The sequence below is a fragment of the Pseudomonas sp. JL2 genome, from assembly GCF_031570495.1.
Classification (GTDB): Bacteria; Pseudomonadota; Gammaproteobacteria; order Pseudomonadales; family Pseudomonadaceae; genus Aquipseudomonas; species Aquipseudomonas rhizophila.
In genome coordinates, this window is sequence record NZ_JAKUDH010000015.1 from 1 (window position 1) to 56865 (window position 56865).

At 61.2% G+C, this 56865-nt stretch carries 54 protein-coding genes and 1 pseudogene; 35 read left to right on the forward strand and 20 right to left on the reverse strand.

Annotated elements, in window-relative coordinates; genetic code table 11:
• Positions 1-1315 (reverse strand): annotated as a pseudogene (locus tag MKS85_RS18715) (type IV secretion protein Rhs); the annotation flags it as partial.
• A 368-nt stretch (positions 1316-1683) separates the two neighbouring features.
• On the opposite strand from MKS85_RS18715, the gene MKS85_RS18720 reads away from it, so the two are divergent.
• Positions 1684-2358 carry a hypothetical protein gene (locus MKS85_RS18720; RefSeq protein WP_047228439.1) on the forward strand — a complete coding sequence of 225 codons (675 nt, stop codon included), beginning with the start codon at positions 1684-1686 and terminating at the stop codon, positions 2356-2358.
• A gap of 104 nt (positions 2359-2462) precedes the next feature.
• Here MKS85_RS18720 and mnmH read toward each other — a convergent pair whose 3' ends face one another.
• Both mnmH and selD read right to left on the reverse strand, forming a co-directional pair.
• On the reverse strand, positions 2463-3566 hold the full coding sequence (mnmH, locus tag MKS85_RS18725; RefSeq protein WP_188251309.1) for a tRNA 2-selenouridine(34) synthase MnmH: 1104 nt from the start codon (positions 3564-3566) through the stop codon (positions 2463-2465).
• Positions 3566-4600 (reverse strand): selenide, water dikinase SelD, encoded by a 1035-nt coding sequence (selD, locus tag MKS85_RS18730; RefSeq protein ID WP_188251310.1) that lies wholly within the window; start codon positions 4598-4600, stop codon positions 3566-3568. Before selD ends, mnmH begins: the two co-directional genes overlap by 1 nt.
• Before the next feature lie 139 nt (positions 4601-4739).
• Between selD and MKS85_RS18735 the strand changes: the two genes are divergently transcribed.
• Positions 4740-5024 carry a hypothetical protein gene (locus MKS85_RS18735; protein ID WP_107322294.1) on the forward strand — a complete coding sequence of 95 codons (285 nt, stop codon included), beginning with the start codon at positions 4740-4742 and terminating at the stop codon, positions 5022-5024.
• Positions 5025-5029: 5 nt separating this feature from the next.
• Here MKS85_RS18735 and MKS85_RS18740 read toward each other — a convergent pair whose 3' ends face one another.
• Together MKS85_RS18740 and MKS85_RS18745 are read right to left on the reverse strand one after the other, a co-directional pair.
• The gene (locus tag MKS85_RS18740) at positions 5030-5482 is read right to left on the reverse strand and encodes a DMT family transporter (protein WP_139049622.1); all 453 of its coding nucleotides are present in this window, start codon (positions 5480-5482) and stop codon (positions 5030-5032) included.
• A gap of 2 nt (positions 5483-5484) precedes the next feature.
• Positions 5485-5979, reverse strand: coding sequence for a DMT family transporter (locus tag MKS85_RS18745; RefSeq protein ID WP_188251311.1), 495 nt, complete (start codon positions 5977-5979; stop codon positions 5485-5487).
• A 111-nt stretch (positions 5980-6090) separates the two neighbouring features.
• On the opposite strand from MKS85_RS18745, the gene MKS85_RS18750 reads away from it, so the two are divergent.
• From MKS85_RS18750 to MKS85_RS18760, 3 genes are all read left to right on the forward strand, one after another.
• On the forward strand, positions 6091-7023 hold the full coding sequence (locus MKS85_RS18750) for a LysR family transcriptional regulator (protein ID WP_047228445.1): 933 nt from the start codon (positions 6091-6093) through the stop codon (positions 7021-7023).
• A 53-nt stretch (positions 7024-7076) separates the two neighbouring features.
• Complete coding sequence (locus MKS85_RS18755) at positions 7077-7862, forward strand: hypothetical protein (RefSeq protein WP_188251312.1); 786 nt, start codon at positions 7077-7079, stop codon at positions 7860-7862.
• 70 nt (positions 7863-7932) lie between these two features.
• A complete protein-coding gene (locus tag MKS85_RS18760) occupies positions 7933-8520 on the forward strand; it encodes a hypothetical protein (RefSeq protein ID WP_310663114.1) in 588 nt (195 codons plus the stop codon).
• 214 nt (positions 8521-8734) lie between these two features.
• On the opposite strand, the gene MKS85_RS18765 is transcribed toward MKS85_RS18760, so the two are convergent.
• The 4 genes from MKS85_RS18765 to MKS85_RS18780 all read right to left on the reverse strand — a co-directional run bounded on the left by MKS85_RS18765 (position 8735) and on the right by MKS85_RS18780 (position 12134).
• Complete coding sequence (locus MKS85_RS18765; RefSeq protein WP_107322292.1) at positions 8735-9451, reverse strand: alpha/beta hydrolase; 717 nt, start codon at positions 9449-9451, stop codon at positions 8735-8737.
• Between the two features lie 64 nt (positions 9452-9515).
• Positions 9516-10628 carry a M14 family metallopeptidase gene (locus tag MKS85_RS18770; RefSeq protein ID WP_188251313.1) on the reverse strand — a complete coding sequence of 371 codons (1113 nt, stop codon included), beginning with the start codon at positions 10626-10628 and terminating at the stop codon, positions 9516-9518.
• A 104-nt stretch (positions 10629-10732) separates the two neighbouring features.
• Positions 10733-11512 (reverse strand): ABC transporter substrate-binding protein, encoded by a 780-nt coding sequence (locus tag MKS85_RS18775; protein ID WP_047228450.1) that lies wholly within the window; start codon positions 11510-11512, stop codon positions 10733-10735.
• 187 nt (positions 11513-11699) lie between these two features.
• Entirely contained in the window at positions 11700-12134 is a 435-nt protein-coding gene (locus MKS85_RS18780) for a rhodanese-like domain-containing protein (RefSeq protein WP_173406772.1), read from the reverse strand.
• A 103-nt stretch (positions 12135-12237) separates the two neighbouring features.
• On the opposite strand from MKS85_RS18780, the gene ftrA reads away from it, so the two are divergent.
• On the forward strand, positions 12238-13212 hold the full coding sequence (gene ftrA / locus MKS85_RS18785; RefSeq protein ID WP_076383987.1) for a transcriptional regulator FtrA: 975 nt from the start codon (positions 12238-12240) through the stop codon (positions 13210-13212).
• A 63-nt stretch (positions 13213-13275) separates the two neighbouring features.
• On the opposite strand, the gene cobF is transcribed toward ftrA, so the two are convergent.
• Positions 13276-14031 carry a precorrin-6A synthase (deacetylating) gene (gene cobF, locus MKS85_RS18790; protein ID WP_139049617.1) on the reverse strand — a complete coding sequence of 252 codons (756 nt, stop codon included), beginning with the start codon at positions 14029-14031 and terminating at the stop codon, positions 13276-13278.
• Positions 14028-14606, reverse strand: coding sequence for a histidine phosphatase family protein (locus MKS85_RS18795; RefSeq protein ID WP_188251314.1), 579 nt, complete (start codon positions 14604-14606; stop codon positions 14028-14030). The genes cobF and MKS85_RS18795 overlap by 4 nt, the downstream gene beginning before the upstream one ends.
• A gap of 299 nt (positions 14607-14905) precedes the next feature.
• On the opposite strand from MKS85_RS18795, the gene MKS85_RS18800 reads away from it, so the two are divergent.
• The 8 genes from MKS85_RS18800 (at position 14906) to MKS85_RS18835 (ending at position 23244) form a co-directional block, all read left to right on the forward strand.
• Entirely contained in the window at positions 14906-15760 is an 855-nt protein-coding gene (locus MKS85_RS18800) for a MurR/RpiR family transcriptional regulator (protein WP_047228455.1), read from the forward strand.
• A 2-nt stretch (positions 15761-15762) separates the two neighbouring features.
• Entirely contained in the window at positions 15763-16407 is a 645-nt protein-coding gene (locus tag MKS85_RS18805; RefSeq protein WP_076383986.1) for an isochorismatase family cysteine hydrolase, read from the forward strand.
• Entirely contained in the window at positions 16404-17756 is a 1353-nt protein-coding gene (locus MKS85_RS18810) for a glutamine synthetase family protein (RefSeq protein WP_188251315.1), read from the forward strand. The genes MKS85_RS18805 and MKS85_RS18810 overlap by 4 nt, the downstream gene beginning before the upstream one ends.
• Positions 17740-18492: an N-formylglutamate amidohydrolase gene (locus MKS85_RS18815; RefSeq protein ID WP_047228458.1), complete on the forward strand. Its 753-nt coding sequence runs from the start codon at positions 17740-17742 to the stop codon at positions 18490-18492. The genes MKS85_RS18810 and MKS85_RS18815 overlap by 17 nt, the downstream gene beginning before the upstream one ends.
• 74 nt (positions 18493-18566) lie before the next feature.
• The gene (locus MKS85_RS18820; protein ID WP_188251316.1) at positions 18567-19916 is read left to right on the forward strand and encodes an APC family permease; all 1350 of its coding nucleotides are present in this window, start codon (positions 18567-18569) and stop codon (positions 19914-19916) included.
• A gap of 111 nt (positions 19917-20027) precedes the next feature.
• Positions 20028-21044, forward strand: coding sequence for an arginine N-succinyltransferase (locus MKS85_RS18825; protein WP_139049613.1), 1017 nt, complete (start codon positions 20028-20030; stop codon positions 21042-21044).
• 61 nt (positions 21045-21105) lie between these two features.
• The gene (gene astA / locus MKS85_RS18830; protein ID WP_076383983.1) at positions 21106-22140 is read left to right on the forward strand and encodes an arginine N-succinyltransferase; all 1035 of its coding nucleotides are present in this window, start codon (positions 21106-21108) and stop codon (positions 22138-22140) included.
• Positions 22141-22374: 234 nt separating this feature from the next.
• Positions 22375-23244: an oxaloacetate decarboxylase gene (locus MKS85_RS18835; protein ID WP_047228462.1), complete on the forward strand. Its 870-nt coding sequence runs from the start codon at positions 22375-22377 to the stop codon at positions 23242-23244.
• Between the two features lie 74 nt (positions 23245-23318).
• Here MKS85_RS18835 and MKS85_RS18840 read toward each other — a convergent pair whose 3' ends face one another.
• Positions 23319-24548, reverse strand: a complete 1230-nt coding sequence (locus MKS85_RS18840) for an acyl-CoA dehydrogenase (RefSeq protein ID WP_047228463.1) — start codon at positions 24546-24548, stop codon at positions 23319-23321.
• 178 nt (positions 24549-24726) lie between these two features.
• On the opposite strand from MKS85_RS18840, the gene MKS85_RS18845 reads away from it, so the two are divergent.
• The 3 genes from MKS85_RS18845 to MKS85_RS18855 all read left to right on the forward strand — a co-directional run bounded on the left by MKS85_RS18845 (position 24727) and on the right by MKS85_RS18855 (position 27197).
• Positions 24727-25656, forward strand: coding sequence for a LysR family transcriptional regulator (locus MKS85_RS18845; protein WP_047228464.1), 930 nt, complete (start codon positions 24727-24729; stop codon positions 25654-25656).
• Between the two features lie 192 nt (positions 25657-25848).
• Positions 25849-26250, forward strand: a complete 402-nt coding sequence (locus tag MKS85_RS18850; protein WP_047228465.1) for a MerR family DNA-binding transcriptional regulator — start codon at positions 25849-25851, stop codon at positions 26248-26250.
• 47 nt (positions 26251-26297) lie between these two features.
• The gene (locus MKS85_RS18855) at positions 26298-27197 is read left to right on the forward strand and encodes a hydroxymethylglutaryl-CoA lyase (protein ID WP_047228466.1); all 900 of its coding nucleotides are present in this window, start codon (positions 26298-26300) and stop codon (positions 27195-27197) included.
• Positions 27198-27825: 628 nt separating this feature from the next.
• Here MKS85_RS18855 and MKS85_RS18860 read toward each other — a convergent pair.
• Positions 27826-29523 (reverse strand): AMP-binding protein, encoded by a 1698-nt coding sequence (locus MKS85_RS18860; protein ID WP_188251317.1) that lies wholly within the window; start codon positions 29521-29523, stop codon positions 27826-27828.
• 185 nt (positions 29524-29708) lie between these two features.
• Here MKS85_RS18860 and MKS85_RS18865 point away from each other — a divergent pair, with 185 nt between their 5' ends.
• From MKS85_RS18865 to MKS85_RS18880, 4 genes are all read left to right on the forward strand, one after another.
• Positions 29709-30872, forward strand: coding sequence for an isovaleryl-CoA dehydrogenase (locus MKS85_RS18865; protein ID WP_188251318.1), 1164 nt, complete (start codon positions 29709-29711; stop codon positions 30870-30872).
• A gap of 99 nt (positions 30873-30971) precedes the next feature.
• Positions 30972-32576 carry a carboxyl transferase domain-containing protein gene (locus MKS85_RS18870; protein WP_188251319.1) on the forward strand — a complete coding sequence of 535 codons (1605 nt, stop codon included), beginning with the start codon at positions 30972-30974 and terminating at the stop codon, positions 32574-32576.
• A gap of 13 nt (positions 32577-32589) precedes the next feature.
• The gene (locus MKS85_RS18875; protein WP_047228470.1) at positions 32590-33405 is read left to right on the forward strand and encodes a gamma-carboxygeranoyl-CoA hydratase; all 816 of its coding nucleotides are present in this window, start codon (positions 32590-32592) and stop codon (positions 33403-33405) included.
• Positions 33405-35354 carry an acetyl/propionyl/methylcrotonyl-CoA carboxylase subunit alpha gene (locus MKS85_RS18880; RefSeq protein WP_188251320.1) on the forward strand — a complete coding sequence of 650 codons (1950 nt, stop codon included), beginning with the start codon at positions 33405-33407 and terminating at the stop codon, positions 35352-35354. The genes MKS85_RS18875 and MKS85_RS18880 overlap by 1 nt, the downstream gene beginning before the upstream one ends.
• A 30-nt stretch (positions 35355-35384) precedes the next feature.
• Here the strand turns inward: MKS85_RS18880 and MKS85_RS18885 are convergent, their stop codons facing one another.
• Positions 35385-36032 carry a LexA family transcriptional regulator gene (locus MKS85_RS18885; protein ID WP_107322285.1) on the reverse strand — a complete coding sequence of 216 codons (648 nt, stop codon included), beginning with the start codon at positions 36030-36032 and terminating at the stop codon, positions 35385-35387.
• Between the two features lie 129 nt (positions 36033-36161).
• On the opposite strand from MKS85_RS18885, the gene MKS85_RS18890 reads away from it, so the two are divergent.
• Complete coding sequence (locus tag MKS85_RS18890) at positions 36162-36503, forward strand: DUF6124 family protein (RefSeq protein WP_188251321.1); 342 nt, start codon at positions 36162-36164, stop codon at positions 36501-36503.
• 491 nt (positions 36504-36994) lie between these two features.
• On the forward strand, positions 36995-38146 hold the full coding sequence (locus tag MKS85_RS18895) for a M14-type cytosolic carboxypeptidase (protein ID WP_047228474.1): 1152 nt from the start codon (positions 36995-36997) through the stop codon (positions 38144-38146).
• A 98-nt stretch (positions 38147-38244) separates the two neighbouring features.
• On the opposite strand, the gene MKS85_RS18900 is transcribed toward MKS85_RS18895, so the two are convergent.
• Positions 38245-38781 (reverse strand): cytochrome b, encoded by a 537-nt coding sequence (locus tag MKS85_RS18900; protein ID WP_047228475.1) that lies wholly within the window; start codon positions 38779-38781, stop codon positions 38245-38247.
• Positions 38778-39860 carry a catalase family peroxidase gene (locus MKS85_RS18905; protein WP_047228476.1) on the reverse strand — a complete coding sequence of 361 codons (1083 nt, stop codon included), beginning with the start codon at positions 39858-39860 and terminating at the stop codon, positions 38778-38780. The genes MKS85_RS18900 and MKS85_RS18905 overlap by 4 nt, the downstream gene beginning before the upstream one ends.
• Before the next feature lie 164 nt (positions 39861-40024).
• Here MKS85_RS18905 and MKS85_RS18910 point away from each other — a divergent pair, with 164 nt between their 5' ends.
• Both MKS85_RS18910 and MKS85_RS18915 read left to right on the forward strand, forming a co-directional pair.
• The gene (locus MKS85_RS18910) at positions 40025-40531 is read left to right on the forward strand and encodes a sigma-70 family RNA polymerase sigma factor (protein ID WP_047228477.1); all 507 of its coding nucleotides are present in this window, start codon (positions 40025-40027) and stop codon (positions 40529-40531) included.
• A complete protein-coding gene (locus MKS85_RS18915) occupies positions 40528-41280 on the forward strand; it encodes an anti-sigma factor (RefSeq protein WP_047228478.1) in 753 nt (250 codons plus the stop codon). Before MKS85_RS18910 ends, MKS85_RS18915 begins: the two co-directional genes overlap by 4 nt.
• 44 nt (positions 41281-41324) lie before the next feature.
• Here MKS85_RS18915 and MKS85_RS18920 read toward each other — a convergent pair whose 3' ends face one another.
• Positions 41325-42161, reverse strand: a complete 837-nt coding sequence (locus tag MKS85_RS18920) for an IclR family transcriptional regulator (protein WP_188251322.1) — start codon at positions 42159-42161, stop codon at positions 41325-41327.
• A 246-nt stretch (positions 42162-42407) separates the two neighbouring features.
• On the opposite strand from MKS85_RS18920, the gene MKS85_RS18925 reads away from it, so the two are divergent.
• The 8 genes from MKS85_RS18925 to MKS85_RS18960 all read left to right on the forward strand — a co-directional run bounded on the left by MKS85_RS18925 (position 42408) and on the right by MKS85_RS18960 (position 50607).
• The gene (locus MKS85_RS18925) at positions 42408-43433 is read left to right on the forward strand and encodes an ABC transporter ATP-binding protein (protein ID WP_107322282.1); all 1026 of its coding nucleotides are present in this window, start codon (positions 42408-42410) and stop codon (positions 43431-43433) included.
• Positions 43430-44299, forward strand: a complete 870-nt coding sequence (locus tag MKS85_RS18930) for an ABC transporter permease (protein WP_139049602.1) — start codon at positions 43430-43432, stop codon at positions 44297-44299. The genes MKS85_RS18925 and MKS85_RS18930 overlap by 4 nt, the downstream gene beginning before the upstream one ends.
• Positions 44300-44305: 6 nt before the next feature.
• Complete coding sequence (locus tag MKS85_RS18935; RefSeq protein ID WP_047228482.1) at positions 44306-45100, forward strand: ABC transporter permease; 795 nt, start codon at positions 44306-44308, stop codon at positions 45098-45100.
• A 7-nt stretch (positions 45101-45107) separates the two neighbouring features.
• Complete coding sequence (locus MKS85_RS18940; protein ID WP_047228483.1) at positions 45108-45398, forward strand: (2Fe-2S)-binding protein; 291 nt, start codon at positions 45108-45110, stop codon at positions 45396-45398.
• A gap of 154 nt (positions 45399-45552) precedes the next feature.
• Complete coding sequence (locus MKS85_RS18945; protein WP_188251323.1) at positions 45553-46908, forward strand: NAD(P)/FAD-dependent oxidoreductase; 1356 nt, start codon at positions 45553-45555, stop codon at positions 46906-46908.
• A complete protein-coding gene (locus tag MKS85_RS18950) occupies positions 46905-48020 on the forward strand; it encodes an FAD-binding oxidoreductase (RefSeq protein ID WP_047228485.1) in 1116 nt (371 codons plus the stop codon). The genes MKS85_RS18945 and MKS85_RS18950 overlap by 4 nt, the downstream gene beginning before the upstream one ends.
• 18 nt (positions 48021-48038) lie before the next feature.
• The gene (locus MKS85_RS18955) at positions 48039-49100 is read left to right on the forward strand and encodes an ABC transporter substrate-binding protein (protein WP_047228486.1); all 1062 of its coding nucleotides are present in this window, start codon (positions 48039-48041) and stop codon (positions 49098-49100) included.
• Positions 49101-49251: 151 nt separating this feature from the next.
• Positions 49252-50607 carry a leucine-rich repeat-containing protein kinase family protein gene (locus tag MKS85_RS18960; RefSeq protein ID WP_188251324.1) on the forward strand — a complete coding sequence of 452 codons (1356 nt, stop codon included), beginning with the start codon at positions 49252-49254 and terminating at the stop codon, positions 50605-50607.
• Here MKS85_RS18960 and MKS85_RS18965 read toward each other — a convergent pair.
• The gene (locus MKS85_RS18965; RefSeq protein WP_188251325.1) at positions 50604-51308 is read right to left on the reverse strand and encodes a YebC/PmpR family DNA-binding transcriptional regulator; all 705 of its coding nucleotides are present in this window, start codon (positions 51306-51308) and stop codon (positions 50604-50606) included. The genes MKS85_RS18960 and MKS85_RS18965 overlap by 4 nt on opposite strands.
• Positions 51309-51528: 220 nt before the next feature.
• Between MKS85_RS18965 and MKS85_RS18970 the strand changes: the two genes are divergently transcribed.
• Positions 51529-52935 carry a type VI secretion system tip protein TssI/VgrG gene (locus tag MKS85_RS18970; protein ID WP_310663115.1) on the forward strand — a complete coding sequence of 469 codons (1407 nt, stop codon included), beginning with the start codon at positions 51529-51531 and terminating at the stop codon, positions 52933-52935.
• A 189-nt stretch (positions 52936-53124) separates the two neighbouring features.
• Positions 53125-53673 carry a cytochrome b gene (locus tag MKS85_RS18975; RefSeq protein ID WP_139049596.1) on the forward strand — a complete coding sequence of 183 codons (549 nt, stop codon included), beginning with the start codon at positions 53125-53127 and terminating at the stop codon, positions 53671-53673.
• A 6-nt stretch (positions 53674-53679) separates the two neighbouring features.
• Here the strand turns inward: MKS85_RS18975 and MKS85_RS18980 are convergent, their stop codons facing one another.
• Entirely contained in the window at positions 53680-54588 is a 909-nt protein-coding gene (locus tag MKS85_RS18980; protein WP_188251327.1) for a 1-aminocyclopropane-1-carboxylate deaminase/D-cysteine desulfhydrase, read from the reverse strand.
• Positions 54589-54772: 184 nt separating this feature from the next.
• A complete protein-coding gene (locus MKS85_RS18985; RefSeq protein WP_188251328.1) occupies positions 54773-56812 on the reverse strand; it encodes an FAD-dependent oxidoreductase in 2040 nt (679 codons plus the stop codon).
• Between the last annotated feature and the right edge of the window lie 53 nt (positions 56813-56865).

Below are 56865 nucleotides of genomic sequence, written 5' to 3' on the forward strand. Positions count from 1 at the left end.
CCGCGGTGTCGGCGCTGTCACCGTTGGGGTTTTTCGATTGGCTGGGGGCGTCGTCGTGGGCTTCGAACTGGCTCAGGCGCGTGGAACCCTGGGTTTTTTCCCGCGCCACGGCGGCCGGATTGCTCACGGATACTGGCGCAGAATTCTCAGGGGTAATGTGCAAAGGTCCGACAGGCGTCGGTTTTAAAGGCGCACGCTGACTGACCACCAATGGTTTGAGCACATCGGCATGTTGATCGAGCCGGTCGGGGGTGAGTTGGCCCAATCTCAGGCTCGATGCCAGCAACCACTCCCGAGCCCGCTCCGAGCGGACCCGGCCCAGCACCTTACCGCTCATGCGCAGACCCAGGCCCAGCCCCCCGGTCAAACGCATCAGCAGGAAGTTGATCAGCACCGAGGCGCGCATCTCGCCCACGACTTCAGCGACGTGCTGGGGCGGCAACATCCGTAGCCAACTGGCGAAGGCCGCCATATGCACGAAGAGCAACGGCTCGTCGCCCAACACCATCAACCCTTTGGCGATTGCCTCGGAGGACGCCTTCAGTAGCTGCTCAAGCTCGGTTTGAGTCAGGTACTCCAACAACTTCTCGCTGTTGGCCTGCAGGTCCGCCAGCAGTTCGAAGACCTGTTTGACGTCGTCCCACAACTGATGCAGGGCGTTTGTGAACCCGCGCCAATCAGCTTGCTGCAATGCGCTGTAGCGCTCGAGAAATCCGCTGTCGGAAAACTCCAACCACAGCGGTTGAAATTCATCCCACTCCGCTTGCAGCCAACCTTCCAGTTGAGCAATCACGTCACGGTAGGACGCGTACAGCGCCTTGACATGCTCGGCCGTCACATGGGGAAAAAAGGTGATGCGATAACGCTGGCCCCGCCAGCAGTCGGGGACTTCCAGAATGCCGCTGGGGCCGATCACGTGATGAACCGGTTCGCCGAAGATTTCCTTCCCCGGCTCGCCCCCGGTGACCGGTTCCAGCATCACCGGTGTGTCGCCAATCGGCACGAAGCGCGCCGCCTGGAACATGTGCACCAGCGTCAGCGGCCCCTCCGCCGGACAAGCAACCACCGTGGCGCTGACAGGTTGATCAAGGTCCTTCGGGGCCGCCAGGGACACTTCGTTGCCGACCTTGAATACCTGCTCGATATCCAGCGCCCAGCCGGCCCAGAAACTTTCAGCCCAGGCGTCGTAGTCGTTCAGGCAAGTGCGGAAGTCCGCCAGCACCGCTTCGATGTCCGGCTGCTCGGGGTCCATGGCCGCAATCACCAGCGAGCCGATGACGTTGTTCAAAGCCAGGAGTTTGTCGGGGGCAAACATGCGGAAATCTCGCGGTGCGGGGACGGACGCGAGACTTTGCCGAGGACGGCAGGGAAAATAAGTCAGAGGAGGAGACGGCAGGCGTAAGGCGATTCTTTAAATACGAAACCCAAATGAACGCGTCACGAAACTCGCACGCTCCATTCTTAAATTCGCAACATCCTGTCGCTAACATTCGCCCTACCTCCTGGCAGGAGGCCTTACAGTGCACGGAATCGGTCGGTATCGAACCAAAGGGCGCCAGAAGACTCTGAGCAATGCCCCGAGAAATCGAAGCGGCGTCACGACAAGGAAAACACCGGAAGCCAAAAACTTCCTGGTGCCCGGGTTTGTCAGCCTGATTTGCGAGAGCCGAAGAATATTATTCAATGATGAACCCACTGAATTTCGCCAAACGCTTCAAGCGCCGACCGTGGCTGATGTTGCCTACGCTGCTTGTCGCTTGTGGCCTGGCGCTGTTGCTGGAGTCGAGCGTCAGTCGCGCCCAACCGGCCGACGGTATCCAGACCCTGGTGTTCCTGCGCCACGCCGAGAAACCCGCCGGCGGCCTGGGCCAGCTCAATTGCCAGGGGCTGAATCGCGCCATCGACCTGGCCACCCTGCTACCGGAGAAATTCGGCAAGGCCGACTATGTGTTCGCGGCCAACCCTACCCGCAACGTCGAAGAGGGCGAGCTGGACAATTCCTACAGCTACATCCGCCCACTGATGACCATAAGCCCCAGTGCCATCAAGCTCGGGCTGCCGGTGAACATCGAGTATTCAGCCAATGACACCAGTGACCTGGCTGACGAACTGCTGCACGACAAGTACCACAACTCGACCATCTACACCGCTTGGTCGCACGGCTACCTGCCGGAGCTGATCAACCAGGTCGCCAGCGACGCGATGGGCAAGAAGCAGACGATTACCGATGATTGGGAATCGGGGGATTTCGATTCGCTGTACGTGCTGACCCTGACCTGGCACAACGGCAAGGCCAGTCTCACCAGCCAGAACTACAAGCAAGGCCTGGACAACGGGCAGGAAACTTGTCCGACATAGGCTGCGGACATTACTTTCGACAATACCTCCTCAATCACCGCCACTGGTCCCCACCGTTATCGCGAGCAGGCTCGCTCCCACAGGGGATTGGCGGTGGGCAGCGATCACCCTTTGCGGGCCGCTCGCTCACGCAGATACTCCAGCACCGCCACCTGCTCACCGGCGAATTCGATCCGCCCGCCCTTCTTCTCGCGCTGGAACACGTACATCGGGTCGTAATACTCACGCAACAGGCCGTCGATCCAGCCGCGATGCAAGTCGACGGCGCCGCTGGTCGCCTGCTCGGCCAGGGCCGCTTCCATGATTTGGAGCAAACGTCGATGGCGGTCGCCACCCAGGCGTTTATGGATGTTATTGAGACTTCCCAGCAATCGTTCGCAAAACAGCGAGAACCCTTCATCGCCATGGACTGCGACAAATTCGCCGCACAGGTTGATGACGTAATCGCGCAGGATCCGCTCGACCCGCCGCTCCAGGCTGTCCTCAAGCCAGACCATCGGAACCTGTTGCATGCGCTGGTACAAAGACAGCGGCAAGGCGCAACTGCCGACCATGCGGCTTTCATCTTCCAGCACGAACTGTTCGATACCAGCGGCACGTTTTTTCAGCACATCCACGGCCAGCAGGTTCTCGAAATCGATATTGGAAGGCTGCCCGGTGGCGCGCTTGCCGAAGCTCGAACCGCGATGGTTGGCGTAACCTTCCAGATCCAGGCTGTTGCCCAGTTGAGTCAGCACTTCTGTCTTGCCGGTGCCGGTCATGCCGCCCAGCAACACCAAGTCGCATTGGGCAACCGCCTGCTCGACGGTGTCGAGCAGGAATGTACGCATGGCCTTGTAGCCGCCGCCGACCCTGGGATAGTCGATGCCCGCCTCGTCCTTGAGCCACTGCTGGACGATCTGTGAGCGCAAGCCTCCCCTGAAGCAATACAACACACCATCAGGATGGGCCGTTGCGAACTCGGCCCAGGCCTGGATGCGTTGCGCCTTGGTGTCGCCGGACACCAATTGATGCCCCAGGACAATGGCCGCCTGTTGGCCCTGCTGCTTGTAGCAAGTACCGACCCGTTGCCGTTCGATGTCGGTCATCAACGGCAGATTGACCACGCCGGGGAATGCGCCCTTGAGAAATTCGACGGGGGCACGGGTGTCCATCATCGGTCGGTCATTGAGAAAAATGTCGCGGTAATCGGTGATGTCATGGGTCATCAAGACACCTCGACCGCGTAGGTCTGTCGCTCGACCAGTTCACCGATCGACTCCAGTGCAAACCCCAGTTCAGCGGCGACCGCCAGAAACGCTTCGTTGCCCTCGGGCGTGACGGCGATCAGCAGTCCGCCGCTGGTCTGCGGGTCGCACAGCACTCGCTTGTGCAGTTCCTGCACGCGCCCAACCTTGCTGGCGTAGCTGTCGTAGTTGCGCAACGTACCGCCCGGCACGCAGCCTTGGTCGAGGTAATACTCGACGCCCGGCAGACGCGGCACCGCGTCGTAGCGGATACGCGCCGTCAACTGGCTGCCATCGGCCATTTCCACCAAATGCCCGAGCAGGCCGAAACCGGTGACGTCGGTCATCGCCGCCACGCCGTCGAGCTTGCCGAAGCGGCTGCCCGGCTTGTTGAGGGTGCACATCCAGTCGCGGGCCAGGCCAACATCGGCGGCGCGCAGCTTGCCTTTCTTTTCCGCGGTGGTGAGGATGCCGATGCCCAAGGGCTTGGTCAGGTACAGGCGGCAACCGGCGGTGGCGGTGTCGTTGCGCTTCATATGACGCTTTTGCACCAGGCCCGTGACCGCCAGGCCGAAAATCGGCTCGGGCGCGTCGATCGAATGGCCGCCCGCCAGGGGAATGCCTGCTTCGTCACATACCGAACGACCGCCGCGAATCACTTCGCGAGCGATTTCCGGGGCCAGTACATTGACCGGCCAGCCGAGAATCGCAATCGCCATCAACGGATCACCGCCCATGGCGTAGATGTCGCTGATGGCATTGGTGGCGGCGATGCGACCGAAATCAAAAGGATCGTCGACAATCGGCATGAAGAAATCGGTGGTAGAGACCACCCCGCGCTCTTCGTCGATGGCATAAACCGCGGCGTCGTCCCGGGAGGCATTGCCAACCCACAACTTGGGGTCAAGGTTCTGCGCACCGCTGCCGGCCAGGATCACTTCCAGCACCTGTGGCGAAATCTTGCAGCCGCAACCGGCGCCGTGGCTGTACTGGGTCAGGCGAATCGGCTCGCTCATGGGCATACCTCTCGTAAGTCAAGGTGGGCGATTCTAGCAGCAACGCCGCCGGTTCAGTGCCGGCGCGAACCCATTGAATTTTCCCCCACCAGAGGAATCACTAGAAGACCAGTCGAGCATTCATCCCAGGAGACCGCCGATGTCCCTCGCCCCTGCTGCCGACGACAGCACCGACCTTAAGTATGGCCTCGACACGCTGTTTGGTCGCCAGACCCAAAGCATCGATTGCCGCTACGATGTCCAACGCCTGGATGACGGTGAACCGGTGTGGTTCGCCCTGCACGTTCAGCCACCGCTGCCGGATGATCTGGAAAAAGCCCAGATCGTGGTCTTCAGCACCGAAGGCCGGCACATTGGCGGTATTGTCCGGCTTGCCAAGCGTCTGGACGATGGCAGTCTGCGACTGGAAGTCGAGCCCGACTGAGGTTCTCAGGCCTGCCGTGCACTGCTGCGATACATGAATACCAGCGCCAGCGCCAGGCAGGCCATTGCCAGGACCCGACTCCCGGACAACTCAATAGCGGGGTTGCCCAACCAGCCGAAATTGTCGATCAGCATGCCCATGGCCAACTGCCCGAGGATCACCGCCACGGTCGCCACGGCGGTGCCGACCCTTGGCACCGCGCCGACCATGACCATCATGTACACCACACCAAACAAGGCACCGCCAAGTTGCCATTTCGGCACGTCCAGCAGGCTGACGGCGTGAGCGGGTTCAAAAAACACGATCAGTAACCCGGTGACCACCGTGCCCACCACGAATGTCAGCAGACTGCTGCGCAGCACACCGACCGTCTGGCCCAGACGACCGTTGATGGCCGCCTGCACGCTCAACACCGCACCGGCAACAACGACCAGCAGCAATAGCAAAAACAGATTCATATTCAACCTCGGGCAATCAGGACAAGGGCTATGACGATCAGCGCCAAGGCGAGCCAGCGCTCGCCGTTGACCCGCTTGCGGGTTGCACCGAACCAGCCGAAGTGGTCGATCAGCACGCTTTTACCCACTTGCCCGGAAAGGATTGCGACCATGGTCATGGCAATGCCGATGTGGGGCGTGGCAAGCGTCAGCACCACCACGTAGATCGGCCCCAGGAAACCGCCGATCAACTGCCAGCGCGGCAACTCACTCAAGGCCGGGCCTTGTTGCGGACCACTGAGCAGCAACAGCAGAAACAGAATCGCCGAACCGACGCCGAATATGCTCAGGGTTGCCCAGAGATGCCCCACTTGAACCCCCAGCGGCCCCAGTAGACCGGCCTCTACCGACAGGCCCATGCCGGCCAGGATCACCAGGGGCAGCAACAGCCAGCGCAAAAGCGCTCGTGGTTTGGAGGCAGCCGCCGGGGCGGCGGCGTTGAGTGAAGACGCTTGCATGATCAGAACCTCTGAGAAGAACAATGAGCGGGATTATCGGCTGGCGCAGCTGTGCGATAAATGGGAGCATCCCGACAACACTTTTGCGCAACTCGCACAGCGGAGTAGTCCATGCACGGTCTCAATGAACTCGGCTTCAAGGCCCTGCGATTGTTTGTCGCCGTGCTCGACCACGGCAGCTTCTCGGAGGTGGCGCGGCGCGAAGGCCTGGCGCCGTCGTCGATTTCCCGGCAGATCCAGTTGATGGAACAGGCCCTCAACCAGCAGTTGTTGTATCGACACACCCGCGCTGTTTCGCCCACTGAAGCCGGCCGCCTGCTGGGTCATCATGCACGCCTGTTGCTGGTGCAACTCGAAGAAGCCGAACAGGCGCTGCAGGAACAACACAGTGAGCCGGCTGGACTGGTGCGGATCAATGCCCCGGTGGTGTTCGGCCAGCGCCATCTGACGCCGTGGCTGGGGTCATTGTGTGAGCGCTACCCGAAGCTGCAACTGGACATCCAGCAAACCGACAGCTACGTCGACCCGCTGCAGGAAGGCGCGGACCTGCTGTTTCGCATCGGCCCGCTGCATGATTCAGGCATGCAGGCGCGAATCCTCGCCCCGCACCGCTTTCAGATCGCCGCCAGCCCCGCGTACCTGGCGCGTTGCGGCACGCCGCTCAAACCCCAGGACCTGGCGAACCATCAGTGTCTGGCCTACAAGGGCGTGGCCGGCCAGCAACGCTGGTTTTTCCGCCGTCCGGGTCAGGCCTGGACGCCCTACAGCGTCAAAGGGCCGATCACCGGCAACCATGCCGACACCCTGACCCAGGCGGCCGAACAAGGCCTGGGGCTGGTGATGTTTCCGTCGTGGCTGATCGGCGAAGCCGTGCGCAACGGCACCCTGGTGCCGGTATTGCGCGACTACGAAGCCTCCAACAGCCTTGAGCCCCAGCAGATCGCCATTCTCTGGCCGGGCAGCCGACGTCTGTCGGTGAAAGTGCGTACCGTGATCGACTTTTTTCTACAGTGTTTTGGCGAAGTACCTTACTGGGATCGCTGAAACTGCGAGGTCGGTGCTAACGTGTCGGCCCGTCGCCTGACAAGGATAACCCCGTGCTGCTCCTCAAATTATTGGTGATTCCCGCTTTCCTGCTGCTGATTTCCCTGGCAGGCCGGCGTTGGGGACCGAGCGTGGCCGGTTGGCTGTCGGGGTTGCCGGTGGTGGTGGGTCCGATTCTGTTGTTCCTGGCCCTGGAACAGGGCAAGGCGTTTGCCGCTCAGTCGGCGACAGCGGCGCTGTCGGCCATGTTTGCAATGATTGCATTCTGTGTGGTGTACGCCCGGGTCGCCCAGCATCGTGACTGGCCTTGGGCGCTGGGTATCGCGTTGGGCGTCTGGGCGCTGGTGGCGATGGTGCTGTCCTGGTTGCCGGCCTCGCTGCCGCTGTCGAGCGTGATCGCCATTGTGGCATTGCTGGCCGCGCCTTATCTGTTCCCGACGGTTCGACCGGTGATGAGCGGCCCGGCTCCCAAATCCGACAAGCTGCTGCTACGCATGGTCGCCGGCGCGCTGTTGACCCTGGCGGTGACGCTGCTGGCCAGCACCGTGGGTGAACGCTGGAGCGGGCTACTGGCGGTGTTCCCGGTGCTGGGCAGCGTCATGGCAGTGTTCTCCCAGCAAACCCGTGGCGCGGCCTTCACCGCCGCGTTGCTGCGGGCCACGGCCACTGGCATGTATTGCTTCACCGCGTTCTGCCTGACCCTGGCCCTCACCCTGCCGCTGCTCGGCATGCCGGCCTTTGTGGTGAGTGTCGCGGTGTCGGTGGTCATGCTGCTGGTGACCCGCCGCCTGCTGGTGCGCGCCTCTGCCCCACGGGCCAATGATGTGGCGCACTCGTGACCGGCGCTGGAGCCGGTTGGACGCCCATGGGATGATCGCGCTCAAGCACACCCCTCTGTGGAGCGTTTCAATGTCATTGGTAAGTAAACAAGTCGCCGCCCTGGTGCTGACGGCCAACGCCAGTCTGGTGGTGGTGCCTGCCTATGCCGCCCAGCCCAAAACCAGCGGCGCAGCACCGGCACAAAAGGTTTCCCTGCTGGGAAGCAAGTTCAACTTCACCCTGCCCAAGGGCTTCACTGCCACACCGCTTCCGGCCGGCGATGCCGCTCAGGGCACGGCGGGGGCGAAGGGGACGATGTACAGCAATGCCACCAGCAAAACCGTGGTGATCACGGCTGAAAACACCATCATCGATGGCTCGAATGTGAAAGACGACGACAGCACATTCCTCGATGCCACCATGGCCGACTTCGCCGTCCAGAAAATCAAGGCCCTGCCGGATGCCAAGATCCTGAGCGAGAAAAGCCTGACCCAAAAAGGCACCGGCCTGGGTCTGCGCCAGCTCGATACCAAGGCGACCCAAGGCGGTGGGCCGACCCTCGATACCACGTTGCTGGGCGCCTCCGGCACGCGCATGGCAGTGGTACAGATCATTTCCCGGGCCAGCGACAAGGCCGGGCATGAGGCGCTGGTGAAGCAGATCGTCGCTGGTCAGTGACTTGATGGACCGGGTGGTTTTCATCGCGAGCAGGCTCGCTCCCACAGAGATTCTGGGGCGACATGAATCTTGATATCCAATCTGCTATTCATCGCAAGTAATCTTTGCCCCCACAGGACTGGAAGCAACCCCGTTTCTGGGAGCGACTCGGGAAAAAGGTGGGAGCGAGCCGGCGCGCGATGACGGCGGCACACTCAACCCCTCTGTCACTGAATCAGGGATTAAGCCGCTCCAGCCAGGCGCGCAGATCCCGCACCTGCATGGCACTGACGCTGTGGCCAACGCCCGGATAGGCATGGAATTCGGGCTCCAGGGCCAGGGTCTTGAGGAAGCTGTCCGCCTCGGTGCCGTCATGGTATGGGATCACCGAGTCCGCCGTGCCATGACCGATAAATACCGCCAGCGTCCGGCGCGACTCGTCGGGTGTCAGTTCGGCCCGCAGTACCGACAGCACCCGCCCGCCCAGCGCGGCAATGCCACCGACGGCCTCGGGATGGCGCAGGGCGACCTCGTAACTCATCATCGCGCCCTGGCTGAAACCGACCAGGTATACGTTGCTCGCATCGGTCGGGTACTTGACCCGGGCCTTCTCGATGAAATCCAACAGCATCTGGCCGCTGGCCTTCAGGTCCGCGGTATCACCGTCGTAGGCGCCCTCGCCCTTCTTGGCAAACCATTGATACTGGCCCCGCTCCACGGTCTTGGGCGCTCGTACCGATAGGTAGTTGTAGTCACTGGGCAACTCATCCTTGAGGTCGAACAGGTCTTGCTCGCTGCCGCCGGAGCCATGCAGGAAGATCACCAGCGGCCGGTTTCTGGCCTGCTCATCGGCATGGGCCAGGTAATTGAGGGGCAAATCGGTGTGCAGCGCAGGCTGAGCCTGCAAACCGCAAGACACTACCAACAGCAACAGGGCGAGCGCTTTGAACATCAGTCTTCCTCCATCATTCGATAGCCGCACGGCAACGCGCGTGCGCTGAGATAGACAGCAGTTATCAGTCGTTGATCAATTTCCCCGCGCGAATCGGCGCTCGCCCGGCCACTTTCGCCTGCCAGATTCCAGGCTGGGTATAGCGCCCACGGTCCAGCGCAAACAACACGCCGCTGGTGCCGGCCCGAACAGTGGTGACCCGATCGTTCAACGGATCGACCACTTCGAACAACGGATCGCCCTGCTCCACCCACTCACCGGCCTCGCGCAGGAAGCTCACCACCCCATGATGCGGCGCGAACAGGTACTCAGTGCCTTCGAACGGAAAACCTTCACAACAGTGCGCTGGCGCGGGCGGCCAGTCACCACCGATGAAACCCTGCTCGGCCAGGAACCCGAGAATGGCTTCGCAATTGGCCTGGGCCTGATCCACCCGAGTGTCGCCCATGCTGCCCAGTTCCAGCGTGGTCGCCAGGTTGGCCGGCGGGATCGCGGCCTCGGGGAAGGTCTTGGCCAGACGCAACCAGGGCGAGGAACAGGACTCGTCGAACGAACTGCCGCCAGAGTCTTCGCACAGCAACGCCACGCCCGCCTTCAACCGCGCGGCCAGGGAGCGCCACTGCGGCCAGTGTTGCGGCAAGGCGTACAGGTGAATCGCCGCCTCGAAGTCGCAATGCAGGTCCAGGGTGACATCGGCGTCGCAGGCATGGCGCAGCAGCAGGCGATGCAGGGCCTCGAGTTGTGAGGGCGGCGCCGGCAAATCGTCCAGCACCTGAACCATGGTCTGGCGGATCAGCGTGATATTGGCGGCCGGGTCGTCGCCCAGGCGATCACCGATGCGTTGGGCCACCGGCGCGCTGAGTTCCACGAAAGACCGATTGAAGTTCTTGCCGCTGCCCAGCTCGAAACGCCCCAGGTGTGCGCTCTGCAGATGCTGGTCCAGGCCGATGGGGTTGGCCACGGGCACCAGTTCAATCACGCCGTTGAGCAAGCCTTGGGTCTCAAGCTCGTTGAGTCGTTGTTTCAGCTCCCATGCCGTGCGCATGCCGGGCAATTCATCGGCGTGCAGGCTGGCCTGGATATACGCCTTGCGTGGACCGTGGCCGTAACGAAACACACTGAGCCGGCGCTCGGTGCCCAGGTGGCTCCATGGCAGGGTATGGTCGATGCGTTGCATGAGGAACTCCCAATAACGGTATTTCGACGGGCGCCGGGGTAAAACACTCGCCCATGAAAAAGGTGGCCGACCGGGTCAACGGCGGGCCACCTTGGTTTCAGCGATTAATGCCCGTAGACATCAAAAGCGAAGTACTTGTCCTGCACTTTCTTGTACGTGCCGTTGGCGCGGATTTGCGTGATGGCGTCGTTGAATTTCTCGGCCAGGGCCTTATCACCCTTGCGCACCGCAATGCCGGCGCCGCCACCAAAGTACTTGGCATCTTCATAGGTCGGGCCCACGAAGGCAAAACCTTTGCCGGCATCCGTTTTCAGGAAGCCGTCGTCGAGGTTGACCGAGTCGGCGAGCATGGCGTCGAGACGACCGGCGACCATGTCCAGGTTGGCTTCTTGCTGGGAGCTGTAACGCACCAGATTGATACCGGCGGGCACCAGCACCTCGGTGGCGAAACGGTCGTGGGTACTGGCACGCAGCACACCGACTTTCTTGCCCTTGAGTTCGGTCAGCGGGTCCTTGACGTCGCTGCCTTCCTTCATCACGAAACGCGCCGGGGTGTGGTAGTACTTGATGGTGAAGTCGACGTTTTTCTTACGATCATCGGTGATGGTCATGGACGACAGGATCGCGTCGATTTTCTTCACTTTCAGCGCTGGGATCAGGCCGTCAAATTCCTGCTCGACCCAAGTGCACTTGACCTTCATCTGTTCGCACAGCGCGTCGCCGATATCAACATCGAAACCCGTCAGCTTGCCGTCGGGGGTTTTCATCGAGAACGGCGGGTAACCGGCTTCGATTCCGAGGCGGATCGGCTTGGCGTCTTCGGCCACGGCCGACAAGGACAACACGGACAGTGCCAAGGCACCAAACATTGCTAGCTTGTTCATTTTTGCTCCTGAGTGCGCAGGTTTTTTATTAGCGGGTTATCGGCAGATTCTTAGGCAGCGTTCGGTCATTAAAAACCGAAGTGGCCGGCAGTCTAGAGGGGCACTCAGGAGGCGAATTGTGTTGAGGCGACAAATATTTATAGAAACAACCAGGCCACAGGGATTGCACCCTGCTGGCTGGAAAGGATCAGCAGTCGCAACCGACAGCCTGGTCCGCCGCGCATTCCACTGCGCCAGTCAGCCGGAAGCCTTCGTCCAGCCAGCCCATGACACCGCCAATCATTTCCTTGACCGGATAACCCAAGGTCGCCAGACGCACTGCCGCTTTGTTCGCGCCATTGCAATGCGGGCCCGCGCAATAGACCACAAACAGTGCGGTCTTGGGATAAGCCGCCAGCGCCTGGGCGGTCAGCGAGCGGGTTGGCAGGTTGATCGCCCCGGGCACATGCCCGCGCTCGAAAGCCAGTGGCCCGCGCACGTCCACCAGGACGAAATCGACTTCTCCAGCCTGTTGGCTGGCGTGAACGTCGGAGCAATCGGTTTCGAACGTCAGACGCCGGCTGAAATGTTGCAGGGCTAGGTCGGACGGGGCAGCAGGCACTTGGCGAACCAGGCTGGTCATGAGTGTGTACTCCACAGACAAATGAGGGGGTGAGCAGACTTTATCCGGCCGATGCTTACCGCTACAGTGGCGCACAAGACACTCTGTGGGAATTTTCCGCCATATGCAGCCCAATCCCGGTCTGGTCGCCATCCTCGCCTACGACGGCCTGTGCACCTTCGAATTCGGCATCGCCATCGAGATATTCGGCCTTGCCCGACCTGAGTTCGATTTCCCTTGGTACAAACATCGGATCGTTGCCGTCGATGACGGCCCGATGCGGGCCATGGGCGGCTTCCAGATCCTGGCCGATGGCGGCATGGAATTATTGCAAACGGCGCAAACCATCGTGGTGCCCGGCTGGCACAGTCGCGACGAACCACCGCCGCCGGCGCTGCTTGAGGCATTGCGCTGCGCCCATGCCCGGGGCGCGCGCCTGCTGTCGATCTGCTCCGGGGCATTCGTGCTGGCCGCCGCCGGCTTGCTCGATGGACTGGGCGCTACCACTCACTGGCGCTACACCGATGAACTGGCCAAAAGTTTTCCCGCCATCCTGGTAGACCCGGATGTGCTGTACGTGGATTCGGGGCAAGTCATTACTTCGGCCGGCAGCGCCGCGGGCATTGATGCCTGCCTGCACCTGGTAGCGCGGGATTTCGGTACCCAGGTTGCCAACGCCGTGGCGCGGCGACTGGTGATGTCACCACAACGCACGGGCGGCCAGGCGCAGTTCATTCCTTCACCGGTCAGCCGCACGCCACGCAGCGATTTGTCCGGCGTCATGCACTGGGCCCGCGAACGCCTGCACGAACCGCTCGGTGTGCGCGAACTGGCCAGCCAGGCGGCCATGAGCGAGCGAACCTTCCTGCGGCACTTCACCCAGGCCTGCGGCCTGTCGCCCAAGGCCTGGCTGCAACATGAGCGCCTGGCCCGGGCTCGCGAGTTGCTGGAAAGCACCGAAGACAACACCGACAACATCGCCCAGCTGTGCGGCTACCGCTCGGTGGAAAGCTTTCGCGTGGCATTTCGCAGTGTGGTGGGGTTGGCGCCGTCGGTGTACCGGGAGCGGTTTGGACGTGGGGCGAAGGCGGTCAGTTGACGTGGAAACTGTCGAACATTGGGGTCTGACGTATCAAGGTCTGACGTATCAAGGGTTGAGTTATCAAGGTTTGCGCAACAAATAAGTATCCATGATCCATCCGTTAGCCTGCCGTGCGGCCTTGCGGGTGCGTTCGATGCTTTCAGCTACCTCCTCCAGCCGACCGGCGATCAGGATCTGATCCGGTGTGCCTACATAGGCTCCCCAGTAGATGTGCGTGTCCGGATCGGATACCTGGCGATACGCATCTTCAGCATCAAGCATCACCACCACGCTTGCCGAGTCACCGACCTGCCCTGCCGCCAGCCGGCGGCCCGTGGTGATCTCCAGCGAACCGCCAATGCTGTTCAATGGCACCTTATGTTGCGCCGCGAGAGCCTGGACGCTGGTAATGCCCGCAATCACCTCGAATTCGAAGGCGCAGCGACCCGCGTCGAGAATCGACTGCAAGATACGCACGGTGCTGTCATACAACGACGGATCGCCCCAGACCAGGAAACCGCCGCACTGCCCGTCAGACAACTGCTCATCGATCAACCGCTCGAAGGTAGCCTGCTTCGCCCGGTTCAGATCTTCGACACTGGCGGCGTAGTCCACGTCGCCGCGTTGTCGCTCGGGGCTGTAGGCTTCGACGAAACGGTAGGTACGATCAACGATGTAGCGTTGGCAGATTTCCCGCCGCAGATCCACTAACGTCTGCTTGGCAGGCCCCTTGTCCATGAGAAAGAACACATCCACCCGATTCAAGGCTTTCACTGCCTGGATCGTCAGGTAATCCGGATCGCCGGCACCGATACCGATGACTGACAGTTTTTTCATTCGAGTGACTCCTGGCCGGGACCCTCGGTGCGCAATCGCCACACACCGTTGAAACGCAACTCGACAGTCGACAGCGGTTCGATGTCGAGGCGGTTGAAGGCCGCTGCCGGACAGCCCAATACGGTCAGCAGGGCCGCGCGGATCACGAACGGATGAGTGACGGCCAACACATGCCCCGGCCGGCCTTCCAGGCTGGCCATCCAGTCGCTGACACGAAGGCACAAGCGGGTGACGGATTCGCCGCCATGGGGAGCGGCATCGGGATCGTCGAGCCAGGCTTGCAAAGGTTGCGGCTCGACCTTGAGCAACTGGTCGATGGACAAGCCACGCCAGCGACCCAGATCGCAATCGGCCAGGTCAGCGACCACCTGGGCCTCGTCGCCGAACAGGGCGGCAGTCTGCCGGGTGCGCAACTCCGGCCCGCAGAGCAACTGCCGGACATTTCGGTAGCCGTGGCCCGGCTCCGGGCGTTTGGCCAGCCAGTCGGCATCCAGCGGTTCATCCAGGCCAAAACGCGCCTGCTTCTGGGCGACGGTGCGGGCATGGCAGATCAGGGTCAGGCGAGTGGCTTGCACGCACGGTACTCAGACAGTCGAACGGGTTTCATGGAGGTGATACTCAAGCTTTTTCTTGTACAGCACCTTATATGAAATCAAATAACTGAGACAAAAAGGCGTTATGTCTTACACCGACAGAGGTATCAACTGACATATCGGATCTATGCGATCAAGTCCCCGTCCTACAAGGCTTTCGCACTACTTTCGTGCATTTTAAACAGAACGTAAAAACCACTGGACATGTAGTACCCGCTACATAAATACTATTTTCAGGAGTTATGAAAGAAATCCAACACCCATCCAGGCAAGGAGCACGGATGCCGCCTCTTCGAGACCTGATTACCGATCCGGGCTTGGTTTTGACGCCGTCGGAACGCAAGGTCGTACGGGCCCTGCTTGATCATTACCCGCGCAACGGCCTCGGGCCGATGTCACGCCTGGCCGATCATGCCGGGGTCAGCGACCCGACTATCGTGCGGCTGGTGAAAAAACTCGGATTTGGCGGTTATGCCGAATTCCAGGATGCGCTGCTCAGTGACATGGACCATCGCCTGCGCTCCCCTCGCACCCTGCTGCAACCGCGGGCCAAATTGCAGCAAGGCGACACCTGGAGCCAGTACCTGGCAACCAGCCAGCGCATCCTCACTGACACCCAGGCCCTGACTCAACCCGAAGACGTGCGTATTCTCGTGCAATGGCTGCTCGACAGCCGGCATCAGGTGCATTGTTTTGGCGGGCGCTTCAGCAGCTTCCTTGCCCAATACCTGCTCAACCACTTGCGCTTGCTGCGTGCGGGTTGTTTTGCCCTGGAAGACAACGCCCAGTTACCCGACCGATTGTTCGACGTGCAGCGCCAGGATGTGGTGCTGATCTTCGATTATCGTCGCTACCAGGCCCAGGCCCAACGCGTGGCCAGCGCGGCCAAGGAGCGCCACGCGCGGGTCGTACTGTTCAGCGACGTCTACACCTCACCGCTACGGGAACTGGCCGACCTGATCATCAGCGCTCCGGTGGAATCGATCTCGGCCTTCGACAGCCTGGTGCCGGCGCTGGCCCAGGTCGAAGCGCTTATCGCCTGCCTGACCTTGCAATGCCCTGATCTGGCCGAGCGCCTGGAAGGTATCGACACCTTGCGCACGGCGTTCAACACGCACCTGCTGGAGGAAAAATAAGGATGTTCTCGCTCCCTCACCACTCCCCTCGGGATTTGCCATTCACCTGCGACCATACCGCCTTGCTGCTAGTGGACATGCAACGCGCCTGGCTGGAACCGCAATTCGATGCCCACCTGGCCACGCCCGAGGCCGACTATTTCATCCGCCGTGCCCGCCAACAGGTGATCCCCAATCAGCAGCGCCTGCTCGAAGCGGTGCGGGCGGCGCAGCAAAACGTGTTGCACACCCACATCCAGAGCCTGACTGCCGATGGTCGCGATCGCTCGCTGGACCACAAGCTGTCGGACATGCACTTGCCCAAAGACAGCCCGCAAGCCCAGATCATCGCCGAGCTGGCGCCGCGGGAAAACGAGATCGTGCTGCCCAAGACGTCTTCGGGGGTCTTCAACTCCACCAACATCGACTACGTGCTGCGCAATCTGCAGACCCGTCATCTGATCATCGCCGGCATCGTCACCGACCAGTGTGTCGACATGGCCGTGCGTGACGCCGCCGACCGCGGCTACCTGGTCACGCTGGTGGAAGATGCCTGCGCCACTTACAGCGAACAACGTCATCTGGCCTGCCTGAACGCGATCAAAGGTTATTGCTGGATCACCGATACCGACACCGTGCTCGGTCGGTTGCAGGAGATGCAGCCGTGAGCCGTCTCGATGCCGCAACGCCGCTGACCCCGCTGCCCGTGTCCACGCTGGTCTGCACCGACCTGATCGGCGTGACCCGCGGCCGCTCGTTCCCCAGTGATGAACTGCCCCACTACGTCGACGCCGGTTGTGGCTGGGTGCCGGCCAACAGTGCGCTGACGCCCCAGGACATCATTGCATCGGCCAACCCTTGGGGGGCTTATGGCGACCTGCGACTGATCCCGGACCTGGCCAGCCGGGTCACTGTCGACAATGGCCCGGATGCCCAGGCACCTGCCCTGGATTTCATTCATTGCGATGTGCGGGAAACCGATGGTCGGCCCTGGGCCGCTTGCCCTCGCACCTTGCTGCATGAAGAAGTGCAACGTTATCGCGCCGAGTTGGGCTTGCAGGTGTTCGCCGCGTTCGAGCATGAATTCAGCGTCGATACCCCTCAACCCCAACCGGATCGCCTGGCCTTCAGCCTCCAGGCCCAGCGCCAGCAGGCCGGGTTCGCCGGATGGTTGCTCAGCGCATTGCGGGCAGGCGGCGTGGAACCGGAAATGTTCCTGCCGGAATACGGCAAGCATCAGTATGAAATCACCTGCCGCCCGACCCTGGGCGTGGCCGCCGCCGACCGTGCGGTGAACGTGCGGGAAATCACCCGAGAGATCGCCCGGCAGATGGGCCTGGATGTGAGTTTCGCCCCCAAGACTTCGGAACATGCCGTGTGCAATGGCGTGCATTTGCACATGAGTCTGCAAGACCTGGACGGCGTCCCCGTGCTGCATGATGCTGGCTGCGCCAACGGGCTGTCGGACCTGGGCCAGCACTGGGCCGCCGGGGTGCTGCACTATCTGCCCGCCCTGTGCGCGATCACCGCGCCGACACCGGTGTCCTATGAACGCCTGCAACCCCATCACTGGAGCGCGTCCTACGCCTGCCTGGGGCAACGTAACCGCGAAGCGGCGCTGCGCATCTGCCCGACGGTGAGCGTGAGCGGCAAACCGGTGGCGACCCAGTACAACCTGGAATTTCGCGCCATGGATGCCACCGCTTCGCCGCACCTGGCGCTGGCGGCGCTGTTGATCGCCGGGCGACTGGGCATCGAGCAACGGCTGGCGCTCACGGCGGTCACCGATGAAATACCCGATGAATTGAACGAAGAACACCGTCGTGCCCGTGGCATTATCGCCCTGCCGACGACCCTGGCCCAGGCGCTGGATTGCCTGCGCCACAGCGGGGCGCTGTTCGAAGCCCTGCCCGGCCCGCTGGTCGAAACCTATTTCGCCTTGAAGGCCCAAGAGCTGGCCTTGACCCAGGCGCTGTCACCTGCCGAGCTGTGTGAGCACTATGCGCGAATCTATTGAATGTGCTGAATCGGGCCTTTATACCGGGCCGGCTTATCGCCTGATCCGAGAAGACGCCGAACACCCGTTGATCCTGGTGTGTGAACACGCCGACCGCTTTATCCCCGCCGCGTTGAACGACCTTGGCCTGGATGAGACGGCGGCCCAGGAACACATTGCCTGGGATATAGGTGCCCTGGCGCTGGCCGAACAACTGTCCGAAACCCTTGGAGCGACCTTGCTGGCGGCCAACTATTCACGGCTGCTGATCGACCTGAACCGTCCCCTTCACGTCGCCGACAGCATCCCGCACCAGAGCGAGATCTACCAGATTCCGGGCAACCAGTCCCTGGATGAGGCCACCCGTGAATATCGCCAGCGGTGCCTGTTCCATCCCTTCCATGATCGACTGCGAGCGTTGATCGACCAGCGCCTGGCCGACAACCGGACGGTGCGGGTGGTGGGCATCCACAGTTTTACGCCGGTGTTCTACGGCCAACCGCGCGCCCTGGAAGCGGGCGTGCTGTTCGGCGAGGCCAAGGACTATGCCCAGCGCATCGTCGACGGGCTAAGCCGGCACTCGCTGCGGGTAGCCGGCAACCAGCCGTACAAGATCAACCCTTCGACCGATATGACGGTTCCGGTACATGGCGATGGACGCGGCCTGGATTCGGTGTTGATCGAAGTGCGCAACGACCTGCTACGCAGCCCGACAGCTGTGCAGGCCTGGAGCGCTTACCTGGCGCCATTGTTGTAGGAAAGCAGCGGCAAGGTTCGAGCGGCAAGCGACAAGCAAGAGCACACCCACACAGCTGAGAAGGAGAACGGCTTATGAGTATCGAGGCATTTGGCTATAAACAGGAATTGAAGCGCAGCCTGTCGCTGACGGACCTGGTGGTGTACGGGATGATTTTCATGATCCCCATCGCACCGTTCGGCGTGTATGGCTACGTTAACGCCGAGGCGCCGGGGCTGGTGCCGTTGGCGTATATCATCGGCATGGTGGCGATGCTCTTCACGGCCTTGAGCTACGGCAGCATGGCCAAAGCTTTTCCGGTGGCCGGCTCCGTCTATTCCTACGCGCAACGGGGCCTTAACCCACACGTAGGCTTCATCGCCGGTTGGCTGATGCTGCTGGACTACCTGCTGATCCCGCCCCTGCTCTATGTCTACGCCGCCATGGCGCTGAACCATCTGTACCCGGACGTTCCCAAGGTCGGTTTCATTCTGGCATTCCTGGTCAGCGCGACCTTCGTCAACCTGCGGGGCATCACCTTCACCGCACGGATGAATATCATTTTCCTGCTGGCGCAACTGATGGTGCTGGCCATTTTCCTGTTCTACGCCTGGAATGCCTTGCAAGGGGGCGCCGGTAACGGCCAACTGACCCTGGCGCCGCTGTACAGCCCGGAACGTTTTGATTTCGCGCTGTTGATGCAGGCCGTGTCTATCGCCGTGTTGTCGTTCCTGGGCTTCGATGCCATTTCCACCCTGGCCGAAGAAATCAAGAATGATCCGGGGCGCAGCGTGGGCAAGGCGGCGTTGATCACACTGCTGGTGATGGGGGTGATTTTCGTCGTGCAGACCTGGATTGCCACCGACCTGGCGGCCGGCATGGGCTTCAAGTCCGCCGATACCGCGTTTTATGAAATCGCCGAATTGGCGGCCGGCAGTTGGCTGGCCACTTTGACCGCCGTCGCCACGGCGCTGGCCTGGGGCGTGGCCGTGGCGATCACCTCGCAAGCGGCGGTGTCGCGCCTGTTGTTCGGCATGGCCCGGGACGGCAAGCTCCCCAAGGTGCTGGCCAAGGTCCATCCGAAACACAACACCCCATACTTGAGCATCTATCTGGTAGCAGTGCTGTCGCTGTTGATCTGCTACCTGTTCATCGATGCCGTGGACACCCTGACTTCCCTGGTCAATTTCGGCGCCTTGAGCGGCTTCATGTTGTTGCATATCACCGTGATCAACCATCACTGGCGCCGCCAGCGGTCCGGCCAAGTGATTCGCCACCTGATCTGCCCTTTGATCGGCTTCGCCATCGTCGCGGCCATCATGTACAACATGGGCGTGGATGCGCAGAAGCTCGGCTTGATATGGATTGCCGCAGGCCTGGTCTATCTGGCCGTGCTCAATAAGTTCGGCACCGATACTGCCCTGCCTGACCCTGCGGGACAGTGAGGATCGGCGGTCGAAGGGGTTCGACCAGCCGTCGTCACAATGCGTGGACATCGACAGTGATCGTCAAGCCCGGTGCATGTCACCGGGCTCTTTGGAAAAGGAGTGCAATCCATGCTGGCCTTACGTCCAGTTCAATTAAGCGACCTGCCGCAATTGCAGCAACTGGCCCGCGACAGTCTGGTGGGCGTCACATCGCTTCCCGACGATACCGAACGCCTGAGGGACAAAATCCTCGATTCATGTGCCTCGTTCGAGACCGACGTGCAGAGCCCTGGCGCAGAGAATTATTTCTTCGTCCTGGAGGACCTGGCATCCGGGCAATTGACCGGCTGTTCCGAGATTCTCGCCAGCACCGGCTGCAATGAGCCGTTCTACAGCCTGCGGCATCGCCCGTTTACCAGCGAGTCCCGGGAACTGAACATCCAGCACGGCGTACCCGCGCTGTCGCTTTGCCAGGACCTCAATGGCCAGACGCTGCTGCGCGGTTTTCATATCGACGCCGGACGGGTACGCACGCCGGAATCGGAGTTGCTGTCCCGCGCGCGGCTGATGTTCATCGCCGCCCATCCGCAACGCTTTGCCGAATCAGTGATCACCGAGATCGTTGGTTTCAGCAGCGATGACGGTCAGTCGCCGTTCTGGGATGCCGTCGGCCAGCATTTTTTCGACCTGCCCTACGCCGAAGCCGAACGCTTGTGCGGTCTGCAGAGCCGCACCTTTCTCGCCGAACTGATGCCGCAATACCCGATTTATGTACCCATGCTGTCCCAGGCGGCCCAAGCCTGTATCGGCCGGGTGCATCCCGACGGCCAGGAAGCCTTCGACATCCTGGAACGCGAGGGTTTCGAAACCAACAGCTACGTGGATATCTTCGACGGCGGGCCGACACTGCATGCTCGTGTGGCGAACATCCGCTCGATCACCCAAAGCCGTATAGCCACGGCCCGACAATGCTCAGACATTGACCTCGGCGGCCGCTTTCTGCTGAGCAACGACGGCCTGGGGAATTACCGGGCCATCGTGGCCGAGCTTGACGTCAGTGCCGAGGGCACCGTGTCCCTGACACCGCAGATGCTGGCAGCACTGGGTATCACCGACGGCGAGCGGGCCCGGGTGGTTGCGTTATGAACCTGACGCGATTCCTCACCTGGCATCAGCGCCCCGATTGGCACGATGAAGGAGCTGCATCATGATTGTGCGCCCGGTCGCTCTGACGGATCTGCCCGCTTTGTTGGACCTGGCCCATTGTGCGGGCCCCGGGTTCACCAGCCTGCCGGCCAACGAAGAACGCCTGGCTCATCGAGTGCGCTGGGCCCAGCGCACCTTTGCCGGACAAGTCGAACGCGCCGATGCCGATTACCTGTTCGTGCTCGAGGACGATGACCGGCAAGTGGTCGGTATCAGCGCCCTGACCGGTGCGGTCGGGCTGCGTGAGCCCTGGTACAACTATCGAGTCGGGGTCACCGTCAGCTCCGCGCCTGAACTGGGCATCCAGCGACAGATACCCACGCTGTTCCTCAACAATGAGATGACCGGGCAATCGGAGATCTGCTCCTTGTTCCTGCATCCTGAACACCGCCGCGGCCATAACGGACGCCTGCTGTCCCTGGCGCGCTTGCTGTTCGTGGCCGAGTTTTCCCAGCTGTTCGGTGAAAAACTGATCGCCGAATTGCGAGGACACGCCGACGAGCACGGCTGTTCACCGTTCTGGGACAGCCTGGGCCGGCACTTCTTCCAGAAAGACTTCAGCTACGCCGACCAATTGTCCGGCATGGGCAACAAATCCTTCATCGCCGAGCTGATGCCGCGCCAGCCCCTGTACACCTGCCTGCTCACCGAACAGGCCCAGGCGGCTATCGGCAGGGCCCACCCGAATACCGAGCCGGCCCTGAAAATCCTCGGCGCCGAGGGTTTTACCCATAAAGGCTACATCGACATTTTCGATGGTGGCCCGGTGATCGAAGCGCCAGTGGCGAAAATCCGGACCGTGCGCGACAGCCAGTCGCTGACCCTGGCCATCGGCACACCGGACGAAAAGGCACCGGTCTGGCTGATCCATAACCGACGGCTGGCGAGTTGCCGCGTTACCAGTGCCCGAGCCCACCAGCACGGTCACAGCCTGCTGGTGGACCGTCTCACGGCCAAACGTCTGCAAATGCAACCAGGTGACACGGTGCGCGCCGTGGCGTTGCTTCAACAGGGGCGGCAAGCGGCGGCGGCATAGGCTGGGTTCGAGCACAAATACCTTACCCACTGACACGCATTAACCTCCGCCCCCTTTGCCTGCACCTTGGTCAGCTCGATCATCGCTGACAGCCTGTCGGGATCCTCTGCAATCCGGCACACACATAGCCCATGCACATTCGTCATCATCTTTAAGCCTTGCGCGTGATAGCCTTTGGATCTTTCGGCGTTGACACTTTTGCTCAAGCCTTTCCATTCCAATGGTGGAACTCATATGCCCAGGCTTTCCCATCAAGACTTGCGTCGCAACTTTCGCCAACTGCTGGCGAGCGAAACCTGCTACCACACCGCCTCGGTGTTTGATCCGATGTCAGCGCGCATCGCCGCCGACCTGGGTTTTGAAGTAGGGATACTGGGAGGTTCAGTCGCGTCGCTGCAAGTGTTGGGGGCGCCGGACTTTGCCCTGATCACACTCAGCGAATTCGCCGAGCAGGCCACGCGCATTGGCCGCGTAGCCCAACTGCCGGTAATTGCCGACGCCGATCACGGCTATGGCAACGCCCTGAACGTGATGCGCACCATCATCGAACTCGAACGCGCCGGTGTGGCGGCCCTGACCATCGAAGACACGCTGCTGCCGGCCCAGTTCGGCCGCAAATCCACCGACCTGATCGGCGTCGCCGAAGGTGTCGGCAAGATTCGCGCAGCGCTGGAAGCCCGGGTCGACCCGGAAATGGCGATCATCGCCCGCACCAACGCCGGGATCCTACCGGTCCAGGAAATCATCAGTCGGACCCAGCAATACGAACGTGCCGGCGCCGACGGGATTTGCATGGTGGGTGTGCAGGACTTCGACCACCTGGCGCAGATCAGCGAAAACCTGAGCGTGCCGTTGATGCTCGTCACCTATGGCAATCCGTTGCTGCGTGACGACAAACGCCTGGCGGAACTCGGCGTGCGCGTCACCATCGATGGTCACGGTGCCTACTTCGCCGCGATCAAGGCCACCTATGACAGCCTGCGCGAACAGCGGCAGATCTTCACCCAGGCGTCAGACCTGAGCGCCACCGAGCTGACCCACACTTACACCCAGCCCGAGGATTACATCCGTTGGGCCGAGGAATATATGAGCGTCAAGGAGTAAGCGAGCTCACCCCCACAAGATGAGCCTGTGGAAGCAAGCTTTGCTCCCACAAAGGCTCGTAGTGGGCTAACTTCCTAGCGCCCGCTGCGCAACATCTCCTTGGGCACGTACTTGCCGATCTCGAACTTGCCGATGGCGGCGCGGTGCACTTCATCCGGGCCGTCGGCCAGGCGCAAGGTGCGTTGCATGGCGTACATGTAGGCCAGCGGGAAATCGTTGGAAACCCCTGCCCCGCCGTGGATCTGGATGGCCCGGTCGATAACCTTCAAGGCCACGTTCGGCGCAACGACCTTGATCTGGGCGATCTCACTCTTGGCGACCTTATTACCGACGGTGTCCATCATGTACGCCGCTTTCAGGGTCAGCAGGCGCGCCATGTCGATTTCCATCCGTGAATCGGCGATCTTGTCGACGTTGCCGCCCAGGCGCGCCAACGGCTGGCCGAAGGCGGTGCGGCTGACGGCACGTTTGCACATCAACTCCAATGCACGCTCGGCCATGCCAATGGAACGCATGCAGTGGTGGATCCGACCCGGGCCGAGGCGACCCTGGGCAATTTCAAAACCGCGCCCTTCGCCCAGCAAGACGTTTTCGTACGGCACCCGCACATTGTCGAACAGCACTTCGGCGTGGCCGTGGGGCGCATCGTCGTAGCCGAATACCGGCAGCGGACGTACGATTTTTACCCCAGGCGTGTCCACCGGCACCAGAATCATCGAGTGCTGGGCATGACGCGGCGCGTCGGGGTTGCTCAGGCCCATGAAGATCAGAATCTTGCAGCGCGGATCACAGGCCCCGGAGGTCCACCACTTCTTGCCGTTGATCACCCACTCGTCGCCATCGCGCTCGGCGCGGGCGGCCATGTTGGTGGCGTCCGAAGAAGCAACGTCCGGCTCGGTCATGGCGAAGGCCGAACGGATCTCGCCGCGCAGCAGCGGTTCCAGCCAGCGTTGTTTCTGTTCTTCATTGGCGTAACGCACCAGCACTTCCATGTTGCCCGTGTCCGGCGCCGAGCAGTTGAACGGCTCCGGCCCCAGCAACGAACGGCCCATGATCTCTGCCAACGGCGCGTATTCGAGGTTGGTCAGGCCAGCGCCCAGCTCAGACTCGGGCAGGAACAGATTCCACAGCCCCTCGGCTTTGGCCTTGGCCTTGAGCTCTTCCATGATGGCGGTGGGCTGCCAGCGGTCGCCTTCGGCCACTTGTCGTTCGAACACTGCTTCAGCCGGGTATACGTAGGCGTCCATGAACGCGGTGACACGTTCACGCAGTTCCTGAACCTTGGGGGAATACGCAAAATCCATGAGAAGCACCTTCTTGGCAGAGGTTGTTTTTAGGTCATGAAATCGATGCTAGTTCAGCTACGAAAATTTACCTAACCTATTCTCGGCGTGTATTAACATTCATCACCGATATATGGTTCACTGATTTGCATCGCCACCCGGCACCTCACAACAAGCCCAAGAACAAGAGTGCAGCGCCATGAATCTGAGCAAGGTCGACCTCAACCTTTTTATCGTTTTTGACGCGATCTACACCGAAGCCAACCTGACCCGCGCCGGACAGATCGTCGGCATCACTCAGCCGGCGGTGTCCAATGCCCTGGCGCGTTTGCGTGAGACCTTCAATGACCCGCTGTTCGTGCGCACGGCCCAGGGCATGGTGCCCACGCCCATGGCCCAGAACATCATTGGCCCGGTGCGCAATGCCTTATCGTTGCTGCGGGTGTCGGTGCAGGAAAGCCGGATTTTCAATCCGCTGCAGGCGGTCAAGACCTACCGCATCAGCATGACCGACCTCACCGAAGGCGTGATCCTGCCGCTGTTGTTCCAGCGCCTGCGACGCCTGGCGCCGACCGTGGCCATCGAGAGCTTCCTGTCCAAGCGCCGTGAAACCACCAAGGAACTGGCCGCCGGTCGCCTCGACTTCGCCGTCGACGCGCCACTCAATACCGACCCGCAAGTGCGCCACGTCAAGCTGATGGAAGACCGGTACGTGTGCGCCATGCGCAAGGGGCACCCACTGGCGGGCAAGGAAAAAATCAGCCTCGATGATTACCTGGCCCAGACTCATGTGCATATTTCCAGCCGCCGTAACGGTCTGGGTTATGTCGACCTGGCCCTGGGCAAGATGGGCATCCAGCGCAAGATCGCCCTGCGCTCCCAGCATTACTTGATGGCGTCCCAGGTGTTGCAACAGACTGACATGGTCATGACCGTCCCCGAGCGCTTTGCCCGTCGTCACGATCTGCATGCCTTCGTGTTGCCGGTCAACGATGTGCCCCCCGTGGAAACCCATCTCTACTGGCATGAAAGCACCGACCAGGACCCGGCCAATCGCTGGATGCGCGAACAGATGATCGAGCTGTGCCAGCAGGTGACGGCGCATGAGAAGAAGCTCGACAAGGTTTAGGCGATCAAAATTGTGGGAGCGAGCCTGCTCGCGATGGCGCCGGGTCAGTCAACATTAATGCTGACAGGTATACCGCTATCGCGAGCAGGCTCGCTCCCACAAGTGGTGTGTCTGCATTGGGATCTGATTGCTTGACGTGAACGTCAACCTGCCATTAGCTTAGCGCCAGCCCCTTTCGTTTCGAGCGCTTCCATGAGCAGCCAGACCTACAGCATCTCCGACCTCGCCCGCGAACTGGATATCACCACCCGGGCCATCCGCTTCTATGAAGAGCAAGGCCTGCTGAGCCCGGAACGACGTGGCCAGGAACGCATTTATTCGCCTCGGGACAAGGTCAGCCTGAAGCTGATCCTGCGGGGCAAGCGCATCGGTTTTTCCCTGGCCGAGTGCCGTGAACTGATCGAACTCTACGACCCCACCAGCGGCAATCAGAAACAACTGCACAGCATGCTGGCGAAGATCACCGAACGTCGGGAACAGCTCGAACAGCAACTGCTGGACATCGAACAGATGAAGCTGGAACTCGACACCGCCGAAGAACGCTGCATCCAGGCCCTGGAGCAGACGATCAAAGGTCAGGAAACCGTGCAGTAATCATCGTCATCCTCTTGATACTGGCAGCCCACTACAGGTCAATCCCCATGTCCCTTCCCTCCTTTGTACGCCTGATTGAAGTTGGCCCTCGCGACGGCCTGCAGAATGAAGCACAACCCATCAGTGTCGCCGACAAGGTGCACCTGGTGGACGCCCTGAGCGCCGCCGGCCTGGGTTATATCGAAGTCGGCAGTTTTGTCTCGCCCAAGTGGGTGCCGCAAATGGCCGGCTCCGCCGAGGTGTTCGCGCAGATACAGCGCAAACCCGGCGTCACCTATGGCGCCCTGGCGCCGAACCTGCGGGGTTTTGAAGACGCGCTGGCGGCCGGCGTGAAAGAGGTCGCCGTGTTCGCCGCCGCGTCCGAAGCATTCTCCCAGCGCAACATCAACTGTTCCATCAAGGAAAGCCTTGAGCGCTTTGCGCCAATCATGGAAGCCGCCCGGCAGAACGGTGTCAGCGTGCGCGGTTACGTCTCCTGCGTGCTGGGCTGCCCGTACGAAGGCGCGGTCAAGCCCGAACAAGTGGCGTGGGTCGCCCGCGAACTGTACGCAATGGGCTGCTACGAGGTGTCCTTGGGGGACACCATCGGCACCGGCACCGCTGGCGCCACACGCAAGATGTTCGAGGTGGTTTCGGCTGAAGTGCCCAGGGACAAGCTCGCCGGGCACTTCCACGATACCTACGGCCAAGCCATGGCCAACGTCTACGCCAGTCTGCTGGAAGGCATCGCCGTGTTCGACAGTTCTGTCGCAGGCCTGGGCGGTTGCCCGTATGCCAAGGGCGCCAGCGGTAACGTTGCCACCGAAGACGTGTTGTACCTGCTCAATGGCCTGGGCATTGAAACCGGCGTCGACCTGGACGCACTTATAGGTGCCGGCCGGCAGATCTGTGACGTACTGGGTCGCCCTACCGGTTCGCGGGTAGCCAAGGCGCGCGCCGCACAGTGAGGTGTTACCGCTCCCGGTGTAACAGCTACGAAACGAGTAACACGGAAACAATTTGTCAGGTCTGGACGGGCGGATATTTCCGACAAAAAACCCAAGTCATTGATTTATAAAGCATTCATAAAAGTTGGCACGCACCCTGCTATACCTTTGGCATAACAAAAATAAAAAATGCGATACACCCAATAAAAACAAGACGAAACGACTCTGACATAACAAAAACAACACGACAGAGGCGCAGCTAACAGATTTTTTTGGAGAAGATGGGCTTTTCAGGGTGCTTTCAGGAGCAACCCGCAACCGGGCAGAGAACAATAAAACTACCTTCAGGTAGCCCCCGAATCGGTTGGATCGCGAAGCGAAAAAGCAGGTCAGCGCTCAAAAAAATACGTTTGCTCTTGATCCCGGATGGGGATCGCCAAAACAGCGGTAAAGGGTCACGGCTACTAAAAACAACAACAGGCCGCCCCTCAATAATAAAAAAAGAGCACGTAACGACAAAATTAAAGGGGAGCTTCGGCTCCCCTTTGTGCTGTCTGGGATTTGGGTTTTCCGCGGCGATGTGTCAGCCATATCACCTTGGTTGACACACTGCATTCGCGAGCAAGCCCGCTCCCACAGGGGATTTTTCTCAGCTTTCCTTTTCGCGCAGTTCTTCAATGCTGATTTCGCGCATGCGGAACTTCTGGATCTTGCCGGTCACGGTCATCGGGAACTCCTCGACGAACTTGAAATGACGTGGCGTCTTGAAGTGGGCAATGCGCTCTTTGCACCAGGCCTGCAACGCTTGCTCGGTGGCGCTGTGGCCGGGATGGAACTTGATCCAGGCGACGATTTCTTCACCGTAGCGCGAGCACGGAATGCCGATCACTTGCACATCAGCCACTGCGGGGTGGGTGAAGAAAAATTCTTCCAGCTCACGCGGGTAAATGTTCTCACCGCCTCGGATGATCATGTCCTTGTTGCGTCCGACGATGCAGACATAACCCTGTTCGTTCATGGTCGCCAGGTCGCCAGTGTGCATCCAGCCGTCCTGATCGATGGCGTCAGCAGTGCCGCTAGGGTTGTCCCAGTAGCCGAGCATCACGCTGTAGCCACGGGTACACAACTCGCCGATGGTGCCACGGGCAACGATATTGCCGGCCTCGTCGACGATCTTGCTCTCCAACTGCGGCTGGGTACGGCCAACGGTGGTCACGCGCAATTCCAGTTCGTCTGAAGGACCGGTCTGCAACGACACAGGACTGGTTTCCGTCATGCCGTAGGCAATCTGCACTTCGGCCATGTGCATCTCGTTGATGACCCGGCGCATCACCTCAATAGGGCAAGTGGCCCCGGCCATGATCCCGGTGCGCAGGCTGGACAAATCAAAATCGCCTCGTTGCGGCTGGTCCAGCATGGCGATGAACATGGTGGGCACGCCATACAGCGCCGTGGCTTTTTCTTCGGCCACGGTACGCAGGGTCAGCAACGGATCGAAGGCGTCGTTGGGGTAGATCATGGTGCTGCCGTGGGTCATGCAGCCCAGATTGCCCATGACCATGCCGAAACAATGGTAGAGCGGTACCGGGATCACCAGCCGGTCGCTCGCCGTCAGACCCAGGCTTTCGCCGACCATGTAACCATTGTTGAGGATGTTGTGATGGCTGAGGGTCGCGCCCTTGGGGAACCCGGTGGTGCCGGAGGTGTACTGGATATTCACCGGATCATCATGATGCAGGCTGGCCTGGCGCTCGATCAGTTGCTCAGGCAAAACCGCAGCGCCAAGGGCTGCCAGTTGTGACCAGGGTAAAAAGCCTGACGGTGGTTGGGCGTCCAGACTGATCACGCCTCGTAGCAGCGGCAGACGCTCGCTGTGCAACTGGCCTATCGATTGCTCCGCCAGTTCAGGCGCGAGCGCTTGCACCATGGCGTGATAATCCGAAGTTTTGAACGCTGCGGCGCAGACCAGCCATTGGCAACCTGACTGCTTGAGCACGTATTCGAGTTCGGAACTGCGATACGCCGGGTTGATGTTGACCAGAATGACACCGATCTTCGCACTGGCGAACTGGCTGATGCACCACTGAGCACAGTTGGGGGCCCACACGCCAAGACGGTCGCCGGCTTTCAAGCCCAGCGCCAACAGGGCTCGGGCATGCAAGTCGACGGCTTCGGCCAGTTGGCGCCAGGTATAACGCAGCGATTGATGGCGAACCACCAACGCCTCGCCATCGGGATACCGGGCCACAGTCTGATCAAAGGCCTCGCCGATGGTGTGCGCCAGCAGAGTCTTGTCCTGGGAGCCGCGGGTGTAGCTGAGCTGCGATTGCGAACCGGGTTGATCCATGATGACCCCTCTTGTCTTTATTAGTGGGTGTATCGGTGAACCTGCTGACTCAAGCGCACTTACTTTGGCGTAAGTTGACGTTAACGTAAAGGGTGATTGACAGCCATTCGTCACAGGCTTACGTTAACGTAAAGGTGAGAGCCAATCCCCTCTCCACACCCGACAAAAAATCCAAAAGGTGTCCCATGAGCTACCCATCCCTGAACTTTGCCCTCGGCGAAACCATCGACATGCTCCGTGATCAGGTGCAGGCCTTCGTCAAAGCTGAGCTAGCGCCACGGGCCGCCCAGATAGACATCGACAACCTGTTCCCTGCCGACATGTGGCGCAAATTCGGCGACATGGGCCTGCTGGGCATCACCGTCCCGGAAGAATATGGCGGCGCTGGCCTGGGTTATCTGGCCCACGTGGTGACAATGGAAGAAATCAGCCGCGGCTCGGCCTCGGTCGCCCTCTCCTACGGCGCCCACTCCAACCTCTGCGTCAACCAGATCAACCGCAACGGCAATCACGAACAGAAAACCAAGTACCTGCCCAAGCTGATCAGCGGCGAACACATCGGCGCACTGGCCATGAGCGAACCCAACGCCGGCTCTGACGTGGTGTCGATGAAGTTGCGGGCCGACAAGCGCGGCGACCACTACGTGCTCAACGGTAGCAAGACCTGGATCACCAACGGTCCCGACGCCAACACCTACGTGATCTACGCCAAGACTGACCTGGAAAAAGGCCCCCACGGTATTACTGCTTTCATCGTCGAGCGCGACTGGAAGGGCTTCAGTCGCAGCCACAAATTCGACAAGCTCGGCATGCGCGGCTCCAACACCTGCGAGTTGTTTTTCGATGACGTCGAAGTCCCGGAAGAAAACATCCTCGGGGTGCTCAACGGCGGCGTGAAAGTGTTGATGAGCGGCCTCGATTACGAGCGTGTCGTGCTGTCGGGCGGCCCTACCGGGATCATGCAGGCCTGCATGGACCTGATCGTGCCGTACATCCACGACCGCAAGCAGTTCGGCCAGAGCATCGGCGAATTCCAGTTGATCCAGGGCAAAGTCGCGGACATGTACACCCAACTCAACGCCAGCCGAGCCTATCTCTATGCCGTGGCCCAAGCCTGCGAGCGCGGCGAAACCACCCGCAAGGACGCCGCCGGGGTCATCCTCTACAGCGCCGAACGCGCCACGCAGATGGCCCTCGACGCGATCCAGATTCTGGGGGGTAACGGCTACATCAATGAATTCCCCGCCGGTCGCCTGCTGCGTGACGCCAAGCTGTACGAAATCGGTGCTGGTACCAGTGAGATTCGTCGGATGTTGATCGGTCGTGAACTGTTCAACGAGACGAAATGAATTTCGTCAGCTACAAGCGACAAGCTTAAAGCAGCAAGAGAACCGCGCTCTTGCTTGCAGCTTGTGGCTCGTGGCTTATAGCTGCTACGGAGTAGCCCTATGATTCTGCATACCCAGCTCAATCCGCGCTCAGCGGAATTTATTGCCAACCGCGAGGCGATGCTCAAACAGGTCGACGCTTTGCACACCCTACTCGCTCAGGTTCAACAAGGTGGTGGCCCCAAGGCGCAGGAGCGTCACACCTCGCGGGGCAAACTGCTGCCCCGTGAGCGCATCAATCGCTTGCTCGATCCGGGTTCGCCGTTTCTCGAGATCAGCCAATTGGCAGCTTACGAGGTGTATGGCGAAGACGTGCCGGCCGCTGGCGTGATTGCCGGGATCGGCCGGGTGGAAGGCGTCGAGTGCATGATTGTCGCCAACGATGCCACCGTAAAAGGTGGTTCGTATTACCCGCTGACCGTGAAAAAGCACCTGCGCGCGCAGACCATCGCTCAACAGAACCGTTTGCCGTGCATATACCTGGTGGACTCCGGCGGCGCCAACCTGCCGCGCCAGGACGAAGTGTTTCCCGACCGTGAGCACTTCGGACGGATCTTCTTCAATCAGGCGAACATGAGCGCCATGGGCATTCCACAAATTGCCGTGGTCATGGGCTCCTGCACCGCCGGTGGCGCCTACGTGCCGGCGATGGCCGACGAAGCGATCATGGTTCGCCAGCAAGCCACGATCTTCCTGGCCGGCCCACCGCTGGTGAAAGCGGCCACCGGAGAGGTGGTCAGTGCTGAAGACCTGGGCGGTGCCGATGTGCACTGCAAGATCTCCGGCGTCGCCGATCACTACGCCGACAGCGATGAACACGCCCTGGCCATTGCCCGCCGCAGCATTGCCAACCTCAACTGGCACAAGCTCGGCGAAGTGCAGCAACTTGCCCCCATCGCCCCGCTGTATTCGAGCGACGAGCTGTACGGCGTGGTTTCAGCGGACGCCAAGCAGCCGTTTGACGTGCGTGAAGTGATTGCGCGGCTGGTGGACGGTTCGGTGTTCGATGAGTTCAAGGCGCTGTTCGGGACGACGCTGGTCTGCGGTTTTGCTCACTTGCACGGCTACCCGATCGCGATTCTCGCCAACAATGGCATCCTCTTCGCCGAAGCCGCGCAAAAAGGCGCGCACTTTATCGAGCTGGCCTGTCAACGCGGTATCCCGCTGCTGTTCCTGCAAAACATCACGGGGTTCATGGTCGGGCAGAAATACGAAGCCGGCGGCATCGCCAAGCACGGCGCGAAGCTGGTGACGGCGGTGGCCTGCGCCAAGGTGCCGAAATTCACGGTCATCATCGGCGGTAGCTTTGGTGCCGGCAACTATGGCATGTGCGGCCGCGCCTACGACCCACGGTTCCTGTGGATGTGGCCGAATGCGCGGATTGGCGTGATGGGTGCCGAACAGGCCGCCGGCGTACTGGTGCAGGTCAAGCGCGAACAGGCCGAACGTAGCGGCCATCCGTTCAGCGCCGCCCAGGAAGCTGAAATCAAACAACCGATTCTCGATCAGTACGAAGAGCAGGGCCACCCCTACTATTCCAGCGCGAGGCTGTGGGACGACGGGGTCATCGACCCCGCCCAGACCCGCGATGTACTGGGCCTGGCCTTGTCCGCGTCGTTGAACGCGCCCATCGAACCGAGCCGCTTCGGCGTGTTCCGGATGTAAACGGGGAATGCACATGGATAACTTCAATACCCTTGAACTGCTCAGCGACCCCCGCGGCTTTGCGACCTTGTGGCTCAGCCGTGAGCAGAAAAACAACGCGTTCAACGCCGAAATGATCCGCGAGCTGATCCTTGCCCTGGACCATGTCAGCAGTGATCCGAACCTGCGTTTTCTGCTGATCCGTGGTCGCGGTAAACACTTCAGCGCCGGTGCCGACCTGGCCTGGATGCAGCAGTCGGCCGAACTCGATTACCACACCAACCTGGACGACGCCCGGGAACTGGCGGAGCTGATGTACAACCTCGCCAAGTTGAAAATTCCTACCGTGGCGGTGGTCCAGGGCGCAGCGTTTGGCGGCGCGCTGGGGTTGATCAGCGCCTGCGACATGGCCATTGGCGCTGATCAAGCGCAGTTCTGTCTGTCGGAAGTACGCATTGGCCTGGCGCCGGCGGTGATCAGCCCGTTCGTGGTGCAAGCCATCGGAGAGCGGGCCGCGCGGCGTTACGCCCTGACCGCGGAACGCTTCGACGGACAACGGGCAAAAGAAATCGGTCTGCTGTCGGAAAGCTACCCGGCCGAAACACTGGACCAGCAGGTCGAACAATGGGTCGACAACCTGTTGCTCAACAGTCCGGCGGCCATGCGCGCCAGCAAGGAACTGTTGCGTGAAGTCGGCAACGGCGCCCTCACACCTGCATTGCGGCGCTACACCGAAAACGCCATCGCCCGCATCCGCGTCAGTGCGCAAGGCCAGGAAGGTTTACGAGCGTTCCTGCAAAAGCGCTCGCCCAGCTGGCAGGCCGAATCGAACAACAAGGAGCCGCGTTGATGAGCGCCCCCATCCTCACCACGTTGCTGGTGGCCAACCGTGGTGAAATCGCTTGTCGCGTGATGCGCACCGCCAAGGCCATGGGGCTGACCACAGTGGCCGTCCACAGCGCCACCGACCGCGATGCCCGTCACAGCCGTGAAGCCGATATCCGCGTTGACCTGGGCGGTAGCAAGGCCGCTGACAGCTATTTGCAAATCGACAAACTGATCGACGCGGCCAAGACCAGCGGCGCCCAGGCCATCCATCCCGGGTATGGTTTTCTTTCGGAAAATGCCGGGTTCGCCCGGGCCATCGAAAACGCCGGCTTGATCTTCCTCGGCCCGCCCGCCTCGGCCATTGATGCCATGGGCAGCAAGTCCGCCGCCAAAGCCCTCATGGAAACCGCCGGTGTGCCTCTGGTGCCCGGTTATCACGGCGAAGCCCAGGACCTGGAGACCTTCCGCGACGCCTGCGAACGCATTGGCTATCCGGTACTGCTCAAGGCCACTGCCGGTGGCGGCGGCAAAGGCATGAAAGTGGTCGAGGACGTCAGCCAACTGGCCGAAGCCCTGGCTTCGGCCCAGCGTGAAGCGCAATCGTCGTTTGGCGATTCGCGGATGCTGGTGGAAAAATACCTGCTCAAGCCACGGCACGTGGAAATCCAGATTTTTGCCGATCAGCACGGCAACTGTCTGTACCTCAATGAGCGTGATTGCTCGATCCAGCGTAGGCATCAGAAAGTGGTGGAAGAAGCCCCTGCCCCCGGCCTCACCCCACAACTGCGGCGTGCCATGGGTGAAGCCGCCGTGCGCTCGGCTCAAGCCATCGGTTATGTCGGTGCCGGTACCGTGGAGTTTTTGCTGGATGCACGCGGTGAGTTCTTCTTCATGGAGATGAACACGCGCCTGCAAGTCGAGCACCCGGTCACCGAAGCCATTACCGGCCTCGATCTGGTGGCATGGCAGATTCGCGTGGCACGTGGCGAGCGGCTTCCCATGACACAGGAGCAAGTGCCCCTGCGGGGCCACGCTATCGAAGTGCGCCTGTACGCCGAAGACCCGGCCAACGACTTCCTGCCGGCTACCGGGCGCCTGGCGTTGTATCGCGAGTCGAGTGCGGCACCGGGTCGTCGGGTCGACAGCGGCGTGGAGGAAGGCGATGAGATTTCACCGTTCTACGACCCGATGCTCGGCAAGCTGATTGCCTGGGGCGAGGATCGTGAACAGGCGCGGTTGCGGCTTTTGAGCATGCTCGATGAGTTTGCCATCGGCGGGCTGAAAACCAACATCGGATTTCTACGACGCATCGTGGCCCACCCCGCCTTTGCGGCGGCGGAGCTGGACACTGGATTTATCCCACGTTACCAGACGCAACTATTGCCAGAGCCCGGCGAATTGGATGACGACTTCTGGCTCGCGGCGGCCCATGGCTTCGCCTTGAGTCTGACGCCACATGCACGGTCCGATGACGCCAACTCACCTTGGGCCAACACCGCCGGACTGCGTCTGGGGCTGCCAAGACAGACCACTGTGCACCTTAGCTGTGAGGGCCAGGATCGAGCACTGACCCTGGACGTCACGGCTGGTCGTACAGAATTCCGGGGTGAGCAACTGGTGACCGAGCACAATGGCCTGCGGCGCAGGCATCGCGCCATTCGCCAGGGCGACAGCCTGTATCTGCAATGGGAAGGTGACCTGCACCGAGTCGACGTGTACGACCCGCTGGCCGCCGCCGAAGCCAGCCACAGCCACCAAGGTGGCCTGACCGCCCCCATGAACGGCAGTATCGTTCGGGTGCTGGTGAGCGCCGGACAGACGGTGGAAGCCGGGGCGCAACTGGTGGTATTGGAGGCGATGAAAATGGAGCACAGCATTCGCGCGCCCCAAGCCGGTGTGATCAAGGCACTGTATTGCCAGGAAGGTGAAATGGTCAGCGAGGGCTGCGCGTTGGTGGAGTTCGAAGAGTAAGTATCGGCCCGCTCCCACGGGCCGATCCAGTCAGAACCTGATGGTGGCCTGCACGACCACACCGATGATGCGGCATTGCTCGGTGTACAGGGTTTTCGGGTAGGTGGGATTGAGCGGGACCAAGTAACGCTGCCCGCTCTCTTCAATCAACTTGCGAAAGGTGGCGTCACTGCTGTCAGGCAATTGGGCAACCACCAGTTTGCCTGGCACCGCGTCAATGGCCGGGTCCACCAGGATCGACATACCCTCGGGAATGCTCAACCCGCTGGGTGACGTCATCGCATCTCCCACCACCACGAGCCAGAATGCGTCCCCCTGAGCGTGATAGTCCGTCAGCTCATAGCGCGCCTGGCTGTAGGACGCCAGATCGCCTTCGCGAATCCCGCCTACCTCGCTCCAATCACTTACCGGGTAGCGGAAGTACGGATTGTACTTCTGCGCCAGGGCCATGCCTTCCTCGGTGGAGGTGTCCGGCTCGCGGATCACCATCGCCACTTCCAGAAACTCCAGCCCCAGCTCCCGCAGGACCCGGTTCATGTCGTCGACACTGGGTTGCCGGCGCTTGGTCAGCCAATGGCCGACGCCGCCCTGGGACATCCCCAAACGTTCTGCGAGCACCACTTGCGTGATGCGCAGCTCCTTCATCTTGGCCTTGACCAACTCTATCCATTTATCCATGAGCGGCACGATACTTGGCTGGCTCCGACCATCAAAACACAAAATGTAGTATTTAAATTATCGTCACAATTACGATAGGTACTATTCTGGATTTAGGATTTCAGCCCCTACACGGAGAATCTAGACACCATGGACAGACTCAACAACGATGAGCCCACCCGCCCTTTCGACAGTAAATTCACCTCGCTGAAGGACTGCCCGGCGGCCCAACGCGCTCTGGACTACTACTTGAAACCGGGTATGTCGGAAGCGCCTGCAGAACATCGCTTCTTCGACGTAAACCGCAACATCAGCGCAGAAGAGGCCTTGGTTCATGCTTGCGACCTGCTGCGCTGTGCGGCCGCCACCGCCCAGGAATCCGCCAGCCGACTACAAGGGTCGAGCCGCGACCTGGCTTTTTCAGTGGTGCATATGATTGATCTGGTCAAGGTGATGCTTGACCGGTCACTGGATGGCTACCCTACTCGCTAGGCGTAACACTTGGGAATGGCACCGCGAATGCGGGACCAGGAAAATATTTTCCAATAGACAGGATAAAAACATTTGACTTGCAAATGATAATGATTATTATTGCATCAGCTGGTCGCGAGATCAGTCGATAGGCCAGAAGACCTTAGGTCGGACTTCTGGAATATCTCCTCATCAGGCTAATCACGGTTTTTGACCCGGCTTTTTGCCGGGTCTTTTTTTGCCGATTTTTCGGCTTATGGCTTCAGGCTAATGAAGTCTTTTGGGTGTCGCTCATTCGATGGCGGCGATGATAGCAAATGAATATCCCTTTTCAAGCACTCCACGCCATACCGACGAAAACTATCGACAGGCAGCACTTGAGAATCAATCGCGGACTCACTAAGCTCCAATAGCGTCCAGGGAGGACGCCCCCTCTTTTCTGTCACGCAAATCGTCCCGACATCCTCCTCCTTGCGTGTAAAGTAACGGTCATAAAATCCATCACAGGAATCGTGACCGTGGCTAAATCTTCCTTTGATATCAGCGCCAATTTCGACAGCGGCAACATCGAGATCGTCGACATCAGCAATCCTTTGCAATCACTGCTGAAGATCAGACCCGACACCCGTAGCGCCCACTTCCAGTGGTTCCACTTCAAGGCCAGTGGCTTGCATGTCGGCCAGGAATATTCCTTTCGTTTGCTCAATGCCAGTCAATCGTCCTACAACAAGGCATGGACGGGTTACCAGGCCGTTGCCTCTTATGATCACGTCAACTGGTTCCGTATTCCCACACAGTTCGAAGGCGACGCCCTGCGCTTTCACCTGGAAGCCGAACAGTCCCATGCCTGGTTTGCCTATTTCGAACCCTACAGCCGTGGTCGTCACGACTGGTTGATCGAGCAGGCTCTGCACAAGGCCGGGACCGAACTGCTGGCCGTCGGCAAAAGCGTGGAAGGCCGCGACATTCAACTACTGCGCAAGGGCAGCGGTGCCGAAGGTCGACGCAAAGTCTGGATCATCGCCCAGCAGCATCCCGGCGAGCACATGGCCGAGTGGTTCATGGAGGGCGTGATCGAACGCCTGCAGCATCAGGACGACACGCGCTTGAACCGACTGCTTGCCAAGGCCGATCTGTATCTGGTGCCCAACATGAATCCTGACGGTGCCTTCCACGGCCATCTGCGTACCAATGCCATGGGGCAGGATCTCAACCGCGCTTGGCAGAACGCCAGTCCGGAAATCAGTCCTGAGGTATTTTTCGTACAGCAGCAAATGGAAAAATACGGCGTAGATTTGTTCCTGGACGTTCACGGTGACGAGGAAATCCCTCACGTCTTCACTGCCGGTTGCGAAGGCAACCCCGGCTACACGCCACGCATTGCCGAACTCGAAGAGCGCTTTCGCAGCGATCTCAAGCACCAGACCAAAGACTTTCAGACCGCTCACGGCTACACCCGCGACGCACCGGGCCTGGCCAACATGACCCTGGCTTGTAACGCGGTCGGCCAGAAATACGACTGCCTGTCCCTGACCCTGGAGATGCCGTTCAAGGATCATGACGACCACCCGGATCCTCGCACCGGCTGGTCCGGCAAGCGTTCGATGCAACTGGGCAAGGATGTATTGAGCACCATAGCGGACATGGTCGACGAGCTGCGCTAACGCTCCATCATCCAACGCTCTCCCCGTGGTGGGCACTCGGTGGCGAGGGATTCATTCCCTCGCCACAAGTTATCGTTTGTCGACAGGTAGCGGGGACTTCAATCCCGTCCTCGCAACATACTGTCCAACACCTCATCCCGACGCACCCAACCATGAAACAGTGCCGCCGCCAGATGCACCAGCACGGTCAGGAACAATAGATAAGCCAGGTAGCCGTGGGCCTTGCGCAACAGTGCGAAAGTCTGGGCATCCGCCGGTACGATGGAAGGCAATTGCAGGGAGCTGCTGAGCATCACCGGGTCTCCCGCCGCTGAAATCATGCCCCAGCCCAACAGGGGCAGAATCAACATCAAGGCATACAACAGAGCATGGGACGCCTTGGCCGCCAACGCCTGCCAGCCTGGCAGATCGGCCGGCAATGGTGGTTGGCGTGTCGTAAAGCGCACCACCAGGCGCACGATCACCAGCAACAAAATCGCGATGCCCAAGGGTTTGTGCAACTGAAGCAGCCATTCATGGCGCTCGGACACCGAGGCCACCATGCCCGCGCCGATAAAGAGCATGGCAATGACCATCAATGCCATCAACCAGTGCAGCAGTCGAGCCAGCGGTGCGAAGTGTCGAGGGGCGCTCATGGGCGGGACTCCTGGTTGGCGGGCAATTGACTGACTTCGCTGGTGCGCCGCAAGTACGAACTGGCATACGCGGCAGAGCGCGCCGCCAAAAGCGGGTCATCTGAACCTTCGATGCCGCTCGGCAGAATCAGCGGGTCATAGTTGATGTCGCGGCATTCGCCGTCGTCCTGTGACTGGGTGCGCTCCAGCACCAGCGTACCGGCGTTGAGCACCGTTCGATCTTCGGGCCAGGCTTTGCTGGCATCGTTCACCGGATCGCCCGGATTGGCCAACGTGATATTCAGCTGCCAGCGCAACGGCCCCGCAGCCAGGCGCTTGACCAGATCCTGTTCCAGAAAGTCAGCGCCCTGGGGCGGCGTCACGTCCGTGCCATCCGAAGCCACTGGCACCACGCCCCACCGCACCGCCTGGCGTTGTCCCGCAGGATTGACCAGATAGAACGCATTGATGCCGTTGTAGGTTTCGGTGGCATAGCTGGCCGATGGCCTGGCCGTCTTGATCCATTGCAGGAACGGTTTGGCTTCCGGGTGCGCGGCAAAGAAGGCGGGTACGGCCGCAGGGTTGGGTTTGCCCGTGGCCGGATCCGGCGATTGTGCCTGTTGCAACTGATAGAACGCTTCGGGCGTGCCCACCGGAAACACCGGCATGCTGTTCATGCCGGTACGCCACTGCTGCCCGTTGGCTTGGGTGAAGCGCAGCGCCAGGCTGCGGATTGGCACGCTGTTGTCCGGCGCGTAGGGGTTGCCGCTGGGCAAGGCAAACCGCCCGACGACCGGCGTGCGCGCCTCCAGGAAGACTTGGGCACTGGAATAGGGGCGAGCCTCACCGCTGCTTTGGAAATAGCCCGCAACGCAAACCCCTTTGGAGTGATTGCGACGAAAGCCCGGGTGCACACCGTTGTTCTTTTCCAGCACGTTGACCAGCGCATTCGGTGTCAGGCGTTGTGGGTCAAGGGTTCCGTTGACGTAGGCAAATGTCCCGGCCAACGCGGCAACAATCACAGCAATGCCGGTCAGGCGCAGCGCCAGGCTGGCGGCACTCAACGGCGGCCGGCTCGGTTCAAAGGAAGGGTCAACCATGACGAAGCTCCAAGGCCCAAGGCCGTTTGTACTAAAGGACCCGTCAGACGAAAGCCAGAGGGTTTTATTCCCACACTTCGTATTTATTTTCCCCAGGCTGGAATAATCTCGTTCGCGAGTCGTCTTTCCACTCCCGGCGCAGTGACTGCCAAAGAAGCACAGCCATGAACGAACTCGACGAACAGTTGCGCACGCTCATCCCCCGACTACGGCGTTTTGCCGTGTCGTTGACGCGCAACCCCAGCAATGCTGACGACCTGGTGCAAGCGTGCCTGGAGCGGGCATTGTCAAAATGGAATGACAAACGGGCCGATGGTGACCTTCGGGCCTGGCTGTTTTCGATTCTTTATCGACAGTTTCTCGATAGCCATCGTCGTTCCCGACGCTATGCACGCATGCTGGAATTTTTCACCGGTCGCGATGATGCTCACCCTTCAGCCGAGCGCAGCGTGATCGCCCAATCGTCCCTCGAGGCTTTCGATCGACTGACGACCGAACAACGTGCGCTGTTGCTGTGGGTGTCGGTGGAAGGTTTGAGCTACCAACAAGTGGCCGACATCCTCGACGTGCCGACCGGCACCGTGATGTCGCGCCTATCCCGCGCCCGCCAGGCCCTGCGCCAACTCAGCGACGGCGAAATCACCCGCCCTGCCCTGCGGATACTCAAATGATCAGCATGCCCCCCAGCGACAACGACTTGCACGCCTTCGTCGATCGTCAACTGAGCGAAGCCGACCAGCGTCTGATGGAAAACTACCTGGCCAATCACCCGGAAGTCGCCGCCCGGGTCCAGGCCTGGCAACAGGACGCACAACACTTGCGCGCGGCCCTGAACGCAGGCCTGCAACACGCGCCTAATCCGGACCTCGACCCGACAGCGATCCGCCAACGCCTGAAACATCGGTTCCATCGCCATCTGGCCAGCGCGGCAGTGTTGGTGTTGGCCGTCAGTGTCGGCGGTTTGAGCGGCTGGAAGGCCCGGGAGATGACGCTCGTCAGCGCTATGCTGCCCATGAGCGACGCCTTGCAGGCGTATCGATTGTTTGCCCAGCAAGGCATCCTGCCGGCCGATTACCAAGGCGGCGATGAGAGCACCATGCAAGGCTGGCTCGACCGTTACTTCACCCGGGCCGACCGCCTGCCAGATCTGTCGGCGGCAGGATTCAAGCCGGTCAGCGGGCGATTGCTGAGCACCGAGCAAGGCGCGGCGGCGATGGTGGTTTATCAGGACCCGAGCGGCCAGAAGATCAGCTTCTACGTGCGTCCACCAGGCCCGAAAAATTTCCTGCTACCGCGCGGCAGCCGTCGTGACGGCGAGTTGCAAGCCGAGTATTGGTCCGGACCGGGATACAACTATGCGATGGTCATACCCAGTGATACGCCAGCGGCGCAAAAGCTCAAGCAAACCCTGAATTTCTGAGCGCTGCAGCCCGCTCCCACAGAGGTCGGGGATGCCCGTGAAATTCAACCCTGCCCAAACACCTGCGAAGGTCTGCGCAGCAGCGGGTCGAACGGGTTGACTCGCGGTCCGATCAGGGCGGCCTCGCGCTTGAGCATTTCCACCACCGTCGGCAGCCGGTCGGACCCCAGTCGATCACTCACGGTCGCCACGCTCAACGCCGCCACGGCGCGGCCCTCCCGGTCCAGGATTGGCACAGCCACCCCGGCCATGCCTTGCAACACCCCGGTGTTGCGTCCGGCGTAGCCCAGCGCGCGCACGCTCTCCACTTCCGTGCGCAGGAAGACTTCATCGTACAAATGAAAATCCTTGAGCCGTGGCAGGTTGTACTGGATCACCGTGTCGCGCTCTTCTTCCGGCAGGAATGCCAGGATCGCCAGGCTGCCCTGCCCCACGCCCAACGCCACGCGACCGCCTATGTCGCCGGTGAATGTGCGGATCGGGAAAGGACCTTCACTGCGGTCCAGACAGATCGCATCGAAACCACTGCGCGCCAGCAGAAACAACGAATCCCCCAGGGACGCCGACAGCCGCAGCATGGCAGGGCGCGTCAACTCACGCAGGTTGCCGGTGTTCCCGGCACGCGCGGCCAAGGCAAAAAAGTCCAGGCTCAGGCGATAGCGCTTGCTGCGCGCATCCTGCTCGACCATGCCCTCGTCCATCAGGCTGCGCAGCATGCGATGTGTGGTGGGTTGAGACAGACCGATGCGCTGAGCCAGTTGCGTGACCCGCTCCCCGCCCTCGACGGTGTCACCCAGGCTGCGCAACACGGCAAACAGTCGAGAGACCGCGCCGACCCCGACTTCGTTTTTTTCGATATTCCGATCAGTGGAATCAGGCATGAAGTTTCTCGCTGGTTAAATTTACTCAACGAATGAAAATGAAAATAGTCATCGTCTCAGTGAAATAGTCCATTGAGCCCATCCTATTCTTCGTCCTACTCTGCGTCCATACAGGGGCGATTCGAACAACAGCGGCAGCCGACTTAGCGTCGAGCACCAACGCACCCCGCAGCATCCCTTCGTATCTGCCCATACAAAAAAGCGCGCCTTGTGGCGACGCATAACAATCTCAGGTGGAGCGCAATCATGGCTTTTGTGCAACTTGAAGGACTTGGCAAACGTTACGGCGCCATCGATGCCGTGGTGGACACCCATCTCTCGGTGGAAAAAGGCGAATTCGTCTCGCTGCTGGGCCCCTCCGGCTGCGGCAAAACCACCACTTTGCAAATGATCGCCGGCTTCGTCGAAGTCAGCAGTGGGCGCATCCTGCTGGACGGTCGCGATATCACCCATGCCAAGCCCGCCAGTCGGGGCCTGGGCGTCGTGTTCCAAAGCTACGCGCTGTTCCCCCACATGACCGTCAAGGACAACGTCGCTTTCGGCCTGCGCATGCGCAAAGTGCCCGGCGCCGAGCTGCAACAACGGGTGGATCGGGTGCTGAAGCTGGTGCGTCTGGACCAGCACGCCGAGCGCTACCCGCGGGAACTCTCGGGCGGCCAGCGCCAGCGCGTGGCACTGGCCCGGGCGCTGGTGATAGAACCGCCAGTGCTGCTGCTCGACGAACCGCTGTCCAATCTCGACGCCAACCTGCGCGAGGAGATGCAGTACGAAATCCGCCGCATTCAGCGGGAAGTCGGCATCACCACATTGATGGTGACCCACGACCAATCCGAAGCACTGTCCATCAGTGACCGAGTCGTGGTGATGCAGGCCGGGCGAATCACTCAGATCGACGCGCCGTACACCCTCTACGAACACCCGCGCACCGAGTTCATTTCCGGCTTCGTCGGCAAAGCCAACCTGCTGCCCGGCGAGCGCGACGGCCAGGGCAATGTTCAAGCTTGCAGCCAGGGCCACGGCCCACTGGTCTTGAGCCTGCGTCCAGAGAAAATCGATCTGTGCCAAGCCGGCTCGGGTCGGTTGCAAGGCGTCATCGTCAGCCGCTTCTTTCTCGGCAGCCAATGGCTGTACGGCGTCTCGACCAACCTGGGCGAGCTCAGCGTGGTGCGCCGCAACGACGGCTGCGCGCCGATGACCGAAGGCACGGCGGTAGGTCTTGACTGGGATCCGGCGCTGCTGCGGGTGCTGAGCGTGGACGAGGTGCCGGCATGAAGCTGATCGATGCAATGCGCCGGGGAAGGCAAGGCTATCTGATGTCCGCGCCCGCCCTGGCCTGGTACCTGGGTCTGCTGGTCATTCCTTTGGGACTGACGTTGGTGCTGTCGTTCAATGTCTTCGACTACGGCACGGGCATCGACGGGGACGCCTACACCCTCGACCACTACGCCAGCCTGCTGAGCGACCCGTACTATTACGAGATTTTCTTGCGCACATTCTGGATCAGCGCACTCACCACTATTTTGTGCGTGCTGATCGGCGTGCCCGAGGCTTATATCCTCAGCCGCATGGGCGCGCCGTGGCGCTCGATCTTCCTCATTCTGATTCTCACGCCGCTGCTGATTTCGGTGGTGGTGCGGGCCTTCGGCTGGAGCCTGCTGCTGGGTGCCGACGGGCTGGTCAACCAGACTTTGCAAGCTTTGGGCGGCTCACCGATGAAGCTGCTCTATACGCCGTTTGCCGTGGTCATCGCCCTGGTGCATGTGATGCTGCCATTCATGATCATCCCGGTCTGGACCTCGTTGCAAAAACTCGATCCGGCCGCCGAACAGGCCGCACTGTCCTTGGGCGCGAGCCAGTTGACGGTGATGCGCAAGGTCGTGCTGCCGCAGATCATGCCCGGCGTCTTGTCCGGCACCCTCATCGTGTTCGGCCTCGCCGCCAGTTCCTTCGCCATTCCCGGCCTGCTCGGTGGGCGCCGCCTGAAAATGGTCGCCACGCTGATCTACGACCAGTACCTGTCGGAGCTGAACTGGCCGATGGGCGCGGCCATTGCCGTCGCGCTGCTGCTGCTCAACCTGCTGATCATGCTGTCGTGGAACCGCATGATCGAAGGCCGCTACAAGAAGTCATTGGGGTAACTCATCATGTCCAGGAACGGTCCTTTCGCCCTGTTGTTTCATGCCCTGGTGGTGGTGTTCATGATGGCGCCGCTGGTGGTGGTCTGTCTTGTTGCCTTCACCCCGGAAAATACCCTGAGCCTGCCGACCACGGCGTTTTCCCTGCGCTGGTTCCGTGCGGTGTTCGAACGCGCCGACTTTATCGATGCGTTCTACAACAGCCTGATCCTGGCATTCAGTGCGGCGTCGTTGGCGACGTTGATCGCGGTGCCGGCGGCGCTGGCGATCACACGGCTCGAATTCCCTGGCCGGGATTTTTTCAATGGCCTGTTCCTGTCGCCGATCATCATTCCACACCTGGTACTGGGTGTGGCGTTGCTGCGGCTGTTTGCGCTGATGGGCGTGAACGGCAGCTTCACCTGGCTGATCTTCGCCCATGTGCTGGTGATTACACCGTATGTACTGCGTCTGGTGCTGGCCTCGGCCATCGGCCTGGACCGCAGCGCCGAGCAGGCCGCGCAATCGCTAGGGGCCGGGCGCTTCACGCTGTTTCGGCAAATCACCTTGCCGATGATCCTGCCCGGGGTAGCAGGAGGCTGGTTGCTGGCGTTCATCAACAGCTTCGACGAGGTCACCTTGTCGATCTTCGTCACTTCACCGGCCACGCAAACCCTGCCGGTGCGCATGTATGTCTACGCCACCGAATCCATCGACCCGATGATGGCGGCGGTGTCGGCGCTGGTCATCGCGCTCACGGCGCTGACCATGATTCTGCTCGACCGGGTCTATGGCCTGGATCGAGTTCTGGTGGGCAAACAATGAGGGCGCCATGGCTCTGTTGAAACGACTGGCCGAAGGCGACCGCCCGGCATTGGACTTTATCCTCGACGGCAAACCGGCCATCGGTCTGCTGGGCGATACCCTGCTTACCGCTGTGCTGACCTGCAGTGAACACTTGCGCGGCAGCGACTTCAGCGCCGAGCCCCGGGCCGGTTTCTGCCTGATGGGAGCCTGCCAGGATTGCTGGGTCCGGCTAGGCGACGGCCGCCGCGTGCGCGCCTGCTCGACGCTACTTGAAGCCGGCCAGCAGATCACCCGCGAACCGGGGCGCCAGCCATGAACAATGCCGTCTGGAATGGCCCCATCGCGAACAGACTCGCTGCCACAGGGGACTTGCAGCAAGCATCACCACCGTCCCCCTGTGGGAGCGAACCTGCTCGCGATGGCGGCGGCGATAGCAGCATAAATCCCACAGCATCGCCTGCGAGGTGGCTATGAAACCGGTAGTCATCATCGGGGCCGGCCCGGCGGGTATCCGCGCCGCCCAGACCCTGGTCGCCCACGGCGTATACCCCGTCCTGCTGGATGAAGCCGCACGCGGTGGCGGACAGATCTATCGGCAACAACCGGCCAACTTCAAACGCTCGCCGGCCAAGCTGTATGGCTTTGAGGCGCACAAAGCCAGCGCCCTGCACCAAACCTTCGACGCGTTGCGCGAACAGCTCGATTACCGGCCAGACACACTGGTGTGGAACGCCGAGTCGGGCCTGCTGGATACCTTGCATGAGGGCCGCGCCGCGCGCCTGGAGTACGCCAGCGTGATCGTCGCAACGGGCGCCACTGACCGAATTCTTCCCGCTCCGGGATGGACTCTGCCCGGTGTGTACAGCCTGGGCGCGGCGCAGATCGCCCTGAAGTTCCAGGGTTGCGCCATCGGCGAACGGGTGGTGTTCGCCGGCAGCGGCCCTTTGCTTTATCTGGTGGCTTATCAATACGCCAAGGCCGGCGCCAAGGTGGTCGCGGTACTCGACAGCTCGCCCTTGAGCGCCCAGGCCCGCGCCCTGCCCGGCCTGCTGGCTCAACCGGCCACACTGGCCAAGGGGCTCTACTATCGCGCCTGGCTGAGCAGCCACGGCATCGCTGTGCATCAGGGTGCGAGCCTGTCGCGTATCGACGGAGAACGGCGCGTCCAGTCATTGCAGTGGCGCAATGCAAAAGGCTTGCAATCGCTCGACTGCGACGCGGTGGCCTTCGCCCACGGCTTGCGCAGCGAAACCCAACTGGCTGACCTGCTGGGCTGCGAATTTTCCTGGAGCCCCCTAAACCGCGCCTGGCTGCCGCAGCGTGACCCTGCCGGTCGCAGCAGCGTGCCGGGGATCTACCTGGCAGGCGACGGGGCCGGAATCATGGGTGCCGACGCCGCGGAAATCGCCGGCGAACGTGCGGCCCTGGCCTTGCTCGAAGACCTCGACTACCTGGTCGACCCGCAGCGTTGCGCCCAACTGGAACAATCCCTGGAACGCATCGGCCGTTTCCGACAGGGCCTGGAGCGCGCCTTTGTCTTTCCGACGGATTGGGCCGCCCACGCCGCTGACGACCTGATGATCTGCCGCTGCGAAGAAGTCAGCGCAGGCGAGATCCGCCAGGTAGTGAGTGAAGGCCATTGGGAAATCAACCGGGTCAAGGCCCATTGCCGGGTCGGCATGGGGCGTTGCCAAGGGAGAATGTGCGGCGCGGCAGCGGCGGAAATCATTGCCAGCGAGAGCGGGCGTCCGGTCGGCGAAATCGGCCGGATGCGGGCACAGGCACCGGTCAAACCCGTACCGTTTGGCCTGGAGGTCGAGCCATGATCGAAGTGGATGTCGTGATCATTGGCGGCGGTATCGTCGGCGCCTCGGCCGCGCTGTTCCTGAGCAAGGCCGGACGCCGGGTGGCATTGCTGGAGCGAGACTTCTGCGGTTCGCACTCCAGCGGCGTCAACTACGGCGGCGTGCGGCGCCAGGGTCGACCGTTGTCACAACTGCCGTTGTCGCAACGGGCCCATGAAATCTGGAGCCAGTTGCCGCAGTTGATCGGCATCGACGGGGAGTACCAGCGCAGCGGTCACCTGAAATTGGCCCGCAGCCCCGACGACTTGCGAGCCCTGCACGACTATGCCGCCAACAGCCAGGGCTTCGGCCTTGATCTGCAACTGCTGGATCGTGACCAGTTGCGCGCCCGCTTCCCATGGGTCGGCGCAGTTGCAGTCGGAGCATCCCTCTGCCCGGACGACGGCCACGCCAATCCGCGACTGGTGTCCCCGGCATTTGCCCAGGCGGCCCGCAGGCATGGCGCACAGGTCTTTGAACAATGCGCAGTCAGCCATGTGGAGCATGACGGTCAGCACTTTAGTGTGCGTACCGAAACGGGCCTGGTGCTTCAGGCCCCCTGGCTGCTGAACTGCGCGGGCGCCTGGGCGAGCCATTTTGCCGCGCAATTTGGCGAAGCGGTGCCGATGCACGCCGGGCATCCAGCGATGCTGGTCACTGAGCCATTACCCTTGGTGATGGATGCCAGCACCGGCGTGGAGGGCGGCGGTATCTACGCCCGCCAGGTCGCCCGTGGCAATTGCGTGCTGGGGGGCGGCCAAGGTTTCGCCCTGGACAATGCCCGCGCCCGCCCCGGCCAGAACGCAGTGGTCGACATCCTGCGCCAAGCCGTCGAGCTCTACCCTTTTTTGGAAGGTGCCCAGGCGATTCGCACCTGGAGCGGCACCGAAGGTTACCTGCCCGATCGCCAACCGGTGATCGGCCACAGCAGCACCCAACCCGGCCTGTTGCATGCGTTCGGCTTTGCCGGCGCAGGTTTTCAGATCGGTCCCGCGGTGGGCCAGGCGCTCACCGAGATCATCTGCTGCGGCGCGTCAAAAACGTCGCTGGATGCGTTTTCAATCACCCGGTTTCACTCCATCTCCGTTGCTTGATAGAGGAAGGTCGCGCCAATGAATAACGTCAAACGCAGTGCACTGTTCGGTTTCTGCTCGCTGGGTTTCTCCTGCCTGGGCGCCCTGCTCCCCGTCAGCCAAGCGATGGCCGAGCCGACGCTTTATCTGGGCATGAACGGTGGGACCATGGAGCGGCTTTACGCCGACAAGGTCTTGCCGGCCTTCGAAAAAGCCAACAACGTCAAAGTGGTGATCGTGCCCGGCACCTCCGCCGACATCCTGGCGAAAGTCCAGGCCAGTAAAGGCAACCCGCAAATGCACGTGATGTTCCTCGACGACGGCATCATGTACCGCGCCATCGCCATGGGGCTGTGCGACAAGCTCGAAGACAGCCCGCCCCTGGCCCAGATTCCGGCCAAGGGCCGCATCAAGGATCAAGCCGTGGCCGTCAGCCTCGGTGTCACGGGACTTGCCTACAACACACGGTTGTTCAAGGAAAATGGCTGGAGTGCGCCCACCTCCTGGATGGACATGGCCGATCCGCGCTTCAAGGACAAACTGGTGTTCCAGTCCCTGGCTTCCTCGACCTTCGGCCTGCACGGTTTTCTGATGTTCAACCGGATCCAGGGCGGCAGCGAAACTGACGTCGAACCGGGCTTCAAGGCCTGGCCAAACACCGTCGGACCCAACGTGCTGGAATACATCCCCAGCTCAGCGAAGATCTCCGAAATGCTGCAAACCGACGAAGCCGCGCTGTTCCCGTTGACGCCGACCCAAGTGACCGCGCTCAAACTCAAGGGCATGCCGGTCGAGTACGCCCAACCCAAGGAAGGCGCGGTGGTGCTCAATGTCGCTGAGTGCGCCATTGCCCAGAACACCCAGCCTGAACTGGCGCAAAAGCTCGCCGCCTTCCTGCTGACGCCCGAAGCCCAGGCCATCGCCCTGGAAGAAGGCGACCAGATCCCGTCCAACCCCACCACACCGACCACTGACAAAACCCGCGGCCAGGTCGAGGCGATGAAGCAGTACCTGGAAACGGCGATTGCGGTGGATTGGGACCAGGTCAACGAGCAACGCCCGGCCTGGAACGCGCGATGGAACCGCAGCGTCGAGCGCTAGACACCTTCGACGCTGGCGAGGGGGCCTTGTGGGGGCAAGTCTTGCTCCCACAGATAAAACCTTCGCCACAGGGTGTTGTGTTGAACTGATTATTGGTTAACTGTGCGGCTTCGGGCTTGATGCCCGCCCCTTGATCAGCAGCGAACCTCTCATGCACACCCTCGCTCAACTGCGCGCCGGCCAGCTGTCGGGCATCAAACGGCTGGATCTGTCCTGCGGCCTGACACAGTTCCCCCGGGAAATTTTCGACCTGGCCGACTCGCTCGAAGTCCTCAATCTCAGCGGCAACCAATTGACTGCGCTGCCCGATGATCTGCATCGGTTGCCCCACCTGCGGATGTTGTTCTGCTCGGACAACCACTTCATTGAATTGCCCGAATGCCTGGGTCGCTGCGCGGCATTGACCATGGTCGGTTTCAAGGCCAACCGCATCGAACGCGTGCCCGGCGCTGCCCTCCCTCCGCTATTGCGCTGGCTGATCCTGACGGACAACCGCATCAGTCTGTTGCCGCAAGAGCTCGGCCAACGCCCGCACTTGCAAAAGCTCATGCTGGCCGGCAACCGATTACAGCAGTTGCCCACGAGCCTGGGGCAATGCCATCGTCTCGAACTGCTGCGCATCGCCGCCAACCAATTGACCGAGCTGCCGCAATGGTTGCTCGAGTTGCCAAGCCTGAGTTGGCTGGCCTATGCCGGCAACCCGCTGGAAACCCAGGCCAACGCCGACCTCCTGGCGAGGACGACGCCCATCGACTGGTCGCAACTGAACGTGCATCAACAATTAGGCGAAGGCGCTTCGGGGGTGATTCATCAGGCGCTATGGCAACCACCGGGTCAGGTCGCGCGACACGTCGCGCTCAAACTGTACAAAGGCCAGATGACCAGCGACGGCTCGCCATTGCATGAAATGCACGCCTGCATCACCGCAGGTCGTCATCCGAACCTTATCGACGTGCTGGGCCAGATCAACGGGCACCCCGAGCAACAGGCCGGACTGGTGATGGACCTGATCGCGCCCAGCTACCGCAACCTGGCGGGGCTGCCGAGCCTGGAGTCCTGCACCCGCGACGTGTATGCCGACGCACTGCGTTTAAGCGCTCCCGTGGCCTTGCGCATCGCCCTGGGCATCGCCTCGGTGGCGGCGCACCTGCACCGCCAGGGCATTACCCACGGTGATTTGTACGGGCACAATATTTTGTGCAATGACCAGGGCGACAGCCTGTTGGGCGACTTTGGCGCGGCGTCGTTCCATGCCACTGCCGACACGGTGCAAACCCGTGCGTTACAACGCATCGAAGTGCGGGCGTTCGGGATTCTGTTGGGGGAATTGCTGGCGCGGATCGAACCGGGGCTCAATGCTGAGGAACTGGCAACGTTGCAGGATCTGCAGGCGCGCTGCTGTCAGCCGCAGGTGCTGGGGCGGCCGGGGTTTGAGGAGATTGAAGGCTTACTGCGCGACTGTGGCGAAGGGACAGGCTCCCTCGCCACAGGGGGTTGTGGTGCTTAACCGACCAACCCGACAAACATGTCCTGCACGTCGTCGTGATTGTCCAGGCCCTCCAGGAACGCCTCGACTTCGGCCATCTGCTCGTCCGTCAGGCCACTGACCGGGTTTTTCGGCTGGTAGCCGAGCTTGGCGGACAGCACAGTGAAACCTTGCTCCGGCAGCGCCTTCTGCACCGCATCCAGGTCTGAAGGATCAGTGAGGAACAGCGTCGCGCCGTCTTCGCCCGGTTCGAAATCCTGGGCGCCGGCCTCGATGGCGGCCATTTCCGGATCAGCGTCGGGGCTGTCCGGGGCGGCTTCGATCATGCCGACATGGTTGAAGTCCCACGCGACCGAACCCGAGGCACCCAGTTGGCCCTTGCGAAACGCAACGCGAATCTCGGCAACGGTACGGTTGATGTTATCGGTCACGCATTCGACGATCAGCGGCACCTGATGCGGTGCGAAGCCTTCGTAGGTCACACGATGGTACTGCACGGTTTCGCCGAGCTGGCCGGAGCCTTTCTTGATCGCGCGCTCCAGGGTCTCGCGGGGCATCGAGGCCTTTTTCGCCTGCTCGACCACCAGTCGCAGATGCGCATTGGTGGCAGTGTCAGCGCCGTTGCGCGCGGCAATGGTGATTTCCTTCACCAGCTTGCCGAAGATCTTGCCCTTGGCGTTGGCAGCCGCTTCTTTGTGTTTAACCTTCCACTGTGCGCCCATTACTCACTCTCTTGTCTGTCGCGCCGAGACATCTGCTGGCCGGCGCTGTGGCGCAAGTTTATACGGCCTAAACCGGCTGATCGACCAAAAAATCACCGCCGATGAATCAACATTTCCCCGACGTGCTGTAGGGAGTTTCTGAAATGGCGATTTGGGGCCCCCTTTCCTCCTGCGGTTTCGTACTCTCGTGAACTTATCTCCCCAGCCAGTAAGAACCGCGATGCGCAACGAATCGGAAAGTCCTTTCAGCCTGACCCTTACGCAAAGCGATTTGCGCCTGCAAGTCCTGAGGTTTAACGGTCGCGAAGCGCTTAATCAGCCATACCGTTTCGACCTTGAATTGATCGGGCTGTCGCCGCCGATCAATCCCGACACGTTGCTGGACCAGCCTGCCTTCCTGCGCCTCGATGGCGAATGCGGTGTGCATGGCGTTGTGCACAGCGTCGGCGTGACGAGCCACGCCCCACAGCGCATCGGCTATCGCTTGACGCTGGTGCCGTACCTCCAGCGCCTGGAACAGGGCCCACGGCGACGGGTTTTCTACCGGCTCAGCGCTGTGCAGATCCTGCATCGACTGCTGGAAGACAATGCGCTGCCGGCCCACAGCTATCGCTTTGAACTGCCCCATGGGCAGTACCCGTGCCGCCCGTTCTGTATCCAGTACGAGGAGAGCGATCTGGAGTTGCTGCACCGGTTGTGTGAAGAAGAAGGCATTCATTACCACTTCGAACACACCGTTCATGGCCATGTCCTGGTGTTCGCCGAAGACCCGAAAAGTTTTCCCGCCCGTCCGGTCGAACTGAACCTGTGCCCTGATCCCGGCCAGCAACCAGCCCTCAGGCAGGTGTACCAGCGACACTGCGCAATGACCCATGGCCTGCCGGCCGGCTTCAGTGATCGCGACACAAGCCAAGCCGGGGACAGCGCGGCCAATCACGCCTTCGAAGGTGAAAATCACGAGACGATACGCAGCAGTCCGACGTTGGCTCATCGCTACCAGGCCGGCCGCCGCAGACTTGAGCGGCTGCGCTGTCGACAGCGGGAAATCCAGGGCCAGAGCCACCAGCCCTTCCTGCGCAGCGGCCATATCGTGCAGATCAGTGAACATCCAGAGTCCACTTTCAACGACCAGTGGCTGATCACCGATATCCAGCATCGCGGGCGGCAATTTTCCATCCTTGAAACCAACCTGTCGCCCACACCGGCGACCCGCGATTACCGTAACCGGTTTTCGGCCATCCCATGGTCCACCGTATTCAGGCCTGCCCTCAAGCATCCAAGACCCTGCATCCCCGGCTATCACCTCGCATACGTACTCGACCCTGGCGATCAGCCGACACGCCCCGATCACCGCGGCCGTGTCACTGTCAGCCTGTGGACCCCGGATAACGAAGGCATCACGCTGCCGGTGTCACGCCTGACGCTGAATGAGCGGCCCGCCCTGAGGACCGGCAGCGTAGTGCTGGTGAGCTTTCTCGATGGTGACCCCGACCGACCGGTGCTGTGCCTGGGGGTAGGCGATGTCGGCGGTGGGCAGCCCGCCATACAAACGAAACCGGTGCAGGGTCAAAATGACACAAGGCTGCTATTGGACTGGCTCCTGAATCCGCCAGACCTGACACCCTGACCTCCTTGCGTGACCAGGGCGCTTGCTCCCGCGCGGCGGCGCAACAGCCGCCATCCTGTGAATGCATTGATCGGGGTTGTTCATACTGGCGAAACTGATCTGGCTCAAGCGAACCCGAAAAAACGGGCTTACAGTAGGAGCACTACGCCGCATAAGACGGTGCTCTACCTGATGACTGGAGATACCTGCATGCCCTGGAAAAGCTCGGAAAACCGCTACAGTACCGTCACGGTCGCCCTGCATTGGCTGATGCTGATTCTACTGGCCGTGGTTTATGCCTGCATCGAACTGCGAGGGATATTCCCCAAAGGCAGTGACGGCCGGACCCTGATCAAAGAAGCTCACTTCATGCTCGGCCTGACCGTGTTTGTGCTGGTCTGGCTACGCCTGTTCGCCCGCAGCATGGGGAAGGCTCCAGCCATCTTTCCCGCCTCGCCTGCCTGGCAGACCTTCCTTGCCCACCTGATGCACTGGGCGTTGTACCTGTTCATGATCGCCATGCCATTGCTGGGGTGGCTGATCACCAGTGCCGAAGGGCATCAGGTGATGTTCTATGGTTTCGACTTGCCGCTGCTGATCGATCAGGACAAAGACTTTGCCAAACAACTGGAGGGCTGGCATGAGTTGGGGGGCACCATTGGCTACTGGCTGATTGGCCTGCATGCCCTGGCGGGTCTGTACCACCACTACATCGTGCGCGATAACACCCTGCTGCGGATGATGCCCAAACGCGGCTGACGCCCGTTATTCAAACCCTCGGCGGCCTTGCAAGCCGCCGGTGTGAACGAAAATCAAGCGGGTGCCGCGGCTAAACTGTCCGGCCTCGACCCGCGCCTTGAGCAGCATCAACGCCTTGCCGGTATACAGCGGCTCCAGTTCGATGGCGCCAGTGGCCTGGATGAAGGCGACGAGTTCGGCGTCGATCCGGGCAAAGCCGCCACGGCTGCCGTCGAACAACTCATAACGCGGGTTGCAAAGACCTGCTTGCCCCACGATGCTTTCGACCTGCTGCGCCACGCCGTGATCCGCAGGCACAGCCAACACGCCGTAGACCGGGTGCTCCCCCGCTTCAGCCAATACCAGCCCCGCCAGGGAGGTTCCGGTACCGCAGGCCAGCCACCAGCCGTGGTAATCCACCCAGCCCAACGCCGCCAATTGTTCACGGGCCCCGGCCACCCAATCCATGCAACCCTGCGCGCCGGACAATCCTGAACCGCCCTCAGGCACCGGATGCAGGTGCGGGTATTGCGCCTGCCAGGGTTGCCAGAAATCCGCGGCGTGCCGCCCTCGGTATCCGCCATAACCCAGCCAGTGCAGATCCATGTCGAACGCTTTGAGGTCAAGGACCGTCGGCGTTTCCTGGGGATAGCCGCGCAGCAGCCCGACCGTTGGGAACCCGAAGCGCTTGCCAGCCGCTGCCAGCGCATGCAGATGGTTGGAATAGACACCGCCCAGGCTCATGATCCCCTTGGCACCGGCCTCATGGGCAGCGCGCAGATGGTGAACCAGCTTGAACCACTTGTTGCCGCTGATCAGGGGGTCAATCTGGTCCAGACGCAGCACCGCCACTTCAACTCCGGCACGGGCGAGCCAGTCCAGATGAAGGAGCTCCAGGCGGGGTTGGGGGTGCCAGTCGAGGCAGGAAAGCAACATTGCAGCAGGCCGAGTCGGGACGAGCCGCAAGTTTAACAGCTCGGTCACGAACTCATCGCAACCCCTTGTGGGAGTGAACCTGCTCGCGATGGCGGTGGGTCAGTAAACACTCAGGCAACTGACTTCATCGCTATCGCGAGCAGGCTCGCTCCCACAGGGGCTCAGCCCCCGCAGATTCGGTCTTTTACAACTGCGCCGCCAATCGCGAACCCTGATTGATCGCCCGCTTGGCATCCAGTTCTGCCGCTACGTCGGCACCGCCAATGAGGTGGACGGTTTGCCCTGCGGCTTCCAGGCCTTGCTGCAACTCGCGCAACGGATCCTGGCCGGCGCAGATCACGATGTTGTCCACGGCCAGCACCTGCGGCTCGCCGGTTTCACCGATGCGAATGTGCAAGCCTTCGTCATCGATTTTCAGGTACTCGACGCTGTTGAGCATTTGCACCTGCTTGTTCTTCAGGCCCGTGCGGTGAATCCAGCCGGTGGTCTTGCCCAGGCCGTCGCCCACCTTGGATTTCTTGCGCTGCAACAGGAACACTTGCCGCGCCGGGGCATGGGGCTCGGCTTTGATACCCGCCACACCGCCGCGCGCCTGGAGCAGGGTATCGATCCCCCATTCTTTCCAGAACGCTTCACGGTCCTGGCTGGTGGCAACCCCTTGATGGACCAGGAACTCCGACACGTCGAAGCCGATACCGCCGGCCCCGATCACCGCGACGCTGCGGCCCACTGGCTTGCGCTCCAGAATCACATCCAGGTAGCTGAGGACCTTGGCATGCTCCACCCCGGGAATCGCAGGCACCCGCGGTGCGATACCGGTGGCCAGGATGATCTCGTCAAAACCGCCCGCGACCAATTGCGCCACATCCACCCGCGTGTTGAGACACAGCTCGACATGGCTGGTCTGCAATTTGCGCTTGAAATAACGCAGGGTTTCGAAGAACTCTTCCTTGCCCGGCACCCGCTTGGCGATATTGAACTGGCCACCAATTTCGCTGGCCGAATCGAACAGCGTCACCTGATGACCCCGTTCGGCCGCCACGGTAGCAGCGGACAAACCGGCCGGACCGGCACCGACCACAGCGATTTTTTTCACCTGGGTGACCGGCAAGTAATTGAGCTCGGTTTCATGGCACGCCCGCGGGTTCACCAGGCAACTGGTGAGCTTGCCGCCAAAGGTATGGTCCAGACAGGCTTGGTTACAGCCGATGCAGGTATTGATTTCATCCGCGCGCCCGGCGGCAGCCTTGTTGACGAACTCCGGATCGGCCAGGAAAGGCCGCGCCATGGACACCATATCGGCGTCGCCTTCGGCCAGGATCTGCTCGGCCACTTCCGGGGTGTTGATGCGGTTAGTCGTGATCAGCGGAATACTCACTGAGCCGCGCAGTTTGGCTGTGACCTTGCTGAACGCCGCCCGCGGAACCTTGGTGGCGATGGTAGGAATCCGCGCCTCGTGCCAGCCGATACCGGTGTTGATGATCGTCGCCCCGGCCTGCTCGATGGCTTTGGCCAACTGAACGATTTCATCCCAACTGCTGCCACCTTCCACCAGATCGAGCATCGACAGGCGAAAGATAATGATGAAGTTGGGACCGACCGCCTCACGCACCCGACGCACGATTTCCACCGGCAGGCGCATGCGGTTTTCATAGCTGCCGCCCCAGCGATCGGTGCGGTGGTTGGTATGGGCCGCCAGGAACTGGTTAATGAAATAACCTTCCGAGCCCATGATCTCGACACCGTCGTACTCGGCTTTCTGGGCCAGGACCGAACAGGTGACAAAATCACTGATCTGCTTTTCGATGCCCTCTTCGTCCAGCTCCTTGGGCTTGAACGGGTTGATCGGCGCCTGGATCGCGCTCGGTGCCACCTGCTTGGGGCTGTAGGCGTAGCGCCCGGCGTGGAGAATCTGCATGCAGATCTTGCCACCGGCCTCATGCACGGCACGGGTCACAATCTGGTGCTTGAGGGCTTCTTCCTCGGTGGTCAGCTTGGCCGCGCCGGAGTAAACGCCGCCCTCGTCATTCGGCCCGATTCCGCCGGTGACCATCAGACCCACGCCGCCACGCGCGCGCTCGGCAAAATACGCCGCCATGCGCTCGAAACCACCGGGTTTTTCTTCAAGACCCGTGTGCATCGACCCCATCAGGGTGCGATTGCGCAACGTGGTAAAACCCAGGTCCAGCGGGGCCAGCAGGTGCGGGTAATGAGGGGCGGTCATCGATAACTCCACAACGGGCGATCACGGAAAAATGCGGAGGCTCTGCGGCTTCC

Coding starts and splice junctions, on each gene's coding strand:
- MKS85_RS18720 (WP_047228439.1), top strand. CDS start 1,684: ATGATGAACCCACTGAATTTCGCCAAACGCTTCAAGCGCCGACCGTGG.
- mnmH (WP_188251309.1), bottom strand. CDS start 3,566: ATGACCCATGACATCACCGATTACCGCGACATTTTTCTCAATGACCGA.
- selD (WP_188251310.1), bottom strand. CDS start 4,600: ATGAGCGAGCCGATTCGCCTGACCCAGTACAGCCACGGCGCCGGTTGC.
- MKS85_RS18735 (WP_107322294.1), top strand. CDS start 4,740: ATGTCCCTCGCCCCTGCTGCCGACGACAGCACCGACCTTAAGTATGGC.
- MKS85_RS18740 (WP_139049622.1), bottom strand. CDS start 5,482: ATGAATCTGTTTTTGCTATTGCTGCTGGTCGTTGTTGCCGGTGCGGTG.
- MKS85_RS18745 (WP_188251311.1), bottom strand. CDS start 5,979: ATGCAAGCGTCTTCACTCAACGCCGCCGCCCCGGCGGCTGCCTCCAAA.
- MKS85_RS18750 (WP_047228445.1), top strand. CDS start 6,091: ATGCACGGTCTCAATGAACTCGGCTTCAAGGCCCTGCGATTGTTTGTC.
- MKS85_RS18760 (WP_310663114.1), top strand. CDS start 7,933: ATGTCATTGGTAAGTAAACAAGTCGCCGCCCTGGTGCTGACGGCCAAC.
- MKS85_RS18765 (WP_107322292.1), bottom strand. CDS start 9,451: ATGTTCAAAGCGCTCGCCCTGTTGCTGTTGGTAGTGTCTTGCGGTTTG.
- MKS85_RS18770 (WP_188251313.1), bottom strand. CDS start 10,628: ATGCAACGCATCGACCATACCCTGCCATGGAGCCACCTGGGCACCGAG.
- MKS85_RS18775 (WP_047228450.1), bottom strand. CDS start 11,512: ATGAACAAGCTAGCAATGTTTGGTGCCTTGGCACTGTCCGTGTTGTCC.
- MKS85_RS18780 (WP_173406772.1), bottom strand. CDS start 12,134: ATGACCAGCCTGGTTCGCCAAGTGCCTGCTGCCCCGTCCGACCTAGCC.
- ftrA (WP_076383987.1), top strand. CDS start 12,238: ATGCAGCCCAATCCCGGTCTGGTCGCCATCCTCGCCTACGACGGCCTG.
- cobF (WP_139049617.1), bottom strand. CDS start 14,031: ATGAAAAAACTGTCAGTCATCGGTATCGGTGCCGGCGATCCGGATTAC.
- MKS85_RS18800 (WP_047228455.1), top strand. CDS start 14,906: ATGCCGCCTCTTCGAGACCTGATTACCGATCCGGGCTTGGTTTTGACG.
- MKS85_RS18805 (WP_076383986.1), top strand. CDS start 15,763: ATGTTCTCGCTCCCTCACCACTCCCCTCGGGATTTGCCATTCACCTGC.
- MKS85_RS18815 (WP_047228458.1), top strand. CDS start 17,740: ATGCGCGAATCTATTGAATGTGCTGAATCGGGCCTTTATACCGGGCCG.
- MKS85_RS18820 (WP_188251316.1), top strand. CDS start 18,567: ATGAGTATCGAGGCATTTGGCTATAAACAGGAATTGAAGCGCAGCCTG.
- MKS85_RS18825 (WP_139049613.1), top strand. CDS start 20,028: ATGCTGGCCTTACGTCCAGTTCAATTAAGCGACCTGCCGCAATTGCAG.
- astA (WP_076383983.1), top strand. CDS start 21,106: ATGATTGTGCGCCCGGTCGCTCTGACGGATCTGCCCGCTTTGTTGGAC.
- MKS85_RS18835 (WP_047228462.1), top strand. CDS start 22,375: ATGCCCAGGCTTTCCCATCAAGACTTGCGTCGCAACTTTCGCCAACTG.
- MKS85_RS18840 (WP_047228463.1), bottom strand. CDS start 24,548: ATGGATTTTGCGTATTCCCCCAAGGTTCAGGAACTGCGTGAACGTGTC.
- MKS85_RS18845 (WP_047228464.1), top strand. CDS start 24,727: ATGAATCTGAGCAAGGTCGACCTCAACCTTTTTATCGTTTTTGACGCG.
- MKS85_RS18850 (WP_047228465.1), top strand. CDS start 25,849: ATGAGCAGCCAGACCTACAGCATCTCCGACCTCGCCCGCGAACTGGAT.
- MKS85_RS18855 (WP_047228466.1), top strand. CDS start 26,298: ATGTCCCTTCCCTCCTTTGTACGCCTGATTGAAGTTGGCCCTCGCGAC.
- MKS85_RS18860 (WP_188251317.1), bottom strand. CDS start 29,523: ATGGATCAACCCGGTTCGCAATCGCAGCTCAGCTACACCCGCGGCTCC.
- MKS85_RS18865 (WP_188251318.1), top strand. CDS start 29,709: ATGAGCTACCCATCCCTGAACTTTGCCCTCGGCGAAACCATCGACATG.
- MKS85_RS18870 (WP_188251319.1), top strand. CDS start 30,972: ATGATTCTGCATACCCAGCTCAATCCGCGCTCAGCGGAATTTATTGCC.
- MKS85_RS18875 (WP_047228470.1), top strand. CDS start 32,590: ATGGATAACTTCAATACCCTTGAACTGCTCAGCGACCCCCGCGGCTTT.
- MKS85_RS18880 (WP_188251320.1), top strand. CDS start 33,405: ATGAGCGCCCCCATCCTCACCACGTTGCTGGTGGCCAACCGTGGTGAA.
- MKS85_RS18885 (WP_107322285.1), bottom strand. CDS start 36,032: ATGGATAAATGGATAGAGTTGGTCAAGGCCAAGATGAAGGAGCTGCGC.
- MKS85_RS18890 (WP_188251321.1), top strand. CDS start 36,162: ATGGACAGACTCAACAACGATGAGCCCACCCGCCCTTTCGACAGTAAA.
- MKS85_RS18900 (WP_047228475.1), bottom strand. CDS start 38,781: ATGAGCGCCCCTCGACACTTCGCACCGCTGGCTCGACTGCTGCACTGG.
- MKS85_RS18905 (WP_047228476.1), bottom strand. CDS start 39,860: ATGGTTGACCCTTCCTTTGAACCGAGCCGGCCGCCGTTGAGTGCCGCC.
- MKS85_RS18910 (WP_047228477.1), top strand. CDS start 40,025: ATGAACGAACTCGACGAACAGTTGCGCACGCTCATCCCCCGACTACGG.
- MKS85_RS18915 (WP_047228478.1), top strand. CDS start 40,528: ATGATCAGCATGCCCCCCAGCGACAACGACTTGCACGCCTTCGTCGAT.
- MKS85_RS18920 (WP_188251322.1), bottom strand. CDS start 42,161: ATGCCTGATTCCACTGATCGGAATATCGAAAAAAACGAAGTCGGGGTC.
- MKS85_RS18925 (WP_107322282.1), top strand. CDS start 42,408: ATGGCTTTTGTGCAACTTGAAGGACTTGGCAAACGTTACGGCGCCATC.
- MKS85_RS18930 (WP_139049602.1), top strand. CDS start 43,430: ATGAAGCTGATCGATGCAATGCGCCGGGGAAGGCAAGGCTATCTGATG.
- MKS85_RS18935 (WP_047228482.1), top strand. CDS start 44,306: ATGTCCAGGAACGGTCCTTTCGCCCTGTTGTTTCATGCCCTGGTGGTG.
- MKS85_RS18940 (WP_047228483.1), top strand. CDS start 45,108: ATGGCTCTGTTGAAACGACTGGCCGAAGGCGACCGCCCGGCATTGGAC.
- MKS85_RS18945 (WP_188251323.1), top strand. CDS start 45,553: ATGAAACCGGTAGTCATCATCGGGGCCGGCCCGGCGGGTATCCGCGCC.
- MKS85_RS18950 (WP_047228485.1), top strand. CDS start 46,905: ATGATCGAAGTGGATGTCGTGATCATTGGCGGCGGTATCGTCGGCGCC.
- MKS85_RS18955 (WP_047228486.1), top strand. CDS start 48,039: ATGAATAACGTCAAACGCAGTGCACTGTTCGGTTTCTGCTCGCTGGGT.
- MKS85_RS18960 (WP_188251324.1), top strand. CDS start 49,252: ATGCACACCCTCGCTCAACTGCGCGCCGGCCAGCTGTCGGGCATCAAA.
- MKS85_RS18965 (WP_188251325.1), bottom strand. CDS start 51,308: ATGGGCGCACAGTGGAAGGTTAAACACAAAGAAGCGGCTGCCAACGCC.
- MKS85_RS18970 (WP_310663115.1), top strand. CDS start 51,529: ATGCGCAACGAATCGGAAAGTCCTTTCAGCCTGACCCTTACGCAAAGC.
- MKS85_RS18975 (WP_139049596.1), top strand. CDS start 53,125: ATGCCCTGGAAAAGCTCGGAAAACCGCTACAGTACCGTCACGGTCGCC.
- MKS85_RS18980 (WP_188251327.1), bottom strand. CDS start 54,588: ATGTTGCTTTCCTGCCTCGACTGGCACCCCCAACCCCGCCTGGAGCTC.
- MKS85_RS18985 (WP_188251328.1), bottom strand. CDS start 56,812: ATGACCGCCCCTCATTACCCGCACCTGCTGGCCCCGCTGGACCTGGGT.